The sequence below is a fragment of the Angustibacter peucedani genome, assembly GCF_054779595.1.
In genome coordinates, this window is sequence record NZ_BAAGXY010000030.1 from 1 (window position 1) to 57,060 (window position 57,060).

Below are 57,060 nucleotides of genomic sequence, written 5' to 3' on the forward strand. Positions count from 1 at the left end.
ACCCGCACCGGGACGTCGACCGGCTCGCCCAGCAGCCCGACCGCCCCGCGCGCCTGCAGCACCGCGGTCTCGACGTGCACGCGCGGCATCGCGCCCAGCTGCTCCCGCGCCCGCTCGAGGTGCTCGGGGACGGCGGCCAGCCGCGCCGCGAGCGCCCGCAGCCGCTCGTCGGCGGCACCGGTGTCGCGCGCCACCAGGGTGTAGACCGCGTCGCCGGGCAGCGACTCCAGCGGGTCCCACGTCTGCTCGGCCAGCTCGTCGAGCGCCCAGGCCCGGCCGGTCAGCCGGGTGCGCAGCAGCTCGAGGTCGACGACGTCCTCGGGATCGAGCCCGGACTCGTCGAGGTCGTCGAGCGCGCCGGTGCCGTCGGCCAGGTGCCGCAGCGTCTCGGCCGTGCCGGACGCCGACAGGTCGGGCAGGCGGTCGTCGTACCGGTGGTCGCCGAGCGAGGTCGCCATGACCGGGTCGGCCTCGAGCAGGACGTCGAGGGCCGTGGTGGCCACCTGGTGGAACCGGCGCGGGTCGCTCACGCGCTCGCCTCCTGGTCGCGGAACCGCTGCTCCAGCACCCGCACGGCCTGCCGCAGCGCGGACTCGGCGTCGACGCCGTCGCGCCGGGCCTGCCGGACGACGTCCAGCAGCGCGTCGCCGACCGGTTCGCCCACGGACGTGGCAGCGACCGCCTCGCCACCCGGCGCGCGCCCCAGCCGGCCGAGGACCTTGTCGGCGCGGCCCAGCGCCGGCAGCGCGAGCGGGATGCCGTCCAGCACGCTGGCCCGGCCCTTCTCGGCCGCCTTGAGCTCGTCCCAGCGCTCCTGCACCTGCTCGGCGGTCGAGCTCTGCTCGTCGTCCGGCGCGAACACGTGCGGGTGGCGCGACACCAGCTTGGCCACGATGCCGGCCGCCACGTCGTCGACGTCAAACGGCTGCTGGGGGTGCTCCTGCGCGATCCGCGCGTGGAAGACCACCTGCAGCAGGACGTCGCCCAGCTCCTCGCGCACGGCGTCGCGGTCGCCGCTCTCGAGCGCCTCGGCCGCCTCGTAGGCCTCCTCGACGAGGTAGGGCACCAGGCTCTCGTGGGTCTGGTCTCGGTCCCACGGGCAGCCACCGGGCGAGCGCAGCCGGTCCATGACCGCCACCAGGTCGAGCAGCCGCGCGCCGGGCACGTCCTGGCTGCCCACCAGCACCTCGACGGCGGGCGGGTCCTGCGTCGCCGCCACGCGCGAGAGCTCGGCGGCCAGCGCGTCGGTCAGGCCGGGATCGCCGTCCGGCGACCCCACCCACACGGTCGCGCCCGCGGCCGCCCGCGACACCAGGGCCCGCGCCCGCTCGGCGACGGACGTCGACCGGTCGGCCGTCACGGGCACGCCGGCCACGGCGACCGCGGCCGGCACGGCGTCGTCGACGTCGGCGCACAGGACGACGTCGGCCTGCTCGAGCACCTGCCAGGCCGAGCGCGTCATCAGCCCGGGCACGACCCGCGGCGAGGTGAGCAGCAGGACCAGCTGCGGTGCGCTCGCCACGAGCCGGTCAGGGAGCGTCGGTCGCGGTGGCGGTGGGCTCGCTGCCCGGCACCAGCCAGTTGGGCGGCGCGTCGACGACGGCCATCTGCTTCAAGTCGAAGGTGCCGTAGCGCGGGTTGAGCTCGGGCTTGGCGGCGGTGACGTCCTTCTGCACCTGGGTCAGGGCCTCGGTCTTCTCGCCCTGCTGCAGCTTCTGCAGCGCGAGGTAGGTGCGCAGCACGAGCACCGAGCCGGGGTCGGGGTCGTCGGTCTTGGTCAGCAGCTTCTCGGCCTCGCCGGTGCTGACGCCGACGCCGTTCTCCTCGGCGGCGCGCAGCACCCACGGCGAGATGACCAGGAAGAACAGCACGGTGCGGTCGAGGCCCTCGCCCTCGGCGAGGTCGGGGTTGCCGGTCTTGATGCCGGTCGTGGCCGCGCTGACCTGGTCGACCGTGATGCGGCGCCCGTCGACGACGGCCGCGGCCCCGGCCTGGGCCGGGGTGCACGCCGACAGGGCCAGGGCGAGCACCGCGGCAGCGGCGACGCCGGCGACCCCGGCCGTACGACGGGTGGTGCGGGTGCGCGTGGTGTCGGACACCGCTGTCCTTTCGGTCCGGCCGATCTGGCCCCTGCTGGCTGCTCTCACGGCTGTGCCACCGCGGCGGCCCGCGCGACGTCGTCCAGCAGGACGGCGTCGACCAGGTCGCGTGCCCAGCGTAGGACCTCGCCGTCGCGCAGCGGACGCCCCCCGATGCGCGCCGTGGTCGGCTGGGGCACCAGCACCTGGCGGACGGCGGGTCGCACCAGCGAGCCGGGGTACAGGCGCATCAGCCGCAGCTGCTGGCTCTCGCGCAGCTCGACCGGCGCGAACCGCACGTGCTTGCCCTGCACCGCGACGTCGGTGAGCCCGGCCCGGCGGGCGTGCACCCGCAGCCGCGCGACGTCCAGCAGGTTCTCGACCGGGGTCGGCGGCTCGCCGTAGCGGTCGACCAGCTCGGCCCGGACCGCCTCGACCGCCGCCTCGTCGTCGGCCTCGGCCAGCTTCTTGTAGGCCTCGAGGCGCAGCCGCTCGCCCGGCACGTACTCGTGCGGCAGGTGCGCGTCGACCGGCAGCTCGACCTTCATCTCGGCCGGCGCGGGCTCGCCGTCGCCGCGGAACTCCGCGACCGCCTCGCCCACCAGCCGCACGTAGAGGTCGAAGCCCACGCCGGCGATGTGGCCCGACTGCTCGCCGCCGAGCAGGTTGCCGGCGCCGCGGATCTCGAGGTCCTTCATGGCGACCGCCATGCCCGAGCCGAGGTCGGTGTGCTGGGCGATGGTCTGCAGCCGGTCGAGCGCGGTCTCGGTGAGCGGCTTCTCGGGCGGGTACAGGAAGTAGGCGTAGGCGCGCTCGCGCCCGCGGCCCACGCGACCGCGCAGCTGGTGCAGCTGCGAGAGGCCGAAGTTCTCGGCCCGCTCGAGGATCAGGGTGTTGGCGTTGCTGATGTCGAGGCCGGTCTCGACGATCGTCGTGCACACCAGGACGTCGAACTTCTTCTCCCAGAAGTCGACGACCACCTGCTCGAGCTTGTGCTCGCCCATCTGGCCGTGCGCGGTCGCGACCCGCGCCTCGGGCACCAGCTCGCGCAGCCGGCTCGCGGCCTTCTCGATCGAGCTGACCCGGTTGTGGATGTAGAAGACCTGGCCGTCGCGCAGCAGCTCGCGCCGCACCGCCGCCGCGATCTGCTTCTCGTCGTAGCCACCGACGAAGGTGAGCACCGGGTGGCGCTCCTCTGGAGGCGTTGCGAGAGTGGACATCTCACGGATGCCCGTGACCGCCATCTCCAGCGTGCGCGGGATCGGCGTCGCGCTCATGGCGAGGACGTCGACGGCCGTGCGCATCGCCTTCAGCTGCTCCTTGTGCTCGACGCCGAAACGCTGCTCCTCGTCGACGACGATCAGCCCGAGGTCCTTGAAGCGCACCTCGCCGGTGAGCAGGCGGTGGGTGCCGATGACGACGTCGACGCTGCCGTCGCGGATGCCGGCCTTGACCTCGTCGGCCTCCTTGTCGCTCTGGAACCGCGACAGCGCCTTCACGACCACCGGGAAGTTGGCGTACCGCTCGGCGAAGGTCTGCAGGTGCTGCTGCACGAGCAGCGTGGTCGGCACCAGCACCGCCACCTGCTTGCCGTCCTGCACCGCCTTGAACGCGGCGCGCACGGCGATCTCGGTCTTGCCGTAGCCGACGTCGCCGCAGATCAGCCGGTCCATGGGCACCGAGCGCTCCATGTCGGCCTTGACCTCGTCGATCGTGACCAGCTGGTCGGGCGTCTCGACGTAGGCGAAGGCGTCCTCGAGCTCGCGCTGCCAGGGGGTGTCGGCCGCGAACGCGTGGCCGGGCGAGGCCATGCGCGCCGAGTAGAGCCGGATCAGCTCGCCGGCGATCTGCCGCACCGCCTTGCGCGCCCGGCCCTTGGTCTTGGCCCAGTCGCCGCCGCCCAGCTTGTTGAGCGTCGGCGCCTCGCCACCGACGTACTTGGTGACCTGGTCGAGGGCGTCGCTCGGCACGAACAGCCGGTCGGCCGGCTGGCCGCGCTTGCTCGCGGCGTACTCGATGACCAGGTACTCGCGGGTGGCCCCGCCGACCGTGCGCTGCACCATCTCGACGAACCGGCCGACGCCGTGCTGCTCGTGCACCACGTGGTCGCCCGGCCGCAGCTGCAGCGGGTCGACGACGTTGCGCCGGCGCGACGGCATCCGCCGCATGTCCTTGGTCGTGCCCTGCCCGGACGTGCCGGTGAGGTCGGCCTCGGTGAGCACCGCAAGGCGCAGCGACGGCGCGACGAAGCCGTGGCCGAGCCGTCCGGTGGCGACGTGCACGACGCCGGGCTCGGGCGCGTCGTCGACGGCAGCGACCAGCCGCGCGGCCACGCCGCGGTCGCCCAGCACCTCGACGACGCGCTGGGCCAGGCCCTGCCCCTCGGTGACCACCACGACCCGCCAGCCGGACGACGTCCACGCCGCGATGTCGTCGAGCGCCCGCACGCTGTCGCCGCGGTAGGCGTCGACCTCCGTGACGTCCAGCGGCCGGGACGCCTCCGCCCCCTCGCCGAGGTCGGCGGTCTCGACGTCGACCGCGAACGGCCCCACCGACCACCACGGGCGGGCGGTGGCGATCGCGTGCTCGCGCACCTCGGCCAACGTGCGGAAGGACGCCGTTCCCAGCACGCCCTCGAGGTCGACCGGCGTCACGTTGCCGACGGCGGCGTTGGCCCAGCTCGCCGCCAGGAACTCCTCGCTCGTGGCCACCAGGTCGTGCGCCCGCGCGCGCACCCGCTCGGGGTCGCACAGCAGCACGTGGGCGCCCTCGGGCAGGACGTCGAGCACGAGCTCCATGCCGTCGACGAGCGCCGGCGTGAGCGACTCCATGCCCTCGACCGCGATGCCCTCCGCGACCTTCTCGAGCAGGTCGGCGACGCCGGGCAGCTGCGGCACGAGCGCGCGCGCCCGCTCGCGCACGGCGTCGGTGAGCAGCAGCTCGCGGCACGGCGGGGCCCACAGCCCGTGCGGGGCGATCTCGAGGCTGCGCTGGTCGGCCACGGCGAAGTAGCGGATCTCCTCGACGGTGTCGCCCCAGAACTCCACCCGCAGCGGGTGCTCCTCGGTGGGCGGGAACACGTCGAGGATGCCGCCGCGCAGCGCGAACTCGCCGCGCCGCTCGACCAGGTCGGTGCGCGTGTAGGCGGCTGCGGCCAGCCCGCGCGCGACGTCGTCGAGCTCGGCGTCGTCGCCCGCGGCCAGCCGCACCGGCGCCAGGTCGCCGAGCCCGCGCACCAGCGGTTGCAGCACCGCGCGCACCGGCGCCACGACCACCGAGACCGGGCCTGCGGTCGCGTCGTCCGGGTCGGGGTGGGCCAGGCGGCGCAGCACGGCCAGCCGCCGTCCGACGGTGTCGCTGCGCGGGCTGAGCCGCTCGTGCGGCAGCGTCTCCCACGACGGCAGGTCGACGACCTCGTCGGCCGGCAGGAAGCAGCGCAGCGCCTCGGCGAGGTCCTCGGCCTCGCGGCTGGTGGCGGTGACCGCCAGCAGCGGGCGGCCGGCACCGGCCGCCCGCCGGGTGGCGAGGGCGGCCGCGACGGCGGGCCACGCCCCGGAGGGCGCGGACAGGTCGAGCACGCCCGAGGAGCCCGCTCGCGCGAGGTCGCGCGCGCCGGCGAGGGCGGGGTCGTCGAGCAGGACGTCGAGCAGACCGGTGAGGCTCATGGGCTCCGTCAGGTCGGGGTGGACAGCACGAAAGGCCCGCGGCGACGAGCACCCGGGCGGTAGCGTCGAGTCTAGGCCGCCCCACCGACGTCCACGATCCGGGCGTCAGCGCATGGCTGAGGCACCGCCATCACGTTCCGTAGACCGCGTGTTGCTGTCGGAACTCGCTTGTAGCCCGTTCATCCACAGATCGTCGATTCTGCTGTCCGAAGGGCGCGGCACCCCTAGACTCTCTGTAGTCGCCTGGACTCCAAGCCCGGAGCCCCACCGGCACCTACGACCAGCAGGAGCACCCCGTGAACGTTCGTCGATCCGCCGCAGGCCTCACCCTCGGCCTCGCTCTCGTCGTCAGCGGCGCGTCGGCGGCGTTCGCCGATGCGACCTACCCGCCCTCGACGCCGTCCCCGACCTCCTCGGTCGCGCACGTCTCGTCCCCGACCGTCCTCGACACCGACGCCGAGGTCAGCCCCTCCGCCGACGCGCTGCCCCGCACCGGCACCGACGTGCTCGAGTGGAGCATCGCCGGTCTGGGTCTCGTCGCCGCGGGCGCGGCTCTGGTCGTGGTGACCCGTCGTCGTGGGGTCAGGGCCTGACCGCAGCCGCGCACCCCGGCTGACCTGACAAGATCGCACCATGGCAGCTGGGGACACGGACGCTCCTGCTCTCGACCGCGCCGCAGTCCGCCGTCGTCCGCGACGGCGGACTGCTGTCGTCCTCGGTGTGCTCGTGGTGCTCGCCGGCCTCGCGTGGACCGGCCTCGAGGTGCTCCACGCCGTGCAGGCGGCTCGGGCGGCACGCACGGCGGCCCTGGCCGTCCAGGACGACGTCACGGCCAAGCGCTGGGACGCGGCATCAGCGCACGCCGCATCCCTCGGGCGTCAGGTCGAGGTGCTCCGCCGGGCCACCGGTTCCTGGCCGCTGAGGGCGCTGGCCCACGTACCCGTCGTCAAGACCGACGTCGTCGCGGTCCGCGCCACCTCGGACGCGTTGTCCGACGTCTCCACCAGCCTGCCGCCTCTCATCGACGCCGCTCGCCAGGTGGACGCGGCCGACCTGGTGGTCGACGGCAAGATCGACGTCGATGCCATCCGAGCCCTGGCCGGCCCTGCCGGACGGGCGAGCGACGCGCTCCAGCGAGCGTCCAGCCAGCTCCACGGCATCCCCACCGGCTCGCTCCACCTCGGCCTGGGCCCCCAGGTCACGGTCCTGCGGTCGCAGGTCGACGAGCTCGCTGCGCAGGCCGCCCTCGCTTCTCGCACCGCTGCACGTCTCCCGGGGCTGCTGGGCGCAGACGGCGTCCGCCGGTACCTGCTGGTGGACCAGAACCTCGCTGAAGCACGACCGACCGGGGGGATCTTCGGGGCCTACGCCGTGCTCCGCGCGGACGACGGCCGGCTCGCGCTCGAGGCGGCAGGGGTGAACGACGAGCTGGGCGAGCTGGATCCGAGCGACCTCGACGTGGACGCGCAGGCTCGTCGGCTCTACGGCGCGGACCTCGCCCTGAGCCAGAACTTCAACCTCTCGCCGAACTTCCCCCAGGCGGCTCGTCTCGCAGCGCAGCTCTGGCAGAGGAAGCACGACAGCGTGCAGGGCGTGCTGGCCGTGGACCCGGTGCTGGTCCAGTCCCTCCTGTCGGTCACCGGCCCGGTGGACGTCTCCGGCGGCCCCCGTCTCACCGCCAAGAACGCGGCCGACGTGCTGATGCGACAGGTGTACTCCACGCTGGGCGGCAACACCTCGGAGCGCAACGCCTACCTGGTCCGCTCCACGGGCGCGGTTTTCAAGGCTCTGCTCGCCGGCGGCGGGAACAGCGGTGAGCTGCGTCGCGTCCTCGGTCAGGCACGGGACGAGGGTCACCTGCGGGCCTGGAGCGCACGGCCAGCCGACCAGACCTTCTTCCGGGACGCGGGGCTCGCGGGCGAGCTGGGCACGCCCGCGAACGGCACGGTCGGCCTGTACTTCACCAACGTGGACGGCTCGAAGCTGGACTACTACCTGAGGGCGGCGGTGACGACCCGTCAAGCGTGCTCCGACCAGCGCGCCGAGCTGCAGCTGGACCTCACGAACACGGCTCCACGAGATCTGCCGACGTACGTGCGCAACCAGCTCGAGCCTGCGGGGTCCCGAGCATCGACGAGCCACGTGGTGCTGCTCAGCCTGTACCTCCCTCCTGGGCGAGGTCTGGCGTCGCTCACCGTCGGTGGGTCGCCCCGCGCCGTGGCGAGCGATCCCGAGTCCGGGTGGACCTTGGTGCGCGCCGCCGTCTCCGTCCCGTCGGGCTCCACCGTGCGGGTCGAGGCGCAGCTGGACGGCGTGTCCAGCGCGCCTCAGGTCATCACGCAGCCGATGGTGCGCCCGGTGCAGCAGGACGTGGGCCGGTGCTCGCGATGAGTCACCATGGAGGCATGTCCCGCTCCTCGGTCACCGCCCTCGCCGTCCTCGTCCTGTGCTCCGTCGCCGCGTGCAGCGACGACGGCGGCACGCCAGACGCCGGGACGACCCCGTCGCTGTCGTCGACGGCGACGGCGACGGCGACGGCGACTCCTTCGACGACCTCCAGCGCGGCGTCGGCGACCTCGGTCGCAGGAGGCGCGGCGCGGCTGGACGTGGTGACCACGCAGTACGGCACCTGCTTGACCAAGCTCGGCGCCACCCCCCTCGTCGACGTCGGCGACGGTCGATCCGTCACCTCCACGATCAACGACGGAGCGGTGACGCTGCGGTGGACCGTCCTCGGCGGGCGGGCGTCCGTGGCTGACGAGGCGACGGCCGACTTCCTCGGGACCGCTGGTTGCTGAGCTAGGCGCTCGCCAGGCGGTCGAGCGCCGAGCGCAGCACGGTGCTCGACGTGTGGACCGTGTACGGGAAGTAGACGACCTCGACGCCGACCGACGCGAAGTCGGCCTCGAGCTTGTCGCCCTTCGGGGTGCCCTTCCAGTCGTCACCCTTGAAGATCACGTCGAACCGCACCTGCTCCCACGTGTCGAGCTTCTCGGGCAGGGTCTCGGCGACCGCCTCGTCCACGTAGCGGATCCCCCGGACGATCTCCAGCCTCTCGGCCAGCGGGACGACGGGCGCCTTGCCCTTGGCCAGCAGGCACATCTCGTCGGAGACGACACCGGCGACCAGGTAGTCGCACAGGGTGCTGGCGTGACGGAGGATGTTGAGGTGTCCGACGTGGAAGAGGTCGTAGACACCGGGCGCGTAGCCGATCGTGCGGGACACCGGTACTCCGAGAGGTGGGCCGAGGATGCAGGGGTACGACGCCGTCGTCGCCGTACCGATCGTACCGAGGAGGTGAGCACCCGACCGGCGGTTCTCCACATTCGCCCGATCGGGCGCACAACTCGTGCAGACCTGGTGATGAACACGCTGCGCCACCGGTGACCACGTAGCATGACGGTGAGTCCCTTCGTGTTTGGAGCCCCATGGTTGACCGCGCGCCCGACGAGACCGTGAGCCTGTCGCAGGTGGTGCAGGTGGTGCGCCGACACCTGCTGGGCATCGTGGTCGTCACGCTGGCCTTCGTGGCGCTCGCTGTCGTCGCGGGCGGGTCGGTGCTCGGGGGCAGCTACAGCGCCCGCGCCGTCGTGACCCTGACGTCGCTGCCCGACAACCCGATCAGCGTGGCCCAGCCCCGGGCCGTGAGCACGACCACGGAGAGCTCGGTCGTCACGTCCACGTCGGTCGCCGAGCTGGCCGGCCAGTCGCTGGACTGGCAGTCCAGCACGCGTGACCTCCTCACGCACGTGTCGGTCACCTCGCCGCTCGACAGCCAGGTGCTGCAGATCAGCTTCGAGGGCAGCAGCCCGCAGCAGGCCGCGGACGGCGCCAACGCCTTCGCCACGAGCTACCTGGCGTACCGCAAGCAGGTCGCGCAGAACCAGATCGACTCGGTCGTCACCCGCCTCCAGGACCAGATCACGACCCTGACCAAGCAGCAGGACGCGGCGCAGCAGAAGACGACGTCACCCGATGCCCCCACCCGGGCCAAGGCCGAGACCACCGTGCGTCAGCTGGCCTCGCTCGTGCAGAGCCTGCGGCAGCAGGTGTCGGTCGCCCAGAGCAGTCCCACGGACGCCGGGCAGCTGGCCGGTCGAGCACTGGCCCCTACTCGTGCGGCCGGGCCGGCCGTGGCCGCCCTCGGTGCAGGCGGCCTGGTCATCGGTTTCCTGCTCGGCACCGGACTGGCGTTCGTGCGCGACAGCCGCGACCACCGCGTCCGTGACGCCGGCCGCCTCGCCGAGCTCACCGGCGTGCCGACCCTGGCGGTGGTGCGCACCACCGCCGAGCCGGACGTCAACGCCGAGCAGCTGCGTCGGGTGGCCGCCAGCCTCACCGACGACCGCCTCTCGGAGCGGCACGGGCTCGTGGTCGTCCGGGCGGGGGACGCCCCGGCGAGCGATGCCGCCGCGCGGCTCGCCCAGACCCTCGCCGACGCCGGCCGCCGCACGGCGCTGCTGGCCGTCGGCGAGAACGTCGGCCAGCTGGCCCGGAGCCTGGACCTGCGTCCGACGGTGCCGCGCGAGGGCCGCCCGCACGCGGGGCAGCGCGTCGCCAGCACCGGCCTGCTGGACGTCGTCTCGTTGGGTTCAGAACGCCGGCTCCCGCTCGAGATCGCCTCACCGTCGGAGCCGCTCGAACGGGTGCTCGACGCCGAGGGCGGAGCGATCGTCCTCGACGGCGTCAACGTCGACCGGCCGAGCAGCGCGATGCTGCTGGCCCGGCTCGGCGGGCGCTGCGTCGCCGTCGCCGACAGCCAGCGCACGACGGTCGAGGACATCACCCGCCTGCAGGAAGACCTGCGCCTCGTCGGTGCTGACCTGGTCGGGACCGTCCTGGTCGACAGCCCCCGCAAGCAGCGCAAGACGGCGGCCCGGCCCACCGTGCTGCCGTCGGTCGCCGCCCGTCCGGCCGCAGCGCCCAGCCCGGTCGCCGCACCGTCCACCGCGAAGGGCGAGGGGACAGGCTCGCGCGCCGCGGACCCGCCACCACGGCTGCTCGACGTGCCGGCCGCGCCCCCCGCCGACCGGTCGGGTGACCGCCCCGGCAACTCCCCCGGCAGTCGACCCGGCAGCGGACCCGGCAGCGGACCCGGCAGCGGACCCGGCGGAGGGCCCCGCGGGGACGGAGGGACGTCGGCCGGGCAGCCGGTCGAGCGCACCGGCGGACGTCGGTGAGCGCTGAGGCTCCCTCTCTGCTCCTGGTGGCCTCCAACGGGGGTCATCTCGCTCAGCTGCTCGTGCTGCGCGACTGGTGGTCCCAGCACCCGCGGCACTGGGTCTCGTTCGACCGGCCGGACGCGCTGGCCGCGCTCGCGGACGAGCAGGTCACGTGGGCTCATCACCCCACGACCCGCAACGTCCCCAACCTGGTGCGCAACGTGGGCGTGGCGCTGCGCGTCCTGCGCCGGGAGCGACCTGACGTCGTCGTGACGACGGGCGCTGGCGTCGCGCTGCCGTTCTTCGTGCTGGCCCGCCTGTTCGGCGCCCGCACGGTCTACCTCGAGGTCTACGACCGCATCGAGCAGGCCACGCTGACTGGTCGGCTGTGCCGCCCCTTCACCGACCTCGCCCTGGTGCAGTGGCCCGAGCAGCTGGCGCTCTACCCCGACGCCACCGTCGTGGGACGGGTGTTCTGATGCCCACGGTGCTCGTGACGCTCGGCACCGATCATCACCCGTTCCAGCGGCTCGTCGACTGGGTGGACCAGCTGGCCACCGACCACCCCGAGCTGGACGTCGTCGTCCAGCACGGCCGGACCGCCGCCCCGCGGGTGGCGCAGGCGGTCGAGCAGGTGACGCAGGCCGAGCTGCGCGCCCGGATGCGCGCGGCCGACGTCGTCGTCGCCCAAGGCGGGCCCGGCGGCATCGTCGACGCCCGCGAGTCCGGACGCCGGCCGGTCGTCGTCCCGCGCCGGCCCGAGCTGGGCGAGATCGTCGACGGCCACCAGATCACCTTCGCCCGCCACCTGCACCAGCAGGGCCTCGTGCAGCTGGCCGAGACGGCGCAGGAGCTCGAGGCCGCCGTGCTCGGTGCGCTGCGCGACCCGGAGACGTGGGTCGTACCGCCGACGACGTCCCCCACCCCGGCCACTGCTCGGGCCGTGGCCGAAGCGGTAGACCAGCTCCTGCACCGGCCACGTCGCCGACTGCCCGAGCGGCTGCTGGGTCGACGGCGGCTCAGTCGACGCTGACCGCCCGGCGTCCGCGGACCGCGAGCGCCTGCCGCAGCGGCTCGACGTCGAGGGTGTGCCGACGCCACCACACGAGGGCGGCGTAGACGACGAGGCTGCAGCCGAGGCCGACGGCGTTCGGGCCCACGGCGGTGCCGAACAGCGCGCGGGTCAGCAGGCCGAAGGGCACGAACGCCGCGAGGCTGATGACCGCGGCCGGCACAACCCGCGCCATCGGCGTCCGGACGCCGACCGAGTGCCTGACCTGCCAGACGACGAGCCCGGCGTCGACGAGCACCGTGGCGGCCCACGCGATCGCGGCACCCTGCATGCCGAGCCGCGGGACGAGCCAGACGTTGAGCCCCAGGTTCACCGCGAGGGCCACGCCCTTGTTGGCCATCTGCACCAGGCTGCGCCCGCTCATCAGCAGGACGGTCTGGCTGTTGCCGGCCGTCATGACGAGGAGCATGGCGAGCGACAGCACCGTCAACGGGGTCGTGCCGGCGGCGAACTCCGGGCCGAAGGCGGCCAGGGCGACCGAGCCGTAGCAGGCCAGGCCGAGGTACAGCGGCCACGAGAGCAGCACGATCCACTGGGTGGCGGTGGCGTTGAGCTCGCCGGCGCCGCGCAGGTCGTGCACGGCCAGCAGCCGGCTGACGCGGGGCGAGAGGGCCACGCGCATGGCGGCCTCGGCGAGCGTGCCGGTGGTGATGAAGCGGCTGGCCGCGGCGTAGATGCCCGCGTCACGCGGGCTGGCCAGCGCGGCGACGATGAGGACGTCGGCCCAGGTGATCGCGATCTCGAGCACCGAGGCCGCGGACCGCGGCGCCGAGAAGCGCCAGAGCTCGGCTGCGACGGCGCGGCGCTCGCGCGGCGGGTCCCCCGTGCGACGGGCCGCGGCGGACGCGCGACGCTGCACGAGCGCGACCGCGACCGCCGTGCCGACGACGAACGGCACCGACCACGCCACGACGGCACCGGCGACGCCGGCACCGACCGCGACGGCGAGCCCGACAAGGAAGGGTCGCAGCGCCGGCACGAGGACGTTCTGCAGCGCGGTGAACGGCACGATGCTGCCCAGCCCGCGCAGCGAGGCGGCCAGCACGAAGAACGGCGCGACCACCAGCAGGAACGGCGCGCCGGTGCGCAGCGCCCGCTCCACCACCTCGGCGTGGTCGTCGGCGAGAACGCGCGCGAGCGGCCCGGCCAGCAGCTCGACGGCGAGCGATGCCACCGCCGAGGCGGCCAGGCCGGGCAGCACCGCCCAGCGGACGACGGTCGGCGCCTCGCGCGAGCGGCCGAGCGCGGCGGCTCGCGACAGGGCCCACACCGCGCCGGTGTCGGCGCCGAGCTTGGTGACCGTGCCCAGCACGGTGACGAGCGCCACCGCGACGAAGAACAGCCCGGAGCCGGTGGCGCCGAGCGTGCGGCCGACGACGACGTTGAGCAGCAGGCCGGCGACGGCGGCGACGCCCGACCCGGCCAGGCCGACCAGGCCGCTGCGGGCGGCGCCGGCAAGGTCCTGGCGGCCGGTGCCGGCCTCGACCGGGGTCGCCGGCTCGCTCACGCCGTGGTCCCGGAGTGGTCGCGGGTGCGGACGGGCGGGGGCGGGCCGGGCAGGCGGCGCGAGCGCGGCGGTCGCGCTCTCAGCGCGGCGGCGACCGCCACGACTGCGACCCACAGCTGAGGCCCGTCGTAGCCGTAGAAGAACGACGTCACCACCGCGAGCAGGACGACGGCGTGCACCCACAGCTGACTGCTCGAGCGCCAGCGACGGGTCGACCACGCCGACCAGCCGAAGAACAGCAGCCAGCCGGCGAGCGCCACCAGCCCGTAGCTGAACATGACGTTCCAGATCTGGCCCTGGGTGCCGATCGAGATGTCGAGCGTCTGCGACGGCCGCGGGGCGCCGTTGCCCAGCAGCGGGGACTCCAGGGCGCCGTGCCAGGCCTCGCCGTAGATCGTGAGCCGGCCGACGTTGGTCTGGCTGTAGTGCAGCCGTTCCTGCAGCCGGGACAACGTGCCCGAGGTGACGACGACGGTCCCGATGACGGCGGTGACGGCTACGATCGCGAGCAGCGTCGCGAACCGGCCGCGCAGCGCCAGGCGGATGCTTACGTAGAGCACGGCCATCGACAGCGCGACGAGCATGCCACGGTTGAGGGTGGCCGCCGCCGGCACGAGCGCAGCGCACAGCACGACGGCCATCAGGACCTTGCCGCGCAAGCGGAAGGCGGCCAGCCCGGCGAGCGCGAACGGCACGAGCAGCGCGACGTTGACGCCCCACCCGTTGGTGTAGGCGAACGGGGCCGAGGGGCGCGCGAAGGTGCGCGGCGAACCGTACGGCTGCTGCACCTCGGCGAACGCTGGACGCACGAGCTGGGTGACGTACTCGTTCGAGGTGATCGCGCCGGGCAGCAGGTGGGCGAGCGGCGTGTCGAGCCGGCCGTGCGGCGCCACCACGCCTAGCCAGCCGCCCAAGACGACGAAGGCGAAGAACGCGCACATCGCGCCGACCATCTTGACCATCGGCAGCCGCTCGCTGGAGCAGTTCATGAGGTAGACGAGCAGCACCGTCGCAGCCAGGTAGTTCGACACGCGGACGCCGAAGCCGATAAGACGCAGCGGGGAGTCCAGCATGACGACCGCGAGCAGGGCGCAGAGCAGGAACACCAGCCAGGGCACGATCTCGCGGGGCAGCCGGACGCGGCCGCGGGCCCACAGGTAGCCGAGCATCGGCACGGCGCAGACGGTGCCTGCGAAGGTGCCCAGGCCGAGCAGCCAGAAGAGGGGGAACCCGACGAACAGCGCGTAGAACGGCCAGGTGGGCAGGTCGGGGGCCCGCGCCCGGCCGGGGGCCTCAGACACCTCGACCCAGGCGGCGGCCGAGGCCGACGACCTGCTCCGCGCTCACCAGCCCGCTCGCCACCGCGACCGCTGCCCATGCCTGACGGGCCTGAGGCCGCCGCCGCAGCGCCTTGCCAGCCCACGCAAGGGCGGGGCGCCGACGTCCGAGGGCGGCGTTGGCCATGGCCAGCTGTCCGTGCAGCCGGGCCGCACCGCGCGGCTCGTCTGCGAACTCCGGCACCACGTCGAGCACGTGCCGCAGCGCGTCGTCGATCGTCTGCCAGTCGCTGGTGAAGAAGGACTTGTCGTGCCAGTAGATGCGCGCGAGCGGCTCGACCGCGGTGACGACGGGCCCGGTGCGGGCGGCGCGCAGCAGGAACTCGTAGTCCTCGGCGTACCCGCCGGGAAGGTCCTCGTCGATCAGCCCGATGTCGTCGAGCATCTGGCGGCGTCGCACGACGTAGGTCGAGGAGTTGACCTCCATGTGCCGGTCGAGCAGCAGGTCGCGCAGCTGGAGCGGCCGTGCCGATCCCTCGCGCAAGAAGTCGCGGCCGTGGTGGTGGATGTAGAAGCCCGAGCCGGCGACGTTGGCCGTCGGGTGCTGGCGCAGCAGCTCGACCTGCCGCGTGAGCTTGGCCGGCAGCCACTCGTCGTCGTCGTCCAGGGGGCACACGAGCTCGCCGGCGGCCTCGAGGTAGCCGGTGTTGCGGTTGCCCGCCAAGCCCTTGCGCCGGGTGTTGCTCAGCCCGCGCAGCGAGCGCCGCGGCACCTCCGGCACGTCCGGGAGCCGGACCGGCGTCCCGTCGAAGACGACGATGCACTCGACGTGGCCCAGGTAGTCCTGGCCCAGCACCGACAGCACGGCGCGGCGCAGCTCGGCGGGCCGGTCGACCGTGGGGATGACGACGCTCACGGTCGGCCAGTCCACGGTGCCCGCCTCCCCGCGGCGGTCCTCGCTCATGAACTGCTCTCGCCTTCGTCGCCCACGTCAGGCCTTGATCCTACCGTCCAGCGTCCTGAGCGGTCCGACGTTCAGGACGGTCGGTCACCCGGTCAGCCCTCCCCCGGTCGCCCCCCGCTCCCCCGTCAGCGCTGGTACACCCGCACGTAGTCGACGGCGTAGTCGGCCGGCAGCAGCGTGGTCGCTGTCGGAGCGCCTGGCCAGCTTCCGCCGACGGCCAGGTTGACGCGCATGAAGAAGGGTCGCGAGAAGGCGTCGCCGAGCCACGGCGTGTCCGCAACGGTGCGCTGGAAGGTCAACCGTCCGTCCACGAAGAAGCGGATGGCGCCCTTGTCCCACTCGGTGGCGTACACGTGGAAGCCGTCGGACGGCGAGGTGCCGGGGGGGAACGTGGCAGTGGTGCTCTGCTTGCGCTGCGTGCCAGAGTAGTCGTACCAGAGGGTGTGGTGGACGGCGTCCGACTCGGTGCTCCCCGCGCCGCTGCCGATGGCCTCGAGGATGTCGAGCTCGCCGACTCCGCCGTCCACCGGGCGCAGCCAGAAGGCGGGCCAGAGCCCGGCCGAGGTGCCCGCCTGCGTCGGCAGCTTCGCGCGGATCTCGAACCGCCCGTAGGTCCAGCTGGCCAGGCCCTTGGTGCTGAGCATTGCGGAGCTGTAGTCACGACCGGCCGGGAACCGGGTGTCCTCCGCGTTGCACGGCAGCGGCGGCGTCTCGCGCAGAGCACGAAGCCGCAGGACGCCGTCCCCCAGCACGACGTTCGACGGGCGCGACATGAGGCAGGCCAGCTCGCCGTTGCCCTCGCCGAAGGTCGAGTGGTCCTCGGCCTTCCAGCGCCGCGGGTCGAGCGCATCGCCGGTGAACTCGTCGGCCCACACCAGGTTCCAGCCCGGGATGTCGCGTGGATCACCCGGCCCGGCGGCCACGCGCCAGACGAACCCGGACCCGAGAGCCAGCAGCACCACGACGACACCGGCCGCCCACCAGGCGCGGCGGGGCCGGCCGGGCCCAGACCCGACGCCCGCCCCGGCAGGCATCCCGAGATCCGGCTCGGAGGCGGACCCGGCCGCAGGCGCGCGGCCCGTGCCGACGGTCGGCGCGACGTCCTGGGTGCTCATCCGACAAGGGTAGGTCAGCTCGCGGCCGTCGACCGGTGCTTCTACACAACGACCAGCCACACGGACGACGACCGCCGCGCGCTGCCCAGGGGCGGCACGCGACGGTCGTCGTCAGGAGCTGCGCGGTCAGCTCAGCGCTGGTAGACCCGCACGTAGTCGATGTCGTAGCTGGACGGCATCTTGGTGGTGTCCTCCGGAGCGCCCGGCCAGCGGCCGCCCACCGAGAGGTTCAGCCGCATGTAGAACGGCCGGTTGAAGGCGTCGTCGATCCACGGAGTCGTGGCGGCGGTGCGCTGGAAGGTCAGCACGCCGTCGACGTACCAGCGGATCGCACCCTTCTCCCACTCGGTGGTGTAGGTGTGCCAGCCGTCCGACGGCAGCCCGCTCGGCATGGTGGCGTCGAAGCCGGCGCGCGGGTAGGTGCCGTTGTAGTCGTAGTGGATGGTCTGGTGCAGCTTGTTGTACTCGGTGCCGGTGGCGTTGCTGCCGATGGCCTCCATGACGTCGAGCTCCCCGACGCTGCCGGTCTCCGGACGCAGCCAGAACGCCGGCCACAGGCCCTTCGAGTCGCCCTTGCTGGTGGGCAGCTTGGCCCGGATCTCGAACCGGCCGTAGGTGAAGGCCTTCTTGCCCTTGGTGGTGATGTGGCCCGAGGTGTAGTCACGGCCGTTCGGGAAGCGGCTGTCGTTGTTGCCGCACTTGATCGGCGTGGTCTCGCGACGAGCGGTGAGCGACAGGTAGCCACCCTGCACGCTCACGTTCTGCGGCCGGTTCATGAGGCAGGCCATCTCGAGGTTGCCCTCGCCGTACGTCGAGTTGTTCTCGACGTTCCACGTGGCGCTGTCGAGGGTCGAGCCGTTGAACTCGTCGCTCCAGGCGAGCTTCCAGCCCGACGGCGCGGGCACCGTGGTGGTCGGGGCCGGCGCAGTCGTCGTGGTGGTCGTCGTCGGGGCCGGCGCAGTCGTCGTGGTGGTCGTCGTCGTCGGGGCCGGCGCGGTCGTCGTGGTGGTCGTGGTGGTCGGCGCGGGCTTCGCGGTCGTCGTCGTGGTGGTCGGCGCCGGCGCGGTGGTCGACGTCGTCGGCTTCGGCGCCGCGGTCGTCGTAGCGGTCGGGCCGGGCGTCGTGGCGCTAGTGGTGTCGACGACCGAGACGTCGTCGGCCTGCAGCTGCCAACCAGCCGGGAGCGACCAGGCCAGCACGTTGACGTCGATCGAGGATCCGCTGGTGGCGGCCGTGTACTTCACCGAGACCTTGTGCCAGGCGGTGTCGGTGAGCCACACGGTGCCCTTGTCCTGCCCGTGCAGCGTCGAGCCGGCGTACTCCATCAGGCGGATGCCGGCCGACACCTTCGGCTTGGGCGCGCGCACCCAGACGCTCGCCTCGTACACGTGCCCCTTGCTCGTCGAGGCGACGGTGTTCTTCTGGTCGTTGAGCGCGACCGTCTTCGCGGCACCCGAGGTGTTCGTCACCGTGCCCGACCGCACACCGGTGTGGCCGGCGCCGAGCGTGAGCGAGGTGCCGGTGGCCACGAACCAGCCGGTCGTCCCCTGCTCGAAGCCGGGGTTGACGGCCAGGTTGCCGCTGGTGGCGGAGGCGGCGCTGGCGAGGGCGATACCCATGCCACCCACCGCCATGACGGGGGCGAGCAGGGCGGCGGTGCGCGCGCGACGCGTCGGGATCTTCACCACTCGGGAAGGCAGGACGTGGCGAGCTGCCGCGGAAGGCGGCGGCTCCATGCGGTGGCGCGGCATGGCGATCTCCAGGGGGTCGGGGCGGGGAGCGTCGGGTGGCTCCGCTGGTTCGTCATGAGTCTTCGGGTCGGCGAACTAGCCCCTATAGCCCAACCACCCGTTCGGCGGTGCCCGTGAGGGGGCTGTCACCGGACGGGCTTCACCCATCCGGGCGAACATCAGCGGCGTGTCACCGTCAGCACACCCTTCTGCTCACCCGTTCGGACTAGTCATATCTGACTATGCTTCCCGGAGGCAAATACCGGCGACCTGCGATATTGACGCCGAAGACCCCGCCCACGCGGTGCGTGGACGGGGTCATGGCTCGTGCTCCGGGCCCCCAGGAGGGGCCGGACGGGCTACTTCGACACGGCGGACAGCCGCAGGTCGAAGCTGAGGTCGGGGCTCGACCGGTCGGCCTGGTGCACCTCGACCGCGATCGTGTTGACGCCCGGCACGAGAAGGGTGGCCTGCGCTGTCATGCGGATCTGGGCCGTCTCATCGGCGCGCGCCGACAGGGCCACCGGCGTGTACGTGTTCACCGTCAGAGTCCCGGCCGGCAGGTTGTCGCGGCCGATCTCGGTCCCGTTGACGTAGACGGCCGCGCCGTCGTCCCGCACCAGGTCGACCAGCAGGTCGCTGTACTGGCTGGGGTCGTCGACCGTGAACGTCGTCCGGAAGTAAGAGGTCAGCGGCCGCGGCGTCGGCGGGACGGGCATGAGGGTCTTCTCGTCGCCGTCGCCGTACCCGAGCTGCCCCTGGCCCGAAGCCCAGGTGGAGTCGTCGTAGCCCGGGTCGTGCCACGTGGCGCCCCGGTCGACCCCGTCGTTGACCCACCGCCAGGTCGAGCCCATGGGCACGAAGGTCGCCGGCGGCGCCTGGACTGTCACGGCGGCGGTGGACGCCGACCGGTTGCCCTCCGCGTCGACCGCCCGCACCCAGTACCTCGCCGGGTAGGACGGCGTGGCGTCCGTGTAGCTCGGGGACGTCACGGTGGCCACCACGCGGTCGCCGTTGAGCACCTCGTACTTCGGCGCAGCACCCGAGTTGTCGGTCGAGGCCGACCACGTCAGCTTCACGCCCGTCTCGTCCGCCGTCCCGGCAGCGCCCGTCGGCGTCCCTGGCGCGGTCGAGTCGCGAGGGCAGAGCTTGCCGAAGCCGCCGAGCCACTGGTAGCCCGTGGACTGGTACGACCCCTGGATGAAGTCGCCACCGAACCACATGCACCCGCTCGTGTCGAAGGTGAGCTCCCAGGGGCCGTCGCTGCCGTCGCCCTTCAGGCCGGTGGGCCAGAAGTCCGGGATGTAGTCGCCGGTGGTGGCGTCCCAGGCTCCGATGAACTTGATGTTGTTGACGTCGGACGCGCTGGCGATTGGGCTGCCGTAGTTGATCGTGTCCGAGTAGTTGAAGTTCAGGCAGTGGCAGGCGCCGTAGACCACGCCATCAGCCGCGGCGAGGGCCTGGAAGTCACCACCGCTGCGGGTGATGTTGCTCCTCAGCTTGGTGTAGTCGTCGCGGTTGTAGCTGCTGAGGATGTGCTCCGAGCCGCCCTGCCAGACCTTGTCGCCGACCTCGAGCACCGTCTGCTGGTACTTCTTCACCGAGCCCTGGCTGGGGACCCAGGGCTGCAGGCCCGGCACGTTGGCGGCACCGGACGCCGTGGTGACCACGCCGAGCATCGGGCTCGCGACGTAGTTGACGTTGTTGAAGTTGCCGACCAGGTACACACGGTCGCCGCGCGACGAGGCGTCCAGCTCGAACACGGTGCCGTCGACGTGCGGCTTCCAGGTGCCGTCGGGCTTGCCGTCGCTGACGCGCAGCCGCGTCATGCTGCTGAGCGTGATGGGCGTCATGGCGGTGGTCCCGCCGCTCACCCGGTTGAAGCGACCACCGACGTACAGGTAGCCGTCCTGGTAGTCCAACGCCCGCACGTTGGCCGGCTGGGTCGTGGAGGTCGTGGTGATGTTCGCGCGCCAGCCGTCGACGACAGCGCCGGTCTCCGGGTCGAGCTCGACGACGTGCTGGGTGTCCGGCAGACCGTTCGCGCTCGTGAACTCGCCCGCCGCGACGAGCTTGCCGTCCGGCAGCGCCTGCAGGTCCCAGACGGTGCCGTTCAGCTGCGGCAGGAAGCTCGACTTCCACTCCCCGGTCTCGATGTCGAAGCCGGCGAGGTAGGACTGGTGGATCTTCTCGTCAGGCCCGGGGGTGGCACCCTTCTGCACCCACTCGAACTTGCCACCGACGTACATCGTGCGGCCGACCTGGGCGAACGTCTGCACCTGGAGGTTGAGCTCGCCCGTGCCGCCGCCGACGACGCCGGTCACGCCCCACGGTGTGGCCGTCGACGTCGTGCTCGAGAGCAGAGGTCGGACCGTCGACGCGGCGGTGCCGTCGGCGCCGATCGTGCCGTAGTCGAGCTGCGAGCTGCGGATCTGCGGACGCATGAACATCTGCGTGAACGGCAGCGCCGACTTCTCGGTCGTCTGCGTCCACAGGTAGGTCGTCGCGGAGTTCGAGCCGGCGATGCTGGTGCCGAAGCTGAAGCCCTTCTTGTAGCCGTGGTTCGCCACCTCGGTGGTGGTGATGCGCGAGTACGAGGTGTTGGTGCCCCAGTTCTGCGTGTTGCCTCCGCTCAGGGTCGCGCCGTCGATCTTCACCTTCGACAGCAGAGCGCCGCCACCCATCGCCCAGGTCCAGGACTTGCGGTTGCTGAAGAACAGCCGCCCTTCCTGGTAGGTCGTGCCGGTCGCGTTCGTCGCGCGGCGCAGCCGCACGCCGTCGGCCAGCGCGTCGACCCGGCCGCCGCCCAGCAGGGCGTCGACCGTCCGCGCCGGCAGGGCGGCCGGCGTGAACGCCGCGGTCCCGGACGGGGTGTTGCGCAGCGTGCTGGTCAGGCCCTGGCCCTCGTAGTCGAAGGTCCAGCCCTCGCGGCCGCGGCCGACAAGGACCCAGCCGCCGCCGTCGGTCGTCATGTCGCAGTAGAACTGCGCCGGCGCGACGAGCTGAGGGGTCTGCAGCCAGTAGACGCCGCTGGGGCTGCCGGGGTTGTCCTGCACGATCTCCCAGCAGGAGGCGGCGGCCCGGGCCGCGGTGGAGCCGTTGCGCGTCGGCGTCGGCGTGGCCGCCGCAGCGATCGTGGCCGGGGCCGAGAGGCCCAGGACGGTCGACGCCAGCGCGGCCACGAACACGCTCGTCGCGGTGAGGGGGCGGGAGATTCGCATGCTGCCTACTTGTCCTTCAGGTGCGACGCGCACGGGTCCTGTGTCGAGATCAGCGTAGGGACGGTTTCCTTGCCGCACAGGCGGATCGGCGGATCTGTGGAGCACAGATCACCCGGAAGCCGACACCTCTCACTCACCGCTCTCCGAAGATCACTCACAGCGATGAGAAGGGGCCCCCGGACGTCGTCCGGGGGCCCCTTCTCGGGCGCCGGCTAGCGCCGGCGGTGCGTCACGGGTTGAGGTCCGTGATGCTCAGGTCGTCCAACGAGACCGCCTTGGCCCCGGTGTTCGACGTGCCGCGCACGGCGGAGACGAAGACCTGACCCGCGCCCGACGGGACACCGGTCACCGTGGCGGTCCAGGCGGCCGGCTCGGCGTCCCCGTCCGTCCAGATGCGGTACTGCAGCGTGCCGCCGTCCACCCGCAGCCGCAGCCACTGCTTGGCCGTGGTCAGCGTCTGGGCGTTGGTGGTGCTCAGCAGGTTGGTCGTCGTGCCGTTGACGTTCTGCTGGGCCGTCACCGTGCGGGAGGTGGACGAGAGCTGCAGGCCCACCCCGGTGCGCGGGCGGTAGGCGTTCTGCCAGCCGCCCGAGCCGCGGGTGTAGACGTTGAGGTACGACAGCGCCGTCGTCTGGTCCCAGCGGAACGACAGCAGCGTCTCGGTGTCGGTCCGGGCCGACAGGCCGGTGAGCTGCGCCCGGGCGTAGGAGTTGGCGATGTCCTCGAACGTCAGCCGGCCGGTGGCGCCGCTGGTGACGACGGTGCCGCTGGCCGAGCCGACCGTCCAGCTCGCCCCCCAGCCGTTGCCGTCCGGGCGGTTCCAGTCGTCGGTGAAGACCACCGGCGTCGCCGCCGTCGTCGTCACCGACACCGTGTTGCTGTCGTCGCTGACGTTGCCGGCCGCGTCGACCGCCCGCACCGTGTAGGTGTACGCGGTGCCGGCTGCCAGACCCGAGTCGGTGAAGGTCAGGCCCGTCACGGTGCCGGGGAGCACCGTGCCGTTCCGCACCACCCGGTAGCCGGTGACGCCGCGGTCGTCGGTCGAGGCCGTCCACGACAGCTTCACCGACGTCTGGGACACGTCGGACGACGTGAGGCCGGACGGTGCCGACGGGGCCGTGGTGTCCGCCGGGACGGTTACGTGCACCGTCGACGTGGACGAGTTGCCGGCCGCGTCGACGGCGGTCGCCGTCAGCGTGTGCGAACCCACGTCGGTCGCGCCCCACGCCGCCGTGTACGGCGCCGAGGTGTCGGTGCCGATCGACGTCCCGTCGACCCGGAACGTTACCGAGGTGACGGCCGTGTCGTCAGAGGCGTCGGCCGCGACGGTGACCGGCCCGTAGACGGATGCACCATCCGCCGGCGAGGTGATGGCGACCGTCGGGTCGGTCGTGTCGGGCGCCGTGGCGGTGACCGTCACGGTGCTCGACGTCCCGACGTTGCCGGCGGCGTCGGTGGCCTTCGCCACGACCTGGTGCGAACCAGGAGTGGCGTTCCAGCTCACCGAGTACGGCGCGCTGGAGTCCGTGCCGACCGAGCTGCCGTCCACGAAGACCTCGACCGAGGTCACGCCGACGTTGTCCGAGGCGTCGACCGTCACCGGCGTGGCGCCGGTGGGGATCGCCGCGCCGTCGGCCGGAGAGGTGATGGACGCGGAGGGCGCCACCGTGTCCGGGCCGCTGCGACCGCTGGCGCGGTAGTGGTCGTCGACGTCGTTCGCGGTCAACGCCGAGGCGTAGATCGCGACGTCGTCCACGTCACCCTGGAAGTACTTCGACGAGCCCTGGAAGGGCCAGCCGAGGGTGTCGCCGCCCACGCGCCAGTAGCCGCCATACCCCTGGTTGGTGGTGATGCCGTTCGAGCCGATCAGGTGGTCGTCGATGTAGAGCCGCATGCCTGCCGAGCTCTGCGTCGACACGACGTGGTGCCACTGGCCGTCGTTGTACCCCGGGTTGGAGACCAGGACGTCCGCGTTCCCGTTCCAGACGCCGAAGATGACTCGGCCGTCGTCGCTGAGGTACGTGTGCTTGTCGTAGTTGCTGCTGTACCCCGTCTGCTGGTTGCCGAAGCCGACGATCTTGCCGCCGCCGGTGCCGGGCTGCGACCGGAACCACGCCTCGGTGCTGAAGGTGCTGCCGACCGAGGTAGCGGTGCCCGACGCGACGTTGTCGTCGGAGCCGTCGAACCCGACCGACGTCCCGAAGCCGCCGATGGCGCTGGGCCGGCCCTGCGTCGGGCCGCCGACGTAGATGCCGTTCTCCTGGTTGCCCGAGCTGTCGTTGGCCGTGGCGCCCGACGTCTCGTCGAGCCGCCAGTAGTACAGCGGGTCGTTGTGGACGACCGCCGCGCCGTACGTGTCGGACGGCACGGGCGGCCCGGGAGGTGCTGTGCGGCCCGAGGCGGTGTAGTGCGCCTGGACCCGGGCCAGCGACAGCGCCGACGGATACACCGCGACGTCGTCGATCGTGCCGGTGAAGAAGTTGCTCGAGGGCTGGTCCGGCCAGGCCCCCAGGTTGTCACCGCCGACACGCCAGTAGCCGTCGTAGCCCTGGTTGTTCGGGTTGCCGTTCCGGGCGAGCCGGGCGCCGTCGACGTACAGCGTGGTGCCGGCCGCGCCCTGCGTGCCCACGACTTGGTGCCACTGGCCGTCGTTGAAGGCGGTGCTGCTCGTCACGACGTTGAAGCCGCCGTCGTAGCTGCCGAACCGGATCCGCCCGTCGTTGAGCATGTAGACGTTGCGGTCGTAGGCGCCGGACTGGGTCGTGTTGCCGCCGAAGTCCAGGGCGGTGCGGTTGTTGCCGAAACCGATGATCTTCCCGCCGGTGGTGGTGGTCGTCTTGAACCACGCCTCCACCGAGTAGGTCGTCGGGCCGGGGATCGCCGTCTGGGTGACGACGTTGGCCGTCGAGCCGTCGAAGTTCGCGGCGGTGTCACCGGCGTTCGCTCCGGCTTGGCCGAAGGTCGTCGTGCCCTTCACCTCGCCCGGGTTCAGCGCGGCGCCGGAGTCCGCCGCGATGGTCGATCCGGCGTTCTCGCCGAGTCGCCAGAACAGGCTCGGGTTGTCGGCGTTCACGCTGTCGGAGTACGCGCCGGCCGACGTCGCGACGGTGATCCGGTTGGATGCGGACGACTTGGGTGACACGGCGGTGCCGTTCTTCCCCACCACGTCCACCGTGTAGGTGTGCGACGAGCCCAGGACCAGGCCGTTGTCCTCGACCTTGGCGATCGGGTTGCGCCAGAACATGGCGTGCACGTCCTGCGTCGCGAACGGGGAGCTCGCGCCGTCGCGGTAGAACCGGACGGTGAGGTCCTTGTCGTCGGTGTCGAGCGGGGTGTTGACGAAGACGCTCACCTTGCCGTCCGGCCGCACGACCGCGCGCGGGGCCGCCGGACGCGCCGGAGCTGCGTCCTGGTTGGACGCGAAGCGGGCGAAGCCCTGCTGCGGCGAGCCGTTCACGTGGGTGAACTCGCCGCCGACGAAGACCTGCGAGCCGTCGGTGGCCAGCACGCGCGGGCCAAGACCGGCGCCGTTGGGACCACCGTTGGTGTTGGGCGACCATGCACCGACCTTGCCGTCGACCGCACTGCGGCTGGTCAAGTGCCGGGACAGGCCCTTGCTCCAGCCGACCTCCGGGAAGGCGTCGGGGTCGAAGCCCTGGTCCGCGGTGCAGTCGTGGGCGTGGGAGCCTGCGAAGAGCTCGCCGTTGACCACGGCGATGCCCTGGGTCGCCCCCAGGCACCGGCTGATCCACTTCAGGCTGCCGTCGTTGTTCGCACCGAACGTGCCGTCGAAGCAGCCGCCGCCGGTGCCTTCAGCCGCGAAGTACGAGCCGTTCGCGTCGTGGGTGATCGCGCGGATCACCGAGTCGCAGGCGTCGGAGTGCACCGGGATGACGGTGCCGGCAGGGAACGACATCGGGTCACCGGTCGTCGGGTCCAGCGGGACGGCGCCGTGCTTCGTGGTGTCGCCGTTGAGGCTGTTGAAGGCGCCCGCGACGTAGAGCCGGTCACCCGCCGCGTTGAGGTCGAGCCCGTACAACGAGTTGTCGAAGTTGGGCGCGAACTGCGTGCGGATGGCGCCGGTGGTCGGGCTCAGCGAGGCGATGAGACGACGCGGCGTGGTGCCGATGCGGCCGAAGCCGCCGGCCAGGTAGACGTTGGCGGAGCTGACCGCGATGCCGGCCACCCGGCCGTCCGGGTTCGGCGCCCACGACGTGAGCGTGCCGTTGCCCGCGACCGTGTAGGCCGCGACCCGGCTGCGCGCCACGCCGTCAGCGGTCGTGAAGTCGCCGCCGACGTACAGCGTCGCCTTGTCGGGCGAGAAGGCCAGCGAGCGCACCGAGCCGTTGAAGGCGTGGTTGAACGTCGTGATCAGGGCACCGGTCGTGGCGTTGAACGCCGCCAGCCGCGACCGAGACACCTCGCCGGTGCCTGAGACCGCGCCAGGCGGCCGCACGCTGGTGAAGTCGCCGCCGACGTAGACGACGTTGTTGGCGGCTGCGATGGCCCACACGGTGCTGTTCGTCTGCCACGAGGCGGCGACGGCACCGGACACGGTGGACTGCTGCGCGAACGCCGCCGAGCCCGGCAGGACGACGAGCCCGGCCGTGGCAAGCACGCCGGCGACCACCCCCGCTGCGAGTCTAGTTGCCTTCATTCTGGTTCTCCTTGGTCCCGGCCCCGCAGGCCGGAGCTCGACGCTTCAGCACGCTCAGTCACTGGCGGCTGGAGCGAACGTACGGTGCAGATAAAGATCGTGACGGGCAGTTGCCGAAATTGAGCGACTTACGGAGGCCAACTGTCGCGCTGCGTGACAACCGGTCACGCAAGGCAGCCGCCGGCTCAGGCGTCGCGAAGTGCGACGAAGGCGCGGCGCAGCGCGCGGGCGCCGAACAGCGCCGTCGAGAGCAGCAGCAGGGAGTACCCGACGAGGAAGGACGTGGGCGAACCGAGCAGGACGAAGCACAGGGCCAGCACGCCGAAGTCGGTGGGCAGCAACGCGATCGATCTCAGGAGAGCACGACGGGACGACTCCTCGCGCCGCGTCGCCGAGCCTGGCAGCAGCGCGTCGCGCTGCATCAGCCCGAAGAAGGTCGTCATCGTCACGACCAGGAAGGCCAGGGGCAGCAGCAGCACCCAAGTGCGGTCCGGGTGCGCACGCAACAGGGTCAGCAGCACCGCGCCGTGCAGCGCGGACGTCTTGGCGGTGTCCGTCACGTGGTCGAGCCAGCCGCCCGCTGGCGAGCCGCCACCACGCAGCCGGGCGAGCTGGCCGTCGGCGGAGTCCAGCGCATAGCCCAGGAGCAGCAGCGCGCTCACGAGGACGCCGACCCACCACGTCGGCTCGACGGCAGCGAGGACGGCGATCCCGAGCGCCGAGACGAACGCGCTCGCTGCGGTCATCTGGTTCGGCGTCAGGCCCAGGACGTGGCCGACCGCTGCGGCGCGTCCCCCCAGCTTGCGGTTGACGTACAACAGGTACGCAGGCGTCGAGGACTTCGGCTTCTGGGCGGCCCCCAGCCGGGCGACGGCCGCGCGGTACGAGCGGGGTGGTGCGACCTGCTGCGAGGAGAGCACGTCAGTAGGCACCGGAGCCGCGAAGCACTGCTCGCAGGGTCTTCCACAGGATCTGCAGGTCGAGCGACACCGACCAGTTGTCGACGTAGCGCAGGTCGAGGCGCACCGACTCCTCCCACGACAGGTCCGCTCGGCCGCTGACCTGCCACAGGCCGGTCAGGCCCGGCTTGACGCGCAGACGGCGGTGGACGGCGTCGTGGTAGCTGTCGTACTCGACGCGCAGCGGGGGCCGGGGTCCGACCAGCGACATGTCGCCGCGGACGACGTTCCACAGCTGCGGCAGCTCGTCCAGGGAGAAGCGGCGCAGGAACCTGCCGACTCGCGTGATGCGGGGGTCGGCGTGCATCTTGAACATCAGGCCGTCGCGGTCGCTCTTCTCCAGCAGGGCCAGTCGCTGCGACTCCGCGTCGTTGACCATGGAGCGCAACTTCCAGAACTTGAAGGCTCGTCCGTCCAGGCCGATGCGCTCCTGCGCGAAGAAGGCCGGACCGCGGCTGGTGAGGCGGACGGCCGCTGCGCCGGCGGCGATGATCGGCAGCGCCACGAGGAACATCGCCAGACCGAGGCTGCGGTCCAGCAGCGTCTTGGCCATCACGCGACCCTGGTGCTGGTCCGGGGACTCGACGTGGAGCAACGACAGGCCGGCAGCGGGTCGCATGTGCAGGCGCGGACCAGTCACCTCGACCAGGCCCGGGTCGACCACCAGGTCGGCGCCCGTGCGCTCGAGCGCCCACGAGAGACGGCGCAGCGACGAGGCGGACAAACCAGATCCTGCGACGATGACGACGTCCACCTCGTTGTCGATCACCACCTGGGGGATGTCGGACAACCCACCGAGCACCGAGATCTCACCCATGAGGTCGGTGTCGCTCATGACCAGCGGGACGCACGCACCCACGACCTTATACCCGTGGTACGGCACGGTCGCGAGGTCGCCGACCACGTCGTCCACGGCAGACGGGGTCCCGACGACGAGCGTGCGGGCCAGCGCGTGCCCCCGCGCGCGGTCGGCGTAGAGCCTGCGCCGCAACGTGTAGCGGTACAGAGCGGTCATCAGGGCGACGACGGGGATGGCGACGAGGACCAAGCGGCGAGGCAGGCCCAGCCGGAACGCGAACGACAGCAGGCCCAGCAGGCAGACCCAGATCAGGGCGGCGCGCCCGACCATGCCGAACTCATCGGGTCCCTGGCCGATGCGCCGGCTGTCGTAAGCCCGGACGGACCACAAGGTCACGCACCACACGCCGGCAGCGAGCAAGGCCGCCCCGACGTCCACGACCAACCGCGCCGCTCCGGGGGGAGTGCCCAACGAGACGCTCGTGACGAGAAAGACCGAGAACGCGACGAGCGCGTCGCCGAGGGCCGCCCGCGTGGTCCACGGCCGGGCCCAGCGCTGCCGGCGCCGGCTGGCGCGGGCGACCGGGTCGAACTGCGGGTGCTCGTCGCCGCCCTGCGGCGGGATCAACGGCTGGGGGACGACGTACGGCTGCTTGGAGGCCCACGAAACGCGCATCGTGACGGTCGGCGAGCGGCGGTCAGCGGCGGGCGAGGTCCAGCTGTCCTCGTCCGTCTCCGTGCCGTACGGCTCGTCGTACGTCGTCATGCCCCACCCCGTGTGACCGGTTGCCGTTCCCCGACGTCGGAGATACCCCTTTCCGACGTGACTGAACGTAGTACGCGGCGTGCGGGCGTCGCGGGGGAACCCCGAAATTGGGGGTCCGGCACCGCACGATTGCCCGACTTCGGTCACGGACTGTTACATGACAGTCACCAGTCGGCAACGTGACGTGACGTCGTCCGCCGGATGACGACCCGGTGTCAGGGAGACGGCGCGTGGAAGCGCTGCTGGGTCGCCAGCAGCCCCTGCTCGACGAGCATCTCGGCGCAGTCCGCGGCGTCCTCGAGGGTGATCTCGAGGTCCTTGCGCTCGGTCGTGCCGAAGTCGCGCAGCACGAAGTCGGCCGGGTCCATCCGCCCGGGCGGGCGGCCCACGCCGACCCGCACCCGCAGGTAGTCCTTGGTGCCGAGCGAGCGGCTGATCGAGCGCAGCCCGTTGTGGCCGCCCTCGCCGCCGCCGAGCTTGGCCCGGATCTCGCCGTAGGGGATGTCGAGCTCGTCGTGCACGACCACCAGGTGCGCGGGGTCGGTCTTGAAGAACTGCGCCAGCGCGCTGACCGGTCCGCCCGACTCGTTCATCCAGGACGACGGCTTGGCCAGCACCGCGCGCGGGCCGGGTGCTCCCCCGGGCAGCACGCCGAGCCGGCCCTCCAGCACGGCGGCGCGCGCCTTGTGGCTCTTGAACGAGCCGCCCAGGCGCGCGCCGAGCACGTCGAGCACCATGGCGCCGACGTTGTGCCGGTTCCCGGCGTAGCCGGGCCCGGGGTTCCCGAGCCCGACCAGCAACCAGGTGTCGGAGGTCGTCACTCCTTGTCGGAGGCCTCGGCGGCCGCGGGGGCCTCGGCGTCGGCGTCGCCCTCGGCGGCCTCGTCGCCCTCGGCGGCCTCGTCGCCCTCGGGCGCGTCGTGCTCGATGCCGGCCTCGGCCTCGGCCTCGGCGAGCTCGGCCTCGAGCGCCTCGGCGGTGACCTGCGCGGTGACGTTGACGACCAGCGCCTCGGCGTCGGTGACCAGGGTGGCGCCAGCGGGCAGCGTGACGTCGGAGGCGTGGATCTGGCTGCCGGGCTCGAGGCCCTCGACCGAGACCTCGACGTTCTCGGGGATCGAGGTCGCGGCGACCTCGAGCTGCAGGGCCTGGCTTTCGACGGTGACCACGGTCTCGGCCGCGGCCTCGCCGACCACGTGCACCGGGACGTCGACGGTGACCTTCTCGCCCTTGCGGACGACGACCAGGTCGATGTGCTCGATGACCGGGCGGATCGGGTCGCGCTGCACGTCCTTGGCCAGGGCGAGCTGCTCCTTGCCGTCGACGACGATCGTCAGCAGCGCGTTGGGGTTCTTCAGCGCGAGCAGCGTGTCGTGGCCCGGCAGCGTGATGTGCACGGGCTCGGTGCCGTGGCCGTACATGACCGCGGGGATCTGGTGCGCGCGGCGGATGCGGCGGGCGGCACCCTTGCCGAACTCGGTGCGGGTCTCGGCGTTCAGGGTCAGGTCGGCCATGGCGGTGCTCCTATGCGGGATCTCGTACGGCGGGGCGGAGGCGGGGCCTCGACGCGGGGCGCAGCACGAAGGACGCCCATCGGGCGCCGCGTCGATCACGGACGGCCGAGCAGCACCGCCGGAGCGGCCCGTCGTGCGTCGTCCCTCGCCGAGGCAACCCGACGATGTTACCCGTCGTCCCGGGCAGCGGTGAAATCGGGTCAGGCGTTGCCGTCGAACAGGCTGGTGACCGAGCCGTCGTCGAAGACCTCGCGGATCGCGCGGGCGACCAGCGGGGCGATCGAGAGCACCGTGAGCTGCGGGAACTGCCGCTCCTCGGGGATCGGCAGCGTGTTGGTGACGATGACCTCGCTGATCCGGCTCTCGCGCAGCCGGTCGACCGCCGGGCCGCTGAGCACCGCGTGCGTGGCCGTGACGATGACGTCGGCCGCGCCGTTGTCGAACAGCGCCTCGGCCGCCTGGCAGATCGTGCCCGCGGTGTCGATCATGTCGTCGACCAGCACGCAGGTGCGGCCCTTCACGTCGCCGACGACCTCGTGCACCTTGACCTGGTTGGGCACCGAGGGGTCGCGCCGCTTGTGGATGATGGCCAGCGGGGCGCCCAGCTTGTCCGACCACTGGTCGGCCACGCGCACCCGGCCGGCGTCCGGCGAGACGATCGTGAGGTTCGAGCGGTCGACCCGCGAGCCGACGTACTGGGCCAGCAGCGGCAGCGCCCACAGGTGGTCGACCGGGCCGTCGAAGTAGCCCTGGATCTGCGCGGCGTGCAGGTCGACGCAGATCAGCCGGTCGGCGCCGGCCGTCTTGAACAGGTCGGCCATCAGCCGGGCCGAGATCGGCTCGCGGCCGCGGTGCTTCTTGTCCTGGCGGGCGTAGCCGTAGAACGGCATCACGCAGCTGATCCGCTTGGCTGACGCGCGCTTGAGGGCGTCGGTCATGATCAGCTGCTCCATCACCCACTGGTTGATCGGCGAGGTGTGGCTCTGGATCACGAAGGCGTCGCAGCCGCGCAGGCTCTCCTGGAACCGCACGTAGATCTCGCCGTTGGCGAAGTCGTACGCCGTGGTGTCGACGAGCTCGACCCCCAGCTCGCGGGCGACCTCCTCGGCCAGCTCGGGGTAGCCGCGGCCGCTGATCAGGACGAGCCGCTTCTCGCCGGTGGTCGTGATGCCGGTCATGCCGGGGCGTTCCCTTCGGTGGGCTGGTCGTGCTCGGTCTGACCCAGGGCCTTGGCCGCCGCCTCGGCCGACGCCGTGCCGGCGCGCTTGCTCAGCGTCCAGCCCTCGACGTTGCGCTGCGGCGCGACGTTCAGCGCGAGCGCCCCCGGCGGCACGTCCTTGCGGATCACCGTGCCCGCGCCCGAGTACGCGCCGTCCCCGACGGTCACCGGCGCGACGAACATGTTGTCCGAGCCGGTGCGGCAGTGGTCGCCGACCGTCGTCCGCGACTTGGTGACGCCGTCGTAGTTGACGAAGACGGACGCCGCGCCGATGTTCGTGCCCACGCCGATGGTGGCGTCCCCGACGTACGACAGGTGCGGCACCTTCGAGCCCGCGCCGATGTCGGCGTTCTTGGTCTCGACGAACGTGCCGATCTTGCCGCCCTCGCCGAGCCGCGTGCCGGGGCGCAGGTAGGCGAACGGCCCGACGGTGGCGCCGGCCGCGACGACCGCCCCGCTGCCGTGCGTGCGGACGACGCTCGCGCCCGCGCCGACCTCGACGTCGGTGAGCGTGGTGTCGGGCCCGACCGTGGCACCCTCGGCGAGACGGGTGGCGCCGTGCAGCTGGGTGCCGGGCAGCAGCGTGACGTCGCGGGCCAGGTCGACCTGGACGTCGACCCAGGTGGTGGCCGGGTCGACGACCGTGACGCCCTCGCGCATCCAGCGCTGCACGACCCGGCGGTTGAGCTCGGCGCCGAGCTCGGCCAGCTGCACCCGGTCGTTGACGCCCTCGGTCTGCCAGACGTCGTCCATCGGGTGGGCGCCGACCCGGCGTCCGGCCCCGCGGGCGATCGCCAGGACGTCGGTCAGGTACTTCTCGCCCTGCGCGTTGTCGGTGGTCACCTCGGCCAGCGCGCTGCGCAGCACGTCGGCGTCGAAGGCGTAGATGCCGGAGTTGATCTCGCGGATCGCGGCGGTGGCCTCGTCGGCGTCCTTGAGCTCGACGATCGCGGCGACCGCCCCGTCGGCGTCGCGCACGACCCGGCCGTAGGCCTTGGGGTCGTCGAGCACCGAGGTGAGCACGGTGACGGCGTTGCCGGCGGCCGCGTGCACCTCGACCAGCTCGGCGAGCGTGGCCGCCTCGAGCAGCGGGACGTCGCCGTAGGTGACGACGACGGTGCCGCTCAGCTCGGGGAGCGCGGCCAGGCCGCACTCGACCGCGCGGCCGGTGCCCTTGACCTCGTCCTGGTCGGCGACGACGGCGCGCGGGCTGATCTCGGCGACGTGCGCGGCGACGGCGTCGCGGCCGTGCCGGACGACGACGGCGAGGTGCTCGGGGTCGAGGGCCTCGGCGGCGGCGACCGCGTGGCCGAGCAGGGACCGCCCGCCGATGCGGTGCAGCACCTTGGGCAGGGCCGACTTCATCCGGGTTCCCTCGCCCGCCGCGAGGACGACGACAGCGGCCGGGCGCAGATCTGGCACGCGGGCATGCTACCCGCCGCCGGGCCCGCGGCCGGACGGCGGCCGGGCAGCGCTCCGCCCCCACGATTCGAACGTGGACTGCAAGGCTCCAAAGGCCCGCGTGCTGCCGTTACACCAGGGCGGAACGGCGCAGGGCCAGCCCCGCGCACCCGGTCCATCCTGCCACCGGCGGGCATGATGGGGCCCATGACCCCGCCCAGCGACCGGCGCACCGCCGACGTCCGCGACACCCCGCCCGACGACGCCGCCGCGGCGTCGGGCCGCCCGTCGTCGCGGGGGTCGGGACGGCGCTCCGGAGCCGCCCGGGCGCGGATGACGGGCCCGCAGCGCCGCGAGCAGCTGCTGGACGTCGGCCGCCGGCTGTTCGCCGAGAAGGGCTTCGAGGGCACGAGCGTCGAGGAGATCGCGGCGCGGGCCGAGGTGTCCAAGCCCGTGGTCTACGAGCACTTCGGCGGCAAGGAGGGCCTCTACGCCGTCGTGGTCGACCGCGAGATCCGGGCGCTGCTCGACGAGATCACCGGCGCGCTGTCGAGCGGCGGCAGCTCGCGGGCGCTGGTCGAGCAGGCCGCGCTGGGGCTGCTCGACTACATCGAGACCTCCACCGACGGCTTCCGGATCCTGGTGCGCGACTCCCCCGTGGCCCAGGCCACCGGCACCTTCTCGAGCCTGATCAGCGACGTCGCCAGCCAGGTCGAGCACCTGCTGGCGGCGGAGTTCAAGCGCCGCCACCTCGACCCCAAGCACGCGCCGATGTACGCGCAGATGCTGGTCGGGATGATCGCGCTCACCGGCCAGTGGTGGCTCGACGCGCGCAAGCCCAAGCGGGCCGAGGTCGCCGCGCACGTGGTGAACCTCGCCTGGAACGGGCTGAGCGGCCTCGAGGCCAAGCCCACGCTGAAGAGCCTGCCCGCCAAGAAGTAGCGCGGACGGCGGGAGGTCAGGCCTGCTGCACCTCGACCCGGTTGCCCACCGGGTCGTCGGTGTGGAAGCGCCGCAGCCCGGTGATCGCGTCGTCCCAGCGGACGGCGCCGCCGGCCGCGGCGACCCGCTCGGCCGCGGCGTCGACGTCCGAGACCGCGAGCGCCGGGTGCGCCTTGCGCGCGGGCACGAAGCCCTCCTCGACGCCGCAGTGCAGCTCGTGCGTCCCGGCGCGGAACCACACGCCGCCGCGCGCCGCGAGCACCGGCGGCTTCGGGATCTCGGCCATGCCGAGGACGCCGGAGTAGAAGGCGCGCAGGGCGTCCTCGCTGCCGGCCGGGCAGCTGACCTGCACGTGGTGCAGGCCGACGACGAGGTCGTCGCTCATGCCGCGGCCGCCTTCTGCGCGACGCAGAACACCCGGCGGAACGGCAGCAGCGTGCCCCAGCGCCGCCGCGGGTAGGCCGCGCGCAGCCGCGCGGCGTAGGTGTCGAGGTAGTCCTGCCGCAGGTCGGGTTCGTCGGCCAGGGCGTCGGTGACCGGCCGCAGCCCGGTGCCCTGCACCCAGGCCAGCACGGCGTCGTCCCCGAACCGTCCCTCGGGGTCGAGCACCTGCGCGTACGTCGTCTCCCACGCGTCGACGGTGCAGCCGAGGTCGGCGAGCAGGGAGGCGTACGTGGTGGGCGCGGCCACGGGCCAGGTGCCGCGCAGCACGCCCTGCAGCCGGGTCGCGAAGCGTGGCTCGTCGGCGACCTCCCGCATCAGCCGGTGCGACGGCGCGTCGAAGTTGCCCGGCACCTGCAGAGCGAGCCACCCGCCGGGCGCCAGCTGCTCGACGAACCGCGGCAGCAGGTCGAGGTGCTGCGGCACCCACTGCAGCGCCGCGTTGGTCACCAGGACGTCGACGGGCTCGTCCGTCGTCCAGGCCGCGAGGTCGCCCTCGGCGAAGGTCAGCCGGCCGCCGAGGTCGTCGGCCGCGGCCTCGCCCGCCGCCTGCTCGAGCATCTGCGGCGAGGAGTCGACGCCGTGCACCTGCGCGCCCGGCCAGCGGCGGGCCAGCGAGGCGGTCAGGTCGCCGGCGCCGCAGCCGAGGTCGACGACGCGGCGCGGGTCGGTGGCGCCGACCCGGGCCACCAGGTCGTCGAACGGCCGTGCGCGCTCGGCCGCGAACTGCGCGTACTGCGAGGGGTCCCAGCTCACCATGCGCCCACCGTGGCACCCAGGTATCTCGACGTCAAGAGACTTCGTCCCTCGGCTTTCTCGATGTCAAGATGCTTGACGACACCTAGACTCGCGCGGGTGAGCACCGCACCCGACGAGGTCGACCGCATCGTCGCCGCCTGGCAGCGCGAGCGCCCGGACCTCGACGTGGCGCCGCTCGAGGTGCTCTCCCGCGTCTCGCGGCTGGCCCGCCACCTCGACCGCGCCCGCAGCGCGGCGTTCGCCGAGCGCGACCTCGAGAGCTGGGAGTTCGACGTCCTGTCGGCGCTGCGCCGCGCGGGCTCGCCCTACGAGCTGTCCCCCGGCCAGCTCGTCACGCAGACGCTGGTCACCAGCGGCACCATGACGAACCGGGTCGACCGGCTCACCGCGCGCGGGCTGGTGCAGCGGCTGCCCGACCCGCGCGACCGCCGCGGCGTCATCGTGCGGCTGACGCCGGCCGGGCGCTCCACGGTCGACGACGCGTTCGCCGGCCTGCTGGCCCGCGAGCACGACCTGCTGGCCGAGCTCGACGCCGCCGACCGCGACGCCCTCGCCGCGCTGCTGCGCCGGCTGGTGCTGCCGTTCGACGCGCGCTCGGGGCCGTCGGCCTAGCCCTGGCGGGCGCTGAACGAGCCGTCGCGCAGCACGGGGACGACGTCCGAGGCGTCGACCTGCTCGGCCAGCACGACGTCGTCCGCGAAGCCGCGCTCGACCAGCTCGCGGCCGGACGGCACGTCGGCCAGCGGCTCGCGGCGCTCGAAAGCCGCCGCGGCCACCCGCGCCTCGGGCGACAGCTCGACGTCCGGCAGCAGACCGAGCAGCCGGGACACGACCGCGCCGGCCCCGACGTGGTCCTCGTAGGCGACGCGCAGCGAGCCGTCGGCCCAACGCTCGCCGGCGGGCACGACGGCGACCCGGACGACGGCACCCTCGCCGCGCTCGTCGAGCAGCTGCTTCGACTGCGCCGCGACGCGTCCGGCGGCGGCGGTGGCGTTGCGCAGGCACCCCACGAGCACGAGCGCCGGCGAGGCCATCAGCACGTGCGAGATCGACGAGCCGTTCGGCGACGGCAGCACGAGGCGCGTGCCCTCCGGCAGGTCGAGCAGCGACTTCGGCGAGAGCGACGGCCCGCCCGTGTGCGAGCGGGTGCCGGCGAGCAGCGCCTCGATCGAGCGGGCCAGCTCGTGCGCGGGCTCGCCCCCAGGGTGCGGCCACACGCGCGCACCGCGCTCGCACGCCACCGTCACGGACGTCGAGAACGACAGGACGTCGACGACGACCACCACGTCCGCGCGGTCCGGGCCGTCGGTGAAGCGCCGCGCGCCGGACAGTCCCCACTCGACGTCGACCCGCACGCCCCCGGTAGTCGTCACGAGCGGCGAGCCTAGTGCCCCGGGCGGTCCCGGCGCCGGGGAGTTCACGAGGTCGCGGTCAGCCCGCCGCCTCGGCCGCGGCCAGCCACTGCCCCTCGGTCTCGTCGCGCTCGGCCCGCACCGCCCGCAGCCGCTCGTCGAGCTCGGCGACCGCGACGTGGTCGGTGGCCTGCGCCGCGAGGTCGGCGTGCAGCTGGGCGATCTGCCGCTCGAGCCGCTCGACCTGCCGCTCGAGCCGCGCCATCTCCTTGCGCGCGGCCCGCTGCTCGGCCGGCGACGCCCCCGCGCCACCCCCACCCCTTGCGTCGGAAGATCTGGTCGCGATTGCGGCCGGTGCTTCGGACGCAACGGGGCTGGCGGCGCGGAGGGCGAGGTACTCGTCGACGCCGCCCGGCAGGTCGCGCAGCCTGCCGTCGCCGAGCAGGGCCAGCTGGCGGGTGCACATGCGCTCGAGGGCGTACCGGTCGTGCGAGACGACGACGAGGGTGCCGGCCCAGCCGTCGAGCAGGTCCTCGAGCGCGGTGAGGGTGTCGACGTCCAGGTCGTTCGTCGGCTCGTCGAGCAGCAGCACGTTGGGCTCGTCCATCAGCAGCCGCAGCAGCTGCAGCCGTCGGCGCTCGCCGCCCGAGAGCTCCTTAACCAGCGACTGCTGGCGCGCGCCGGTGAAACCCAGCCGCTCGGCCAGCTGCGAGGCCGTGACCTCGCGGTCGCCCAGCCGGGTCACCTCGCGCACGTCGGCAACCGCCTGCACGACCTTGCGCTCGGCGAGCGGCTCGAGCTCGCGCACCTCCTGGGTCAGCACGGCCATCCGTACGGTCCTGCCGGTGCGGACGCGCCCGGACGTCGGCGCCAGCTCGCCGCTCACGACCCGCAGCAGGCTCGACTTGCCCGAGCCGTTGACGCCGACCAGCCCGACCCGGTCGCCCGGCCCGAGCAGCCAGGTGACGTCGTCCAGCAGCAGGCGCTCGCCGAGGCGCAGCGACACGCCCTCGAGGTCGACGACGTCCTTGCCGAGGCGCGTGGTCGCGAACCGCACCAGCTCGACGTCGTCGCGCGGGGGCGGCACGTCGGCGATGAGCGCGTTGGCGGCGTCGATGCGGAAGCGCGGCTTGCTGGTGCGCGCCGGCGGGCCGCGGTGCAGCCAGGCGAGCTCCTTGCGCAGCAGGTTCTGCCGCCGCTCCTCGGTCGTGGCGGCCAGCCGGGCGCGCTCGGCCCGGGCCAGCACGTAGGCCGCGTAGCCGCCGTCGTAGGCGTCGACCGCGCCGTCGTGCACCTCCCAGGTGGCGGTGGCCATGGCATCCAGGAACCAGCGGTCGTGCGTGATGGCGACCAGCGCGGACGACGGACGACGGGCCGCGAGGTGCCGCGCGAGCCAGTCGACGCCCTCGACGTCCAGGTGGTTCGTCGGCTCGTCGAGCAGCAGCAGGTCGGGGTCGTCGACCAGGTGCCGGGCCAGCGCCACCCGCCGGCGCTCGCCGCCGGACATCGGGCCGACCACGGCGTCCAGCCCGCCGACGGCAGCGGCGTCCAGCCCGCCGAGCAGGCCGCTGACGACGTCCCGCGCTCGGGCGTCGCCGGCCCACTCGTGGTCGGCTCGGTCGCCCACGACGCAGTGCCGCACCGTCGCGGCCGGGTCGAGCTCGTCGTCCTGGCCGAGCACCGCCACCCGCAGCCCGCCGGTGTGCGTCACGCGGCCGGAGTCGACGTCCTGGCGCCCGGCCAGCACGCGCAGCAGCGTGGTCTTGCCCCCGCCGTTGCGACCCACGACGCCGACGCGGTCGCCCGCGGCGACACCGAGCGAGACGTCGTCCAGCAGCACGCGGGTGCCGAAGGCGAGGCGGGCGCGCTCCAGGTTGACCAGGTTGACCGGACCGGCGGGCATGGTCAGCCCAGCCGGGGCAGGTCGCCGACCCGCGCGCCGTGCACCGGTCCGTGGGCGCGCTTGACGACCTGGCACGCACCCGACGCCGTCAGCGCCACCGACAGGTCGAGCGCGTGCTCGTGGTCGCGCACCAGGAAGGCCACGGTCGGCCCGGAGCCGCTGACCAGCCCGCCCAGCGCGCCGTACTCGAGACCGACGTCCAGGACGTCGCCCAGGTCGGGCCGCAGCGAGCAGGCCGCGCGCTGCAGGTCGTTGTGCAACGCATGGCCCAGGGCCACCGCGTCGCCGGACCGCAGCGCCTGCATGACGTCGTCGTCGACCCGCGGCTCGGCCAGCGCGCGCGAGGCGGTGAGCCGGTCGTACTCGGCGTACACGGCCGGGGTCGACAGGCCCTCGTCGCTCAGCGCCAGCACCCAGTGGTACTGGCCGCGGGCGAGCGCCGGCGTGATCTGCTCGCCCCGGCCCGAGCCGATCGCGGTGCCGCCGTAGAGGGCGAACGCGACGTCGGAGCCGAGCTCGGCCGCGAGCTCGACCAGCTCGGTGCGGTCGAGGCAGGTGCGCCACGCGGCGTCGCACGCGACGAGCGCGGCCGCGGCATCCGCCGAGCCGCCCGCCATGCCGCCGGCGACCGGGATCCCCTTGTGCAGCAGCAGGTGCATGCCGGTCTGCACGCCGCCGCGCCGGGCCACGAGCCGGGCGGCGCGCACCGCGAGGTTGGTGTCGTCGAGGGGCACGCCCTCGGTGTGGTCGCCCGTGACCTCGAGCGTGATGCCCTCGTCGGTGGGCGTCGCGGTGAGGTCGTCGAACAGGCTGACCGCGTGGTAGACGGTGCCGACCGGGTGGAAGCCGTCGTCGCCGACCGCACCCACGGACAGGTGCAGGTTGATCTTGGCGGGCGCACGGACGCTGACGCTCTCCTTCCGCTCGCCCGACATGCGCCCACCCTAGGTGAGGGCCAGCGCCGCCCGCGCATCGGCGAGCGCGACGAACCCGTCGACGTCCAGCTGCTCGCCGCGCGTGCGCGGGTCGATCCTGGCCGCGCGCAGCACCTCCTCGGCCTGCTGCGCCGAGCCGGCCCAGCCGGCCAGCGCGGCCCGCAACGTCTTGCGGCGCTGGGCGAACGCGGCGTCGACGGCGGCGAACACCGCGGCCCGGCCGGCCCGGGTCTCGCGCGGCGGACGGCGGACCAGCCGCACCAGCCCGCTGTCGACGTTGGGCACCGGCCAGAAGACCGCGCGGCCGACGTGCCCGGCGCGGGTGACCTCGCCGTACCAGGCGGCCTTGACGCTGGGCACGCCGTAGACCTTGCTGCCCGGCGCCGCCGCGAGCCGCTCGGCCACCTCGGCCTGCACCATCACCAGCACGCTGCGCAGCGACGGCAGCAGCTCGAGCAGGTGCAGCAGCACGGGCACCGAGACGTTGTAGGGCAGGTTGGCGACCAGCGCGGTGGGCGGCGGGCCGGGCAGCGCGTCGACCCGCATCGCGTCGGCGAGGACGACGTCGAGCCGGTCGGCGCGGTCCGGACGACGGGCCTGCACCGTGGCGGGCAGGGCGCCGGCCAGCAGCGGGTCGAGCTCGACGGCGACGACGCGGTCGACGACGTCCAGCAGGGCGAGCGTCAGCGACCCCAGGCCCGGGCCGACCTCGACGACGACGTCGTCCGGACCGACCTCGGCGGCACGCACGATGCGCCGCACCGTGTTGGCGTCGACCACGAAGTTCTGGCCGCGCTGCTTGGTCGGCCGCAGGTCGAGCGCCTGCGCCAGCGCCCGGACGTCCCCGCCCCCCAGCAACCCGTCACCGCTCACCGCCCCACCTTCCCAGACCAGCGGCCCCCCTTTGCGCCACCCAGGCCGCTCTGCGCCACCCAGCAGCGGCTCGCCCGGCGCAAAGCGGCCCTGGCGGCGGAAAGGGGCGGGAGGTCAGGGGGAACGCGTCAGTCGTACAGGTGGGCGCCGCAGCCCCACTGCCCCGCACCGCCGCGCGCGAAGAGGATCTTCGCGCGCTTGAGCTGCTCGGCCGGCGAGGCGTCGATCGGGTTGCCCGACCCGCCCACGCCGTGCCAGGTGGCCAGCGAGAACTGGTACAGCCCGTAGTAGCCGGCCGGGTTCACGGCACGCGGGTTGCCGCCGGACTCGCACTGCGCCAGCGCGGCCCAGTTCAGACCGTCGCCGCCGCTGGGCAGGTCGCCCACCGGCGCCTCCTTGGTGCCGACGGTCTGCACCTGGGTGACCGGCTTGGTGACGACGACGCGGGTGAGCAGCGTCTTGGTGGTGACCTTGCCGTTGACGTAGGTCAGCACGTAGGTGACCCGGGCGGTGCCGGGCTTGCCGTGGGTCGTGACCTTGGTGGTGCCCTTGTCGAGCTTGGCGTCCTTCGTGGACGTCGTGCTGAAGGCGACCGCACGGGTCGAGGTGATCTTCTTCTTCAGCACGCGGTCGAGGCGCACGGTCGCGCCGTCGGTCAGCGGCCGCGACAGCGGGGCGTTGAGCTTGTCGAGCTGCCCCGGGCGCACGCCGACCTCGTCGAGCAGCTGCCCGACGGTGGCGGAGTAGGTGGTGCGGGCGGCCTTCTTGCCGCCGACGACCAGCGTGACGTCCTTGCGGGTGTCCATCGCCAGGTCGAGGCCCTGCCGGCCGAGCGGCAGCGAGCGCGACACCGACAGGCGCGCGCTGTCGGCGCGCAGCCCCAGCTGGGCCAGGGCGTCGTCGACGCTTAGCGCCGTCGTCCAGTACTCGCGCTGGTGGCCGTCGATCGTGACGGTCAGCTGGCGGCCGTAGCGGACGACGACGTCGGTGCCGTCCTGCACCGGGGAGGAGGCGGACGGCGACACGATGTCGTGGCCGCCGACGGTGATGCCCTCGCTGGCCAGGACGTCGCCGACGGTGTCACCGAAGGCGTGCACCGTCTGGTGCTTGCCGTCGACGACGAGGTCGACGCTCTTGTCGAAGCTCGCGAAGGCCACGGTGCCGGCGACGAGCGTGCCGAGCGTGAGCCCCTGGACGATCAGGCGGGTGGAGCGTGAGATCACGGTGGTCCAGACCTAGAAGCACCCGGGCACGGTCTCGGGCGTGGTGCACGCACATGAAGAAGGGGCGCGTCCGAAGGACGCACCCCCACGTGCGTGCTGCCCGAGGTCTTCCCCGACCACGGCCAACAGCGTCCGAGGGTAACGAACTCGTCACGGGAGGCCAAACGCACCGCCCTGACCTGCGGGTTTGCCGTGTCGCGACGCCTTGCGCGAGCGCGCCCGGGCCCGCTGGGCGTCCGACTGGCGCCCGATCGTCGCGCTGGCCCGCCGCACGGCTGCCCCCGGCACGTCGTGGACGACGTCGGCGAGGAACGCGTAGCGCCGCAACCACTGCGAGGGGGCGCCGGTGGCGCGCTGCTCGGTGAGGTGCCACCAGTCCGCGACGTCGCCCCAGCCCGGTGCCGCGAGCGAGCCGCCGAACTGCTGCACCGCGAGCGCCGCGGTCAGGTTGGCCAGGCCCAGCCGGTCGGCCAGCGGCCAGCCGGCGAGCGTGCCGGTGACGAAGGCGGCGGCGAAGACGTCGCCCGCGCCGGTGGGGTCGAGCGGGGTCACCGGCAGCGCCGGCACCCACTCCTCCTCCCCGGTCGTGGAGTCGACGGCGAGCGCGCCGTGCGCCCCGGCCGTCACCACCGCGATCGGCACCCGGTCGGCCAGCGCGTACAGCGCCGCCCACGGGTCGTCGGTGCGGGTGTAGGCCATCGCCTCGACGCTGTTGGGCAGGAACGCGTGGTAGTGCTCGAGCTGGGCGAGGGTGTCGCTCGACCACTCACCCGTGGGGTCCCAGCCGGTGTCGGCGAACAGCAGCGTCCCCTGGTCGGCGGCCTTGCGCGCCCAGGGCTCGAGCTGGGGCGCGAGGTCGACCAGGGCCGCCCGGGCCGGCGGCGGGTCGCCGATCATGGTGCTGGCGTCCTCGGGCGGCGCGTGCCCGTGCGAGACCATCGAGCGGTCGCGGTCGACCGACATCGAGACCGTCACCGGCGAGTGCCAGCCGTCGTAGCGCTTGGACCGCGACAGGTCGACACCCTCCTGCTGGTGCAGCGTCGTCCAGTTGAAGTCGCCGTACGAGTCGTCGCCGAAGGCCGCGGCCAGCGACGTGCGCAGGCCGAGCCGGCTGGCCGCGATCGCGACGTTCGCGACGCCGCCCGGGCACGACCCCATCCCCTCGGCCCACACCTCGGTGCCGGTGGCCGGCCGTTCCGGCAGCCCGGTGAAGATCAGGTCGAAGAAGACCGTGCCGGCCAGCAGCAGGTCGAAGCCCTCGGACGTCGAGCCGCCGGCCGGGCCGGGGGCGGGCGCGGGGCGGCTGCCGTCGGGCTCCATCACGCGTCCTCTCCGGGCCGGTGGGGCAGGATGCGGGCTGTGCGTCTGACGATCCTAGGTGGTGGCGGCTCGCGGGTGCCGCTGGTCGTACGAGCCCTGCGGGCGCCGTCGGCCCGGGGCGTCGTCGACGAGGTGGTGCTGCACGACACGGACCGGTTGCGGCTCAGGGCGATCGCCAACGTCGTGGCCGGCCTGGGCGACCCCGCGCTCGGTCCGGCGGTGCGCGTCGCGTCGGACCTCGACGACGCGCTGCGCGGCACGGACGTCGTCTTCTCGGCGATCCGGGTCGGGTCGACGTCCGGGCGGGTGGCCGACGAGCGGGTGGCGCTGCGGCTCGGCGTGATCGGGCAGGAGACCACGGGAGCCGGCGGCGTCGCCTACGCGCTGCGCACCGTGCCCGAGGCGGTGCGGGTGGCGCGCCGCCTGGCCGACCTCTCGCCGTCCGCGTGGGTCGTGAACTTCACCAACCCGGCGGGCCCGGTGACCCGGGCGATGCAGGACGTGCTGGGCGAGCGCGTCGTCGGGATCTGCGACTCGCCGTCCGGGCTGGTGCGCCGGGCCGCGCTGGCCGCCGGGCTCGACCCGGACGCCGTGCGCTCGGGCTACGCCGGGCTCAACCACCTCGGCTGGCTGCGCGCCCTCGAGGTCGACGGCGTCGACCACCTGCCCCGGCTGCTCGCGGACGACGCCGCGCTGGCGTCGTTCGAGGAGGGTCGACTGTTCGGCCCGGACCTGCTGCGGCTGCTCGGTTCTGTGCCGAACGAGTACCTCTTCTACTACTACGCGCAGCGCGAGGCGCTCGCTGCCATGACCGCGGCCGACGCCACCCGCGGCGAGGTGCTGCGCGACCAGCAGGACGCCCTCTACCCCGCGCTCGCGGCCGACCCGGACGGCGCGCTCGACCGCTGGGAGGCGGCCCGCCGCGAGCGCGAGGAGGGCTACCTGGCCGAGGCGCGCACCGAGGGCGAGGAGCGGGACGAGGCCGACCTCGCCGGTGGCGGGTACGAGCAGGTGGCGCTCGCCGTGATGCGCGCGGTCACCACGGGCGAGCCCGCCGAGCTGGTGGTCGACGTCCGCAACGGCGGCGCGCTGCGCCAGCTGCCCGACGACGCGGTCGTCGAGGTGCCCACCCGCGTGGACGGCGCGGGGGTGCACCCGCACCCGGCCGCCGACCTCGACGCCCACCAGCTCGGGCTGGTGAGCTCGCTGCGGGCGGTCGAGGACGCGGTGCTGGAGGCAACGGCCACCGGGTCGCGCGACGCCGCCCTGCGCGCGCTGGTCGTGCACCCGCTCGTCGACTCGGCGCGGGTCGCCGAGCAGCTGCTCGCGGGCTACGAGCAGGCGCACCCTGAGCTGCGCGCCCTGATCGTCGCGCGCTGAGCCGGGCCGGACCTACTTGATCGCGGCGTTCGCCGCGTCCTCGGCCTTCTTCAGCCCGGTCGCGACCGGCGTGCGACCGGCGAAGACCTCCTTGAACACCGGGTTGTACGCGTTGTTGGCGTCGAGGAACTTCGGCCCGAACGGCGCCTCGATGGTGTCGGTGCCGCTGGCCTCGCCGAACTGCGCGGTGTCGACCTGCTCCTTCTTCCAGAAGTCGTAGTACGACTGCTGGGCCGCGGTGACGGCGGGCAGCGCGCTGCCGGACTCGCCGACGAACGACGCGCCCTCCTTCGACCCCAGCCACTTCAGCACCTCGAGCGTCTGCTGCGGGTGCTTCGACTTCGCCGACCCCGCCGCCACGACGCTGTTGACGACGCTCACCCGGCCGGCCGGCCCGGCGGGCATCGGCGCGATGCCCCAGTCGAAGTCCGCGCCGTCGGCGACGTTCTTGAGGTTGTAGGTGCCCGACTCGAACAGCGCCAGCTTGCCCTGCAGGAACTTGTCGCGGCTGAAGTCGCCGTTGTCGTTGGTGTCCGCGGCCGACGGCGCGACGTGGTCGGTGTTGATGAGCTTGACCAGGTAGCCCAGCGCCTGCGCGCTCTTCGCGTCCTGGGCGAAGACGAAGCTGCCGTCGTCCGCCTGGAACTTCCCGCCGTTCGAGCCGATGAAGTTGTAGTAGATCGCGCCTAGGTCGTTGGCGACGTTGGTGCCGTACTGCGCGAGCTTGCGGCCGTCGAAGCCGGGCTGGTCGGCGGTCTTGCCACTGGAGTCCTTGGTCAGCTTCTTGGCCGCGGCCAGGTAGGTGTCGGACGCCGGGTCGGTCGGGTTCCAGGTCAGGTCCGACGGGTCGACGCCGGCCGCCTCGACCAGCTTCTTGTTGTAGTAGACGACGGTGCGGCCGTCGGTGAGCGCCGGCACGCCCCACAGCTTGCCGTTGCGGGAGTACTGGTCGACGGCGGCCTGCACGAAGCCGGCCTTCTCGTCGGGCAGCGCGCTGCCGACGTCCACGAGGGCGCCGCTGTCGGCGAGCTGGCCGAAGGGCGAGGAGTTGATCCAGAAGATGTCGTCGACGTCGCCGCTGCTGACGTCCAGCGGCAGCTTGGTGAAGTAGTCCGCGTAGGGCACCAGGTTGATCTTCACCGTGATGTCGGGGTGCTGCTGGGTGAAGGCGGCGAACGACTTCTCGTAGGCCTTCTGCACCTGGTCGTCCCAGATCCGCACGGTGACGGTGGTCTTCCCACCCGCGCTCTTCGTGTCGCCGTCGCCGGACGACGACGGCGAGCAGGCGGCCGCGGCCAGCGCGACGACGGCCAGGACGGGCAGGACGGCGGAGCGTGATCTCATGCGACGACCTCTCACTTGAACCCGGTGATGGTGATCGACCGGACGACGTGCCGCTGGAACACCAGGAAGACGACCACCAGCGGGACGAGGGCGACCGTGGTGGCCGCCATGACGAGGGTCCAGTTGCCGTTGTACTGCGACTGGAGGTTGGCCGTGGCCAGCGTGAGCGTCTGCCACGTCGGGCCGCTGGTGATGACCAGCGGCCACAGGAAGTTGTTCCAGTGCGACACCACGGTGATGACCGCGAGCGTCGCGAGGATGGGACGGCTGACCGGCACGACCACGTGCCGCAGCAGCTGCAGCGTGCTGCACCCGTCGAGGCGGGCGGCGTCGACGAGGTCCTGCGGGATCGCGCGGAAGTACTCGCGCAGCAGGAAGATCGCGTAGGGCGACCCGAACACCTGGGGCAGCACCAGGGCCCAGAAGGTGTTGCGCAGACCGGCCGCCGCGAACATCGCGTACAGCGGGATGATCGTGACGACCTGCGGCACCATCAACGTCGCCAGGTAGACCCAGAAGAGCGTGTCGCGGCCGCGGAACTGCAGCCGCGCGAACGCGAACGCCGCCAGCACCGAGAAGGTCAGCTGGCACACCAGGATCACCACGACGACCTGCACCGTGACGGCGACGGGCGTCACGAAGTCGTACTGCCCGCCGAACAGCGTGCTGAAGTTCGAGAACGTCACCGGGTGCGGCAGCGACAGCGCCGGCTCGGCCGCGAACTGCTTCGGCGACTTCACGGCCGTCATCAGGCTGAGCAGGAACGGCGCGAGGGTGACGACGGCGCACACCACCAGCAGCGCGTAGGCGGCGACGTCGCCGGCCACCGTGCCGCGCAGCGCGCGGGGCGGACGTCGGTCGAGGGCGGTGGTCATGACGCGATCACGTCGACAGGTCGTACGTCGTGCGGCGGGCGAACCACCGCTGCTGGGCCAGCGTGATGACGACGAGCAGGACGAGCAGCAGCAACGCCATCACCGAGGCGGTGCCGATGTCGCGCGACTGGAACGCCTGGTAGTAGATGCGGCCGGCGATGACGTCGGTGACGCCCTGCGGTCCGCCCTGCGGCGTGAGCGCGTAGATCGAGTCGAAGACCTGGAAGCTGCTGATGACGCCGGTGACCAGGACGAAGAACATGGTCGGGCGCAGCAGCGGGAGCTTGATGCGCCAGAAGGACTGCCACGCCCCGGCGCCGTCCATGCGCGCGGCCTCGAGCAGGTGCGTCGGGATCGCCTGCAACCCCGCGGTGAAGAACAGCGTGACGTAGCCGACCTGGGTCCACACCGTCACCGCGACCACGGACGGCAGGGCCAGCTGGGGGTCGGCCAGCCACTCGACCCGTTGGTGCAGCAGGGTGTTGAGCGCACCGTCCGTGGGGGCCAGCACCCAGCGCCAGACGACGCCGAGCACCAGCGGCGCGCAGATCCACGGCAGCACGTAGACCACGCGGAAGGCCGCCGACCCCCGCAGCCCCCGGGTCAGCAGGCTCGCGCCAAGCAGGCCGAGCGCGGTCTGCAGCGGGATGACGGCGAGGACGAACACCGCGGTGATGCCCAGCGACCGGTAGAAGGCGCTGTCGCCCAGCACCGCGCGCCAGTTGTCGAGCCCGGCCGGCGCGACCGGCGAGATGAGGTTCCAGCGGTGGAACGAGAGCCAGGTGACGACGAGGACCGGCAGCACGAGGAAGACCGCCACGCCGAACAGGCTCGGGGCCAGCAGCGCGTACGCGGTGCCGTTCTGCCGTCGTCCGCCGTCCACGCGTCTGCCCCCTCTCGCCGTCCGGAGTGCCAGTTTCCTCCCGAACACTTACCCCATGTCCGGGAGGTCCGACACCTGGACGCGGTTCAGCCCCAGGGGCCGTAGAGGTGCTCGGCGGTGGCGTCGAGCGCGCGGCACAGCGCCGGGACGTCGACCGCCAGCACCTGCGCCATGGCGCGCACCGTGTGCGGCACCAGGTAGCTGGCGTTCGGCCGTCCGCGGTACGGGGTCGGCGTGAGGTACGGCGCGTCGGTCTCGACCTGCAGACGGTCGAGCGGCGTGACGGCCAGCGCGTCGCGCAGGCCCTGCGCGTTCTTGAACGTCACCGTCCCCGCGAACGACAGGAAGTAGCCGGCGTCGACCGCGCGGCGGGCCATCGCGACGTCCCCGCTGAAGCAGTGGAAGACCGTGCGCGCCGGCGCTCCCTCCTCCGCCAGGATCCGTAGGACGTCGTCGTGCGCGTCGCGGTCGTGGATCTGCAGCGCGAGGTCGAGCTCCTTGGCGAGGGCGATGTGCCGCCGGAACGACTCCTGCTGCACGGCCTGGCCGTCAGGCCCGGTGCGGAAGTAGTCCAGGCCGGTCTCGCCGATGCACCGCACCCGTGGATGCGCTGCGAGAGAGGCGATCTCGTCGATCGCGGCGTCGAGCTGCCCGACCTCGGCCAGTCGCGGGGCCTCGTTGGGGTGCAGGGCCACCGCACCGAGGAGGCGGGGCTGGCGGTCGACGAGCCGCACGGTCCAGCGGGCGCTGGGCAGGTCGCAGCCGACCTGCACCGCCCGGGTGACGTTGACGCCGGCGGCGCGCTGCAGCAGGGCGTCGAGCGCGTCGTCGTCGACCTCGACCTCGTCGTGGTCGGGCCAGCTGTCGCGCGTCGAGCCGCCGATGTCGAGGTGGGTGTGGTTGTCGACGACCGGCAGGGGCAGCGGGTCCGGGGTCGGCGGCAGCTCGGCCCGCTCGCTCACGAGCCGCTGCCGCCCAGCCGGGCCAGCTCCTCGTCGACCACCGACGGGTCGAGCTTGGTGAAGACGGGCACCGGCGGCCCGACCGTCGCGCCGACCTCGACCGGCACCGACTCCCACCGCGGGAAGCCGCTGTAGTCGCCCATCAGCACCGGGTACGGCGCCCCGCCGTCGAGGTCGTCGACCTCGCGGATCTCGGGCATCGGCGAGACGACGCCCGTGCCGCCGAAGACCTCGTGCACCGTCTGCGCGCTGAACGGCAGGAACGGCGACAGCAGCGTGCGGCAGTCGCTGATCGCCTGCACCGCCACGTGCAGCACCGTGCCCATGCGCTCGCGGTCCTCCTTGAGCTTCCACGGCGTCTGGTCCGACAGGTAGGTGTTGACCGCCGACACGACGCGCATCGCCTCGGCCAGCGCCTGCTTCATCCGGTGGGTCCCGAGCAGCTCCCCCACGGCGTCGAACGCGGCGGACGTCGTCGCGAGCAGCGCGCGGTCGTCGTCCGTCAGCTCGCCGGCGGGCGGGATCTCGCCGAAGTTCTTGTGCACCAGGTTGGCCGTGCGGTTGACGAGGTTGCCCCACCCGGCGACGAGCTCGTCGTTGGTGCGGCGCACGAACTCGGCCCAGGTGAAGTCGGTGTCGTTGGTCTCGGGGCCGGCAGCGGTGAGGAAGTAGCGCAGGGCGTCCGGCTGGTAGCGCTGCAGGAACTCGTGGACGTAGATGACGACGCCGCGGCTGGACGAGAACTTGCGGCTCTCCATGGTGAGGAACTCGCTGCTGACGACCTCGCTCGGCAGGTTGAGCTCGCCGTACTCGCCGGGCTCGCCACCCTTGTCGCCCTTGCCGTTGTAGCCCAGCAGCTCGGCCGGCCAGATCTGGGCGTGGAACGTGATGTTGTCCTTGCCCATGAAGTAGTACGACAGGGCCTCGGGGTCGTTCCACCAGGCACGCCAGGCGTCCGGGTCGCCGGTGCGCCGCGCCCACTCGACGGACGCCGAAAGGTACCCGATGACCGCGTCGAACCAGACGTAGAGGCGCTTGGTGGGCTGGTCCTCCCAGCCCGGCACGAGGATGCCCCAGTCCAGGTCGCGGGTCATGGCGCGCGGCCGCAGGTCCTCGACGAGGTTCTTGCTGAACTTGATGACGTTCGGCCGCCACGTGCCGGTCGCCTCGCGCTCGTCCAGCCAGGCCCCCAGCGCCTCGGCCAGGGCGGGCAGGTCGAGGAAGAAGTGCTGGGTCTCGACGAACTCCGGCGTCTCGCCGTTGATCTTGCTGCGCGGCTCGATCAGGTCGGTCGGGTCGAGCTGGTTGCCGCAGTTGTCGCACTGGTCGCCGCGCGCGCCGTCGTAGCCGCAGATCGGGCAGGTGCCCTCGATGAAGCGGTCGGGCAGGGTGCGACCGGTCGACGGCGAGATGGCGCCGCGGGTGGTCTGCTCGACCATGTACCCGTTGCGCTGCACGCCCCGGAACAGCTCCTGGGCCACGGCGGCGTGGTTGCGGGTCGTCGTCCGGGTGAACAGGTCGTAGGTCAGCCCGAGCGCGGCGAGGTCCTCGACGATCCGCCGGTTGTAGCGGTCGGCGAGCTCCTGCGGCGAGACGCCCTCGGCCTCGGCCTGCACCAGGATCGGCGTGCCGTGCTCGTCGGTGCCGCTGACCATCAGGACGTCGTGCCCGCACATCCGCATGTACCGGCTGAAGACGTCGGACGGGACGCCGAAACCGGCCACGTGGCCGATGTGGCGCGGACCGTTGGCGTACGGCCAGGCGACGGCGGACAGGACGTGGCTCATGCCCCAAGCCTAGTGAGGGGGCGCCAGCGGTTTGTCCGCGGCAGTAGCGTCGGGCCATGAGCGAGCCAGCAGCGGAGCCGGCGGCCGGGCCGCAGCGGCAGAACGTCTCGTCCGGCGCGTCCTGGGAGTCCGTCGTCGGCTACAGCCGCGCGGTGCGCGTCGGCGACCACGTCTGGGTCGCGGGGACGACGGCGAGCACGCCCGACGGGCCACCGGTCGGCGGCGACGACGCCTACGCCCAGACCCGCGAGGCGCTGCGCCGGGTCGTGGCCGCGCTGGCCGAGGTCGGGGCGAGCCCGGCGGACGTCGTCCGCACCCGCATGTACGTCACCGACATCGCCTGCTGGTCGGACGTCGGCCGGGCGCACGGCGAGGTGTTCGCCGACGTCCGGCCGGTCTCGACGATGGTCGAGGTGCAGGCGCTGATCGACCGGCGGCTGCTCGTCGAGGTCGAGGCCGAGGCGGTGCTGGGCGCGGGGCGGCAGCCATGAGCACCGCGTTCGAGCACGTGGTGTGGAACGCGGTGGACGTCGACGCGCAGGCCGCCTGGTGGGCGCACGCGCTGGGCTGGTCGGAGTCCTACCGCGACGAGCACGAGGTCGACCTGGACCCGCCGGCCGGCGACCCGCACCTGCGACTGGTCTTCGTGCCGGTGCCCGACCTCGGGCCGGCCCGCGGGCGCGTGCACCTCGACCTGCGCACGCGCGACCACCAGCACCACCACGACACCGTGCTGCGGCTCGTGCACGCCGGCGCGACGCGGGTGGACGTCGGGCCGGTGCCGTGGACCGTCCTGCGCGACCCCGAGGGCACGCCGTTCTGCGTGCTCGAGCCGCGGCCCGAGTACACGGCCGGCGCGGTGGCAGCGGTCGTCGTCCAGGCCGTCGACCCCGAGGCCCTGCTGGCGTTCTACCGCGAGGCGACCGGGTGGGAGCGGCACGACACCGGGCTGGTCGCGCTGCGGTCGCCCGACGGCGTCTTCCTCGAGCTGTACCCGGTGGCCGAGCCGCCGTCCGGGCTCGACCGGCTGCACCTCGACGTCCGGCCGCGGCCCGGCAGCCCGCAGGGCGAGGAGGTGTCGCGGCTGCTCGCCCTGGGGGCGGCGCCGCTCGACGTCGGGCAGGGCGACGTCCCGTGGGAGGTCATGGCCGACCCGGAGGGCAACGCCTTCTGCGTGCTGTCGACGCCCGCTTCCCCGTGATCGCGGGGGTCCCGTGGCTAGGCTGGCGCGACCGCGAGAGAGGGCCGGCCGCATGACCACGGTGATCACCTTCGGGACCTTCGACGTCCTGCACGTCGGGCACCTGCGCATCCTGCAGCGCTCGCGCGAGCGCGGCGACCGGCTGGTGGTCGGGGTGTCGTCGGACGCGCTGAACTTCTCGAAGAAGGCGCGCAACGCGGTCTTCAGCCAGGAGGAGCGCTGCGAGCTGGTGGCGAACCTGCGCTGCGTCGACGAGGTGTTCGTCGAGGAGTCGCTCGAGCTCAAGCGCGAGTACGTCGTGCAGCACGGCGCCGACGTGCTGGTGATGGGTGACGACTGGGCCGGGAAGTTCGACCACCTGTCCGACGTGTGCGAGGTGGTCTACCTCGAGCGCACCCCGTCGATCTCGACCACAGCCGTGATCGAGCACATCACGACGATGCGCCCGGCTGTCGGCGGTGCTGGCTAGCGTCAGGTCCATGGCCGACGACCTGCCCGACCTGCTGCTGCCCGACCCGGCTGCGTGGCGCGCCTGGCTGCACGAGCACCACGCCACCTCCCCCGGCGTGTGGCTGGTGCTCGGCAAGGGCAAGGCCGTCGTGCCCACCTCCGTGCGCTGGGAGTCCGCGGTCACCGAGGCGCTCTGCTACGGCTGGATCGACGGGCAGTCGCGCAAGGGCGACGAGACGGTCTGGTACCAGCGGTTCACCCCGCGACGCCCGCGCAGCATCTGGTCGCAGAAGAACGTCGCCACCGTCGGCCGGCTCACCGAGGCCGGGCTGATGCAGCCCGCCGGGCTGGCCGCCGTCGACGCCGCCAAGGCCGACGGGCGCTGGGACGCCGCCTACGTCGGCCCGGCCACGGCCGAGGTGCCCGACGACCTCGCGGCGGCGGTGGCGGCGAGCCCCGTGGCCACCGAGGTGTTCGGCCTGCTCAACCGCACCAACCGGTTCGCGGTGCTGCACCGGGTCGGGCAGGCCAAGAAGCCCGAGACGCGCGCCCGACGCATCGCGCAGTTCGTCGAGATGCTCGAGCGGCGCGAGACGGTCTACCCGCAGAAGGGCCTCACCCCAGACGCGTGAGCCCACGCTTGAGCTGGCGCGCCGCCTGGGCGATGCGCTGCTCGTTCTCGATCAGCGCGAACCGCACGTAGCCGTCGCCCTGCGCGCCGAAGCCGACGCCGGGGCTGACCGCGACGTCGCACTCGCGCACGAGGTGCGTCGCGAACTCGATCGACCCCATGTCGCGGTAGGGCTCCGGGATCGGCGCCCAGGCGAACATCGTGCCGCGCGGCCGCTCGATGCCCCAGCCCGCGCGGTCGAGCCCGTCGCACAGCGCGTCGCGGCGGCGCTGGTAGACCGCGTTGACCTCGGCCGGGTAGTCGACCGCCTCGTCGAGCGTCACCGTCGCCGCGATCTGGATCGGCTGGAAGGTGCCGTAGTCGAGGTAGCTCTTCAGCTTGGCCAGGGCGCCCACGACCTCGCGGTTGCCGACCAGGAACGCCACCCGCCAGCCGGCCATCGAGAACGACTTGGTCATCGAGTAGAGCTCGACCGCGACGTCCCGCCCGCCCTCGCACTGCAGGATCGACGGCGGCACCCAGCCGTCGAACGCCGTCTCGGCGTAGGCGAAGTCGTGCACCAGGACGACGTCGCGCTCGCGGGCCCAGTCGACCAGCCGCTGCAGGTCGGCCAACTCGACCGTCGCCGTCGTCGGGTTGTGCGGGAAGGACAGGACGACGACGCGCGGCTTGGGCCAGCCGTACTCCCAGGCCTCCATGACGTTCTCGACGAAGTCCTGCCCCGGCCCGACGCCGACCTGCCGCGCGTCGGCGCCGGCGAAGTACGGGCCCCAGATGTGGATCGGGTACGACGGCGAGGGCACGAGCGCCGCGTCGCCGGGCTGCAGCAGCACCCACATCAGGTGGCTGAAGCCCTCCTTGGCGCCGATGGTGCTGATGACCTCGGTCTCGGGGTCGAGCTCGACGCCGAACCGGCGACGGTAGAGGCCGGCCACGGCCTGGCGCAGCTTCGGGATGCCGCGCGAGGAGGAGTAGCGGTGGTTGCGCGCGTTGTGCGCGGCCTCGGCCAGCTTCTCGACGGCGATCTCCGGCGACGGGATGTCGGGGTTGCCGAAGCCGAGGTCGATGACGTCGCGGCCGGCCCGGCGCGCCTCGACCTTCAGGCCGTCGATGATCGTGAACACGTACGGCGGCAGGCCCGGGATGCGACGGAACTCCATCGCCCCAGGCTAGTCAGGCTCGGGCGGCGAGGACGGCGTCGTACAGCTCGCGCTTGCTGGTGCCGTGCGCCGTCGCCACCTCGGCCACGGCCTCCTTGAGCCGCACCCCGTCGGCCACCCGTTGCTGCACCTGGGCGACGAGCTGCTCGGGGGTGGCGTCCGCCGGCGGCGCGGCGCCCTCGACCACCACCGTGATCTCCCCGCGCACCTCGCCGTCCTCGGCCCAGCGCACGAGGTCGCCGAGCGGCGCCCGCACGACCTCCTCGTACGTCTTCGTCAGCTCGCGGCACACGGCGGCCCGGCGGTCGGCGCCGAAGCCCTCGGCCAGCGCGCCCAGGGCGGCGGCGAGCCGGTGCGGGGCCTCGAAGAACACCAGCGTGCGGCGCTCGGCGGCCAGCTCGGCGACGGTCCGCGAGCGCTCGCCCGGCTTGCGCGGCAGGAAGCCCTCGAAGCAGAACCGGTCGACCGGCAACCCGCTCAGGGCCAGGGCGGTGAGCACGGCGCTCGGGCCGGGCACGGCCGTGACGCGCACGCCGGCGTCGACCGCCGCGGCCACGAGCCGGTAGCCGGGGTCCGAGACCGACGGCATGCCGGCGTCCGTGACGACGACCACGGTCGCGCCGCCGACCAGCTGCTCGACGAGCTCGGGCGTGCGCCGCTGCTCGTTGTGCTCGTGGTAGCTGACCACCCGGCCCGACGGCTGGACGTCGAGCGTCTGGGTCAACCGGTGCAGCCGCCGGGTGTCCTCGGCGGCGACGACGTCGGCGTCGCGCAGGGCGGCCACCAGCCGCGGCGGGGCGTCGGTCACGTCACCGATCGGCGTGCCGGCGAGCACGAGCAGCCCGCTCACGAGGAGCCGAACCGGCGGGCGCTGGCCCGGTGCTGCGCGCCGTCGACGACGACGTCCGCACCGGTGACCCAGGTGGCGCGCTCCGAGAGCAGGAAGGTGACGACGTCGGCCACCTCGTCGGCCCGGCCGAGCCGGCCCCAGGGGAACTCGCCCTGCTCGAAGCGCCCGAAGGCCTCGGGGTCGTCCAGACGCAACGCGTCCCACCCACCGCCCTCGAACAAGATGCTGCCCGGGCTCACCGCGTTGACCCGGATGCCGTCTCCCGCCAGCTCGTCGGCGAGGACGCGGGCGAGGTGGATCTCTGCCGCCTTGGCCACGGCGTAGGTGGTGCGCGGTGCGACCCGTGAGCCGGTGATGCTGGTGACCAGGACGACGGCCCCGCCCCCGGCGCGCACGAGGTGGACGTAGCCCGCGTGCACCAGGGCAGCGGCGTGCCCGGCATTCAGCTCGAAGGTCGCGGTGAAGTCGGCCGGCGTGCTGTCGAGCAGGTTGCCGCCCACGGTGCCCCCGGCGTTGGCCACCAGCCGGTCGAGGCCGCCGAGCTCGTCGGCCACCTCGTCGACGGCCGTGGCGAGCGCCCCGTGGTCGGTGACGTCGACGCGACGCGTGACGACCCGGGTGCCGTGCCGCGCCACCTGGAGGGCGGCGGCGGCGAGGCCCTCCGCTCCGCGGGCGAAGAGGGCGACGTCCGCCCCTTCGGCCGCGAGCGAGTCGGCGATGGCGAGGCCGAGGCCGCGGCTGGCCCCGGTGACGACGGCGCGGGCTCCGCGCAGACCCAGATCCATGCCCTGACGATAGGCGCTGCCTACGATGGCGCGGTGACCACCGCCGCGCCGCCGAGCGCCCAGCTCGACGCCCGGCTGCGCACCCACCTGCTGGGGCGGCGGCCGACGTCCGCGCTGTGGGGCTGGGTGGGTCCGCTCGCGATCGCAGCGGTCGGCGGGTTCTTCCGGTTCTGGCACCTCGGACGGCCGCACCAGCTGGTGTTCGACGAGACCTACTACGTCAAGCAGGGCTCGTCGTTCCTCGACTACGGCTACGAGCGGTCGGTGGCGCCGAGCCTCGGCACGACGCCCGACCGGCTCTTCACCAGCGGCACGACGGACGTGTGGGGCAAGAGCGCGGACTTCGTCGTCCACCCGCCGGTGGGCAAGTGGATGATCGCCGCCGGCGAGCAGCTGTTCGGCCAGACGAGCTCGTTCGGCTGGCGCTTCACGGTGGCCCTGTGCGGCACGTTGTCGATCCTGATGATCGGGCGGATCGCGCGGCGGCTGCTCGGCTCCACGCTGCTGGGCTGCATCGCGGCGCTGCTGCTCGCGTTCGACGGGCACCACTTCGTGCACAGCCGCACCGGGCTGCTCGACCTGTTCGTGATGTTCTGGGCGCTCGCGGCGTTCGGGGCGCTGCTGGTCGACCGCGACCACGCGCGCGAGCGTCTGGCGGTGGTGGTGGCCCGCGCTCGGGTCGGCGGCGGCGGGCGGCTCAACGGCACCGGCCCGTCCCTCGGGTGGCGGCCGTGGCGGCTGCTGGCCGCGCTGTGCCTCGGGCTGTGCTGCGGCACCAAGTGGTCGGGTCTGTACTTCGTCGTGGTCTTCGGCCTGATGACGGTGCTGTGGGACGTCGGGGCGCGTCGGGCTGCCGGGGTGCGGCAGTGGCTGCTCGGCGGGCTGGTGAAGGACGGCGTGCCCGCCTTCCTGACCGTCGTGCCCGTGGCGCTGGCGACCTACCTCGCGTCGTGGACCGGCTGGTTCGCGACCAAGGGCGGCTGGGACCGGGACTGGGGCGCGGCGCACCCGTCGAAGAGCTTCGGCTTCGTGCCGGACGCGCTGCGCGGGCTGTGGCACTACCACCAGCAGATGTACCACTTCCACGTCACGCTGACCTCGAGCCACCCGTACAAGACGAACCCGTGGTCGTGGATCGTGCAGGGCCGGCCGACCTCCTTCTTCTACGAGACCAAGACCCGCGGACAGGACGGCTGCACGGTCGCGCAGTGCAGCAAGGCGATCACCTCGATCGGGACGCCGACGCTGTGGTGGGGCGCGGCGATCGCGGTGTTCGTGCTGCTGGCGGTCTGGGCGCTGCGCCGCGACTGGCGCGCGGGCGCGATCCTGGCCGGCGTCGTCGCGGGGTACGTCCCGTGGTTCGCCTTCCAGCAACGCACCATCTACTCGTTCTACGCGATCGCCTTCCTCCCCTGGCTGGTCCTGGCCGTCACCTACGTGATGGGGATGGTGCTCGGGCCGCCGACCGCGTCGCCGCGCCGACGGCTGGTCGGCGCGACGTTCGCGGGCTCGTACGTCGTCGTGTGCGTGATGCTGTTCTTCTTCTTCTGGCCGGTGTACACGGCGCAGGTGATCCCGTACGCGCAGTGGGCGGCGCGGATGTGGTTCCCGAGCTGGATCTAGCTCTTCGCGGCGGCCAGGCTGGTGCAGACGCAGGCCCGGTTGCCGTCGGCGTCGGCCAGCACGGTGAACGACGGCGCCTCGCTGTCGTCGACGACCGTGCCACCCGCTGCGACCGCGGCGGCGATGCGCTCGTCGGCGACCTCGGGCGGGACCCACACGTCGAGGTGGAAGCGCTGCCGCGGCGTCTCGTGCTCGTCGGTCTCCTGGAACCACAGGCCGGGGAGGCGCTCGGTCGCGTCGCGGATGCCGTCGTCCAGGCTGCCCCGACCGCGCGAGC

General features: G+C 73.0%; 49 protein-coding genes (1 of these 49 only partly in view). 14 read left to right on the top strand and 35 right to left on the bottom strand.

Translation table 11 applies throughout. The annotated features are described in order from the left end of the window. The 4 genes from ACYVJ4_RS07110 to mfd all read right to left on the bottom strand — a co-directional run. A partial coding sequence (locus ACYVJ4_RS07110; protein ID WP_460459415.1) for a DUF885 family protein occupies positions 1-530 on the bottom strand: 530 nt, incomplete at its 3' end. Continuing rightward, entirely contained in the window at positions 527-1,522 is a 996-nt protein-coding gene (locus tag ACYVJ4_RS07115) for a nucleoside triphosphate pyrophosphohydrolase (RefSeq protein WP_460459416.1), read from the bottom strand. The genes ACYVJ4_RS07115 and ACYVJ4_RS07110, both read right to left, overlap by 4 nt. Positions 1,523-1,529: 7 nt before the next feature. After that, on the bottom strand, positions 1,530-2,099 hold the full coding sequence (locus ACYVJ4_RS07120; protein WP_460459417.1) for a SurA N-terminal domain-containing protein: 570 nt from the start codon (positions 2,097-2,099) through the stop codon (positions 1,530-1,532). 44 nt (positions 2,100-2,143) lie between these two features. Then, the gene (mfd, locus tag ACYVJ4_RS07125) at positions 2,144-5,743 is read right to left on the bottom strand and encodes a transcription-repair coupling factor (RefSeq protein WP_460459418.1); all 3,600 of its coding nucleotides are present in this window, start codon (positions 5,741-5,743) and stop codon (positions 2,144-2,146) included. A 296-nt stretch (positions 5,744-6,039) separates the two neighbouring features. On the opposite strand from mfd, the gene ACYVJ4_RS07130 reads away from it, so the two are divergent. From ACYVJ4_RS07130 to ACYVJ4_RS07140, 3 genes are read left to right on the top strand one after another with little or no spacing between them, the layout of a single operon-like run. Then, the gene (locus ACYVJ4_RS07130) at positions 6,040-6,336 is read left to right on the top strand and encodes an LPXTG cell wall anchor domain-containing protein (protein ID WP_460459419.1); all 297 of its coding nucleotides are present in this window, start codon (positions 6,040-6,042) and stop codon (positions 6,334-6,336) included. A 40-nt stretch (positions 6,337-6,376) separates the two neighbouring features. Further along, positions 6,377-8,134 carry a DUF4012 domain-containing protein gene (locus ACYVJ4_RS07135; protein ID WP_460459420.1) on the top strand — a complete coding sequence of 586 codons (1,758 nt, stop codon included), beginning with the start codon at positions 6,377-6,379 and terminating at the stop codon, positions 8,132-8,134. 14 nt (positions 8,135-8,148) lie between these two features. Next, positions 8,149-8,541, top strand: a complete 393-nt coding sequence (locus tag ACYVJ4_RS07140) for a hypothetical protein (protein ID WP_460459421.1) — start codon at positions 8,149-8,151, stop codon at positions 8,539-8,541. Position 8,542: 1 nt separating this feature from the next. On the opposite strand, the gene ACYVJ4_RS07145 is transcribed toward ACYVJ4_RS07140, so the two are convergent. After that, positions 8,543-8,968 (bottom strand): adenylyltransferase/cytidyltransferase family protein, encoded by a 426-nt coding sequence (locus ACYVJ4_RS07145; RefSeq protein WP_460459422.1) that lies wholly within the window; start codon positions 8,966-8,968, stop codon positions 8,543-8,545. 203 nt (positions 8,969-9,171) lie between these two features. Here ACYVJ4_RS07145 and ACYVJ4_RS07150 point away from each other — a divergent pair, with 203 nt between their 5' ends. The 3 genes from ACYVJ4_RS07150 to ACYVJ4_RS07160 are packed head-to-tail and all read left to right on the top strand — an operon-like array spanning position 9,172 to position 11,938. After that, positions 9,172-10,923, top strand: coding sequence for a YveK family protein (locus tag ACYVJ4_RS07150; protein ID WP_460459423.1), 1,752 nt, complete (start codon positions 9,172-9,174; stop codon positions 10,921-10,923). After that, positions 10,920-11,384 carry a PssD/Cps14F family polysaccharide biosynthesis glycosyltransferase gene (gene pssD / locus ACYVJ4_RS07155; protein WP_460459424.1) on the top strand — a complete coding sequence of 155 codons (465 nt, stop codon included), beginning with the start codon at positions 10,920-10,922 and terminating at the stop codon, positions 11,382-11,384. The genes ACYVJ4_RS07150 and pssD overlap by 4 nt, the downstream gene beginning before the upstream one ends. After that, complete coding sequence (locus ACYVJ4_RS07160; RefSeq protein ID WP_460459425.1) at positions 11,384-11,938, top strand: glycosyltransferase; 555 nt, start codon at positions 11,384-11,386, stop codon at positions 11,936-11,938. Before pssD ends, ACYVJ4_RS07160 begins: the two co-directional genes overlap by 1 nt. Here ACYVJ4_RS07160 and ACYVJ4_RS07165 read toward each other — a convergent pair. From ACYVJ4_RS07165 to glmU, 13 genes are all read right to left on the bottom strand, one after another. Continuing rightward, on the bottom strand, positions 11,925-13,484 hold the full coding sequence (locus tag ACYVJ4_RS07165) for a lipopolysaccharide biosynthesis protein (RefSeq protein WP_460459426.1): 1,560 nt from the start codon (positions 13,482-13,484) through the stop codon (positions 11,925-11,927). The genes ACYVJ4_RS07160 and ACYVJ4_RS07165 overlap by 14 nt on opposite strands. Continuing rightward, positions 13,481-14,785, bottom strand: coding sequence for an O-antigen ligase family protein (locus ACYVJ4_RS07170; protein ID WP_460459427.1), 1,305 nt, complete (start codon positions 14,783-14,785; stop codon positions 13,481-13,483). Before ACYVJ4_RS07170 ends, ACYVJ4_RS07165 begins: the two co-directional genes overlap by 4 nt. Beyond that, positions 14,778-15,725, bottom strand: a complete 948-nt coding sequence (locus ACYVJ4_RS07175; RefSeq protein ID WP_460459428.1) for a glycosyltransferase family 2 protein — start codon at positions 15,723-15,725, stop codon at positions 14,778-14,780. Before ACYVJ4_RS07175 ends, ACYVJ4_RS07170 begins: the two co-directional genes overlap by 8 nt. Positions 15,726-15,850: 125 nt before the next feature. Further along, positions 15,851-16,840 carry a glycoside hydrolase family 16 protein gene (locus ACYVJ4_RS07180; RefSeq protein WP_460459429.1) on the bottom strand — a complete coding sequence of 330 codons (990 nt, stop codon included), beginning with the start codon at positions 16,838-16,840 and terminating at the stop codon, positions 15,851-15,853. 131 nt (positions 16,841-16,971) lie between these two features. Further along, the gene (locus tag ACYVJ4_RS07185) at positions 16,972-18,525 is read right to left on the bottom strand and encodes a family 16 glycosylhydrolase (protein WP_460459430.1); all 1,554 of its coding nucleotides are present in this window, start codon (positions 18,523-18,525) and stop codon (positions 16,972-16,974) included. Positions 18,526-18,929: 404 nt separating this feature from the next. Then, a complete protein-coding gene (locus tag ACYVJ4_RS07190; protein WP_460459431.1) occupies positions 18,930-21,791 on the bottom strand; it encodes a fibrinogen-like YCDxxxxGGGW domain-containing protein in 2,862 nt (953 codons plus the stop codon). 229 nt (positions 21,792-22,020) lie between these two features. Next, on the bottom strand, positions 22,021-26,421 hold the full coding sequence (locus tag ACYVJ4_RS07195) for an Ig-like domain-containing protein (protein ID WP_460459432.1): 4,401 nt from the start codon (positions 26,419-26,421) through the stop codon (positions 22,021-22,023). 212 nt (positions 26,422-26,633) lie between these two features. Next, positions 26,634-27,368 (bottom strand): CDP-alcohol phosphatidyltransferase family protein, encoded by a 735-nt coding sequence (locus ACYVJ4_RS07200; RefSeq protein ID WP_460459433.1) that lies wholly within the window; start codon positions 27,366-27,368, stop codon positions 26,634-26,636. Position 27,369: 1 nt separating this feature from the next. Further along, the gene (locus ACYVJ4_RS07205) at positions 27,370-28,971 is read right to left on the bottom strand and encodes a sugar transferase (protein WP_460459434.1); all 1,602 of its coding nucleotides are present in this window, start codon (positions 28,969-28,971) and stop codon (positions 27,370-27,372) included. 215 nt (positions 28,972-29,186) lie between these two features. Further along, positions 29,187-29,792 carry an aminoacyl-tRNA hydrolase gene (gene pth / locus ACYVJ4_RS07210; protein ID WP_460459435.1) on the bottom strand — a complete coding sequence of 202 codons (606 nt, stop codon included), beginning with the start codon at positions 29,790-29,792 and terminating at the stop codon, positions 29,187-29,189. Continuing rightward, positions 29,789-30,484: a 50S ribosomal protein L25/general stress protein Ctc gene (locus ACYVJ4_RS07215; protein WP_460459436.1), complete on the bottom strand. Its 696-nt coding sequence runs from the start codon at positions 30,482-30,484 to the stop codon at positions 29,789-29,791. The genes pth and ACYVJ4_RS07215 overlap by 4 nt, the downstream gene beginning before the upstream one ends. A gap of 200 nt (positions 30,485-30,684) precedes the next feature. Further along, positions 30,685-31,662, bottom strand: a complete 978-nt coding sequence (locus ACYVJ4_RS07220; RefSeq protein ID WP_460459437.1) for a ribose-phosphate diphosphokinase — start codon at positions 31,660-31,662, stop codon at positions 30,685-30,687. Next, complete coding sequence (glmU, locus tag ACYVJ4_RS07225) at positions 31,659-33,125, bottom strand: bifunctional UDP-N-acetylglucosamine diphosphorylase/glucosamine-1-phosphate N-acetyltransferase GlmU (RefSeq protein ID WP_460459438.1); 1,467 nt, start codon at positions 33,123-33,125, stop codon at positions 31,659-31,661. Before glmU ends, ACYVJ4_RS07220 begins: the two co-directional genes overlap by 4 nt. A 312-nt stretch (positions 33,126-33,437) precedes the next feature. Between glmU and ACYVJ4_RS07230 the strand changes: the two genes are divergently transcribed. Continuing rightward, the gene (locus ACYVJ4_RS07230; protein WP_460459463.1) at positions 33,438-34,046 is read left to right on the top strand and encodes a TetR family transcriptional regulator; all 609 of its coding nucleotides are present in this window, start codon (positions 33,438-33,440) and stop codon (positions 34,044-34,046) included. A 16-nt stretch (positions 34,047-34,062) separates the two neighbouring features. On the opposite strand, the gene ACYVJ4_RS07235 is transcribed toward ACYVJ4_RS07230, so the two are convergent. Then, on the bottom strand, positions 34,063-34,431 hold the full coding sequence (locus ACYVJ4_RS07235; RefSeq protein WP_460459439.1) for a VOC family protein: 369 nt from the start codon (positions 34,429-34,431) through the stop codon (positions 34,063-34,065). Continuing rightward, entirely contained in the window at positions 34,428-35,246 is an 819-nt protein-coding gene (locus ACYVJ4_RS07240; protein WP_460459440.1) for a trans-aconitate 2-methyltransferase, read from the bottom strand. The genes ACYVJ4_RS07235 and ACYVJ4_RS07240 overlap by 4 nt, the downstream gene beginning before the upstream one ends. Positions 35,247-35,306: 60 nt before the next feature. On the opposite strand from ACYVJ4_RS07240, the gene ACYVJ4_RS07245 reads away from it, so the two are divergent. Continuing rightward, positions 35,307-35,858 carry a MarR family winged helix-turn-helix transcriptional regulator gene (locus ACYVJ4_RS07245; protein ID WP_460459441.1) on the top strand — a complete coding sequence of 184 codons (552 nt, stop codon included), beginning with the start codon at positions 35,307-35,309 and terminating at the stop codon, positions 35,856-35,858. Here ACYVJ4_RS07245 and ACYVJ4_RS07250 read toward each other — a convergent pair. From ACYVJ4_RS07250 to ACYVJ4_RS07275, 6 genes are all read right to left on the bottom strand, one after another. Continuing rightward, positions 35,855-36,619, bottom strand: coding sequence for a 2-phosphosulfolactate phosphatase (locus ACYVJ4_RS07250; RefSeq protein WP_460459442.1), 765 nt, complete (start codon positions 36,617-36,619; stop codon positions 35,855-35,857). The genes ACYVJ4_RS07245 and ACYVJ4_RS07250 overlap by 4 nt on opposite strands. A 58-nt stretch (positions 36,620-36,677) precedes the next feature. Next, a complete protein-coding gene (locus ACYVJ4_RS07255; RefSeq protein ID WP_460459443.1) occupies positions 36,678-38,501 on the bottom strand; it encodes an ABC-F family ATP-binding cassette domain-containing protein in 1,824 nt (607 codons plus the stop codon). 2 nt (positions 38,502-38,503) lie between these two features. Beyond that, positions 38,504-39,436 carry a 4-(cytidine 5'-diphospho)-2-C-methyl-D-erythritol kinase gene (locus ACYVJ4_RS07260; protein ID WP_460459444.1) on the bottom strand — a complete coding sequence of 311 codons (933 nt, stop codon included), beginning with the start codon at positions 39,434-39,436 and terminating at the stop codon, positions 38,504-38,506. A gap of 9 nt (positions 39,437-39,445) precedes the next feature. Beyond that, on the bottom strand, positions 39,446-40,309 hold the full coding sequence (rsmA, locus tag ACYVJ4_RS07265; protein ID WP_460459445.1) for a 16S rRNA (adenine(1518)-N(6)/adenine(1519)-N(6))-dimethyltransferase RsmA: 864 nt from the start codon (positions 40,307-40,309) through the stop codon (positions 39,446-39,448). 128 nt (positions 40,310-40,437) lie between these two features. Continuing rightward, a complete protein-coding gene (locus ACYVJ4_RS07270) occupies positions 40,438-41,532 on the bottom strand; it encodes a ubiquitin-like domain-containing protein (protein ID WP_460459446.1) in 1,095 nt (364 codons plus the stop codon). A 150-nt stretch (positions 41,533-41,682) separates the two neighbouring features. Continuing rightward, the gene (locus ACYVJ4_RS07275; RefSeq protein WP_460459464.1) at positions 41,683-42,852 is read right to left on the bottom strand and encodes a PfkB family carbohydrate kinase; all 1,170 of its coding nucleotides are present in this window, start codon (positions 42,850-42,852) and stop codon (positions 41,683-41,685) included. A 39-nt stretch (positions 42,853-42,891) separates the two neighbouring features. On the opposite strand from ACYVJ4_RS07275, the gene ACYVJ4_RS07280 reads away from it, so the two are divergent. Next, positions 42,892-44,232: a family 4 glycosyl hydrolase gene (locus ACYVJ4_RS07280; RefSeq protein WP_460459447.1), complete on the top strand. Its 1,341-nt coding sequence runs from the start codon at positions 42,892-42,894 to the stop codon at positions 44,230-44,232. Between the two features lie 12 nt (positions 44,233-44,244). On the opposite strand, the gene ACYVJ4_RS07285 is transcribed toward ACYVJ4_RS07280, so the two are convergent. From ACYVJ4_RS07285 to metG, 5 genes are all read right to left on the bottom strand, one after another. Then, positions 44,245-45,576, bottom strand: coding sequence for an ABC transporter substrate-binding protein (locus tag ACYVJ4_RS07285; protein WP_460459448.1), 1,332 nt, complete (start codon positions 45,574-45,576; stop codon positions 44,245-44,247). A gap of 11 nt (positions 45,577-45,587) precedes the next feature. After that, complete coding sequence (locus tag ACYVJ4_RS07290; RefSeq protein WP_460459449.1) at positions 45,588-46,451, bottom strand: carbohydrate ABC transporter permease; 864 nt, start codon at positions 46,449-46,451, stop codon at positions 45,588-45,590. A gap of 7 nt (positions 46,452-46,458) precedes the next feature. Continuing rightward, the gene (locus ACYVJ4_RS07295) at positions 46,459-47,334 is read right to left on the bottom strand and encodes a carbohydrate ABC transporter permease (RefSeq protein ID WP_460459450.1); all 876 of its coding nucleotides are present in this window, start codon (positions 47,332-47,334) and stop codon (positions 46,459-46,461) included. A gap of 86 nt (positions 47,335-47,420) precedes the next feature. Continuing rightward, positions 47,421-48,296, bottom strand: a complete 876-nt coding sequence (locus ACYVJ4_RS07300) for a TatD family hydrolase (protein ID WP_460459451.1) — start codon at positions 48,294-48,296, stop codon at positions 47,421-47,423. Continuing rightward, on the bottom strand, positions 48,293-50,083 hold the full coding sequence (gene metG / locus ACYVJ4_RS07305) for a methionine--tRNA ligase (protein ID WP_460459452.1): 1,791 nt from the start codon (positions 50,081-50,083) through the stop codon (positions 48,293-48,295). Before metG ends, ACYVJ4_RS07300 begins: the two co-directional genes overlap by 4 nt. 56 nt (positions 50,084-50,139) lie before the next feature. On the opposite strand from metG, the gene ACYVJ4_RS07310 reads away from it, so the two are divergent. From ACYVJ4_RS07310 to ACYVJ4_RS07325, 4 genes are read left to right on the top strand one after another with little or no spacing between them, the layout of a single operon-like run. After that, positions 50,140-50,574 (top strand): RidA family protein, encoded by a 435-nt coding sequence (locus ACYVJ4_RS07310; RefSeq protein WP_460459453.1) that lies wholly within the window; start codon positions 50,140-50,142, stop codon positions 50,572-50,574. After that, positions 50,571-51,284, top strand: a complete 714-nt coding sequence (locus tag ACYVJ4_RS07315; protein WP_460459454.1) for a VOC family protein — start codon at positions 50,571-50,573, stop codon at positions 51,282-51,284. The genes ACYVJ4_RS07310 and ACYVJ4_RS07315 overlap by 4 nt, the downstream gene beginning before the upstream one ends. Positions 51,285-51,336: 52 nt before the next feature. Then, positions 51,337-51,753, top strand: a complete 417-nt coding sequence (locus ACYVJ4_RS07320) for an adenylyltransferase/cytidyltransferase family protein (RefSeq protein ID WP_460459455.1) — start codon at positions 51,337-51,339, stop codon at positions 51,751-51,753. 10 nt (positions 51,754-51,763) lie between these two features. Continuing rightward, positions 51,764-52,366: a YdeI/OmpD-associated family protein gene (locus tag ACYVJ4_RS07325; protein ID WP_460459456.1), complete on the top strand. Its 603-nt coding sequence runs from the start codon at positions 51,764-51,766 to the stop codon at positions 52,364-52,366. Here ACYVJ4_RS07325 and ACYVJ4_RS07330 read toward each other — a convergent pair. Genes ACYVJ4_RS07330 through ACYVJ4_RS07340 form a run of 3 tightly spaced genes read right to left on the bottom strand, consistent with a single transcriptional unit; the run spans position 52,350 to position 55,160 of the window. Next, complete coding sequence (locus tag ACYVJ4_RS07330) at positions 52,350-53,525, bottom strand: aminotransferase class I/II-fold pyridoxal phosphate-dependent enzyme (RefSeq protein WP_460459457.1); 1,176 nt, start codon at positions 53,523-53,525, stop codon at positions 52,350-52,352. The two genes, ACYVJ4_RS07325 and ACYVJ4_RS07330, sit on opposite strands and share 17 nt — an antisense overlap. A gap of 13 nt (positions 53,526-53,538) precedes the next feature. Continuing rightward, a complete protein-coding gene (rsmI, locus tag ACYVJ4_RS07335) occupies positions 53,539-54,375 on the bottom strand; it encodes a 16S rRNA (cytidine(1402)-2'-O)-methyltransferase (RefSeq protein WP_460459458.1) in 837 nt (278 codons plus the stop codon). Then, complete coding sequence (locus tag ACYVJ4_RS07340) at positions 54,372-55,160, bottom strand: SDR family NAD(P)-dependent oxidoreductase (protein ID WP_460459459.1); 789 nt, start codon at positions 55,158-55,160, stop codon at positions 54,372-54,374. The genes rsmI and ACYVJ4_RS07340 overlap by 4 nt, the downstream gene beginning before the upstream one ends. A gap of 33 nt (positions 55,161-55,193) precedes the next feature. On the opposite strand from ACYVJ4_RS07340, the gene ACYVJ4_RS07345 reads away from it, so the two are divergent. Next, positions 55,194-56,783, top strand: coding sequence for a dolichyl-phosphate-mannose--protein mannosyltransferase (locus ACYVJ4_RS07345; RefSeq protein ID WP_460459460.1), 1,590 nt, complete (start codon positions 55,194-55,196; stop codon positions 56,781-56,783). On the opposite strand, the gene ACYVJ4_RS07350 is transcribed toward ACYVJ4_RS07345, so the two are convergent. Further along, on the bottom strand, positions 56,780-57,060 hold the final stretch of the coding sequence (locus tag ACYVJ4_RS07350; RefSeq protein WP_460459461.1) for a VOC family protein. 424 nt of this gene lie beyond the right edge of the window; 281 of the gene's 705 nt are visible here — the last part of the coding sequence; its start codon lies beyond the right edge, outside the window; the stop codon is at positions 56,780-56,782. The two genes, ACYVJ4_RS07345 and ACYVJ4_RS07350, sit on opposite strands and share 4 nt — an antisense overlap.

Coding starts and splice junctions, on each gene's coding strand:
- mfd (WP_460459418.1), bottom strand. CDS start 5,743: ATGAGCCTCACCGGTCTGCTCGACGTCCTGCTCGACGACCCCGCCCTC.
- ACYVJ4_RS07135 (WP_460459420.1), top strand. CDS start 6,377: ATGGCAGCTGGGGACACGGACGCTCCTGCTCTCGACCGCGCCGCAGTC.
- ACYVJ4_RS07140 (WP_460459421.1), top strand. CDS start 8,149: ATGTCCCGCTCCTCGGTCACCGCCCTCGCCGTCCTCGTCCTGTGCTCC.
- ACYVJ4_RS07150 (WP_460459423.1), top strand. CDS start 9,172: ATGGTTGACCGCGCGCCCGACGAGACCGTGAGCCTGTCGCAGGTGGTG.
- ACYVJ4_RS07160 (WP_460459425.1), top strand. CDS start 11,384: ATGCCCACGGTGCTCGTGACGCTCGGCACCGATCATCACCCGTTCCAG.
- ACYVJ4_RS07175 (WP_460459428.1), bottom strand. CDS start 15,725: ATGAGCGAGGACCGCCGCGGGGAGGCGGGCACCGTGGACTGGCCGACC.
- ACYVJ4_RS07180 (WP_460459429.1), bottom strand. CDS start 16,840: ATGAGCACCCAGGACGTCGCGCCGACCGTCGGCACGGGCCGCGCGCCT.
- ACYVJ4_RS07190 (WP_460459431.1), bottom strand. CDS start 21,791: ATGCGAATCTCCCGCCCCCTCACCGCGACGAGCGTGTTCGTGGCCGCG.
- ACYVJ4_RS07205 (WP_460459434.1), bottom strand. CDS start 28,971: ATGACGACGTACGACGAGCCGTACGGCACGGAGACGGACGAGGACAGC.
- ACYVJ4_RS07215 (WP_460459436.1), bottom strand. CDS start 30,484: ATGGCCGACCTGACCCTGAACGCCGAGACCCGCACCGAGTTCGGCAAG.
- ACYVJ4_RS07220 (WP_460459437.1), bottom strand. CDS start 31,662: ATGACCGGCATCACGACCACCGGCGAGAAGCGGCTCGTCCTGATCAGC.
- ACYVJ4_RS07230 (WP_460459463.1), top strand. CDS start 33,438: ATGACGGGCCCGCAGCGCCGCGAGCAGCTGCTGGACGTCGGCCGCCGG.
- ACYVJ4_RS07235 (WP_460459439.1), bottom strand. CDS start 34,431: ATGAGCGACGACCTCGTCGTCGGCCTGCACCACGTGCAGGTCAGCTGC.
- ACYVJ4_RS07240 (WP_460459440.1), bottom strand. CDS start 35,246: ATGGTGAGCTGGGACCCCTCGCAGTACGCGCAGTTCGCGGCCGAGCGC.
- ACYVJ4_RS07245 (WP_460459441.1), top strand. CDS start 35,307: ATGTCAAGATGCTTGACGACACCTAGACTCGCGCGGGTGAGCACCGCA.
- ACYVJ4_RS07255 (WP_460459443.1), bottom strand. CDS start 38,501: ATGCCCGCCGGTCCGGTCAACCTGGTCAACCTGGAGCGCGCCCGCCTC.
- ACYVJ4_RS07260 (WP_460459444.1), bottom strand. CDS start 39,436: ATGTCGGGCGAGCGGAAGGAGAGCGTCAGCGTCCGTGCGCCCGCCAAG.
- ACYVJ4_RS07275 (WP_460459464.1), bottom strand. CDS start 42,852: ATGGAGCCCGACGGCAGCCGCCCCGCGCCCGCCCCCGGCCCGGCCGGC.
- ACYVJ4_RS07285 (WP_460459448.1), bottom strand. CDS start 45,576: ATGAGATCACGCTCCGCCGTCCTGCCCGTCCTGGCCGTCGTCGCGCTG.
- ACYVJ4_RS07290 (WP_460459449.1), bottom strand. CDS start 46,451: ATGACCACCGCCCTCGACCGACGTCCGCCCCGCGCGCTGCGCGGCACG.
- metG (WP_460459452.1), bottom strand. CDS start 50,083: ATGAGCCACGTCCTGTCCGCCGTCGCCTGGCCGTACGCCAACGGTCCG.
- ACYVJ4_RS07310 (WP_460459453.1), top strand. CDS start 50,140: ATGAGCGAGCCAGCAGCGGAGCCGGCGGCCGGGCCGCAGCGGCAGAAC.
- ACYVJ4_RS07315 (WP_460459454.1), top strand. CDS start 50,571: ATGAGCACCGCGTTCGAGCACGTGGTGTGGAACGCGGTGGACGTCGAC.
- ACYVJ4_RS07320 (WP_460459455.1), top strand. CDS start 51,337: ATGACCACGGTGATCACCTTCGGGACCTTCGACGTCCTGCACGTCGGG.
- ACYVJ4_RS07325 (WP_460459456.1), top strand. CDS start 51,764: ATGGCCGACGACCTGCCCGACCTGCTGCTGCCCGACCCGGCTGCGTGG.
- ACYVJ4_RS07330 (WP_460459457.1), bottom strand. CDS start 53,525: ATGGAGTTCCGTCGCATCCCGGGCCTGCCGCCGTACGTGTTCACGATC.
- ACYVJ4_RS07340 (WP_460459459.1), bottom strand. CDS start 55,160: ATGGATCTGGGTCTGCGCGGAGCCCGCGCCGTCGTCACCGGGGCCAGC.